We start from the raw sequence: 56,159 nt of genomic DNA, 5'->3' as shown, positions 1-56,159 counted from the left end.
TGTCACTGACCGGGATGTCATCGCCCGGGGCTACACAGGCCCGCAGCTCTTTGGGGCTGAACAGGGCCACCGGCGGCGACTTGTAGATCCGTTCCCGGTACTTCAGGTCCTGGTAGGCATTGAAGTAGAACAGCCCGCGGTACTGGCTCAGGACAATCCGCAGCGGCACCCGCTCCAGGCCCGGCAGGGGGAACGGCTTGAGCTCCAGGGTGGCGGTTTCCGGGGAGTCGAGGACGAAGTTGCGGCGCATTCCCGACCATTTGAACCAGGCCAGGTCCAGGTCGAAGGCCTGGGCCACGGGGGCGGCCGTCAGCAGTGCCAGCGCCAGGCCAAGCCCGCGAATGCCGATGCGCCGGGCGATGGCGCCTGAGAGTAGCTTCAACGTTGCAGTCCCTTGCCGGTAGAAAGCCCGGCAATGTAATGCAATCGGCGCCGTTGTGCCGGGCTTTGTTTCAGGGGCGCAGCGGGCGCCACGCGTCAAAGACGAAACGCCGTCGCCGGCGGTGGTGGCGCAAAGCCTTGCAGCACCTTGAGCATGTCGTCGCGCTTGCGCCGGGCCATGATCTCCAGCAGCCAGGTGTAGCCGTTGTTCTTGCAGTAGCGGCCGAGGTTGGGGTCGGCGCCTTTTTCCAGCAGCAGGGTGAACATGTCCAGGCTCTGTTGCTGGCTGACCCAGGGATTGATGACCTCGGGCGAGCCCTGTTCGGCGACGATCATCAGCAGGCTTTCGCGAATCGGCTGCCCTGCGCAAGCATTGCGGCCGTAGCTCAGGTTGAGGTTGGCACCGGCCTTTATCAGTTCTCTGGCGGCGGCGTAGTTGCCGCCCTTGAGCGCCAGGAACAGCGCGGTTTCGCCGTCTGGCCCGCTGCGTTTGTCGAGGTCCTGCGGGTGTTGCAACAGCCAATTGAAGCGCTCGATGTCGTCGCGCTCCTTGGCCATTGCCTGCAGCACGGTGCCGCCCTGGGCATCCTGTTCATCGATGGCGGCGCCGGCCTGCAGCAGGAAGTTGAGGCGTTTGGCCTGGCTCAGGTCCGGGTTGTCCTTGAGGTCGCGGCGCATGGCCAGGAACACCTGGGTGCGGCCGTTGTATTGACCTTGTGGGCGGGCGCCATGGGCCAGCAACAGCCGAGCGATGTCCAGGTCGGGCTTGTCCAGGGCGTGCAACAGCGCCGGGCGTCCGTCGGCGGCGATCACGTCGCCGCGCAGGCCGCTTTGCAGCAGGCGCCGAACTTCGCCCGCGTCACCCTGGTCCACCGCTGTCACCAGCGGCCAGGCGCTCTGGCACGCCTGTTCGCTGGGGGCCTCAAGGCCCAGGCGCTGGGTGACCCTGGCGGGGACCCCAAGCTGGCGTTGCAGGCGCAGCCCGCAGTACAGCCGATAGTTCTCCATGGCCCGGCCCCGGTGCCGGGTGTCTGCGGGCTGCTGCTCGTACAGGCGCCAATCCAGGTCCGCCAGGTTGAGGTAGGTCGGCATGCGCCCCGGGTCGCGACGCAGCACGTAGGCCAGCCAGGGCCGGGCGCTCTGCAACTGGCCGGCCTCGGTGGCCCAATAGGCGATGTCGTTGAGCAGGCCCGGGTAGGTACTGCGCTCGGGGGCGATGGCGCGAAAGTCATGGCGGGTGAAGAAGGCTTCCGCCCGGGCGATGCCCGGGGCCTTGTCCTTGGCGTCGCGTAGTTGCGCGTGCAACTGGCGGAACTCCGCCCAGACCTGATCCGCGCCGGGCGGCGGCGCATAGGGCTTGACGCTCAGCTGGCCGCTGCTGGCGTCAAAGGGTTCCAGCAGCTTCGGGTATTTGTGCAGGGCTTGCAGCCATTGCTGCTGCAGTTCGGGGGTGATTGGTTGCTGCGGGGTGAAGTCGATCCGTGCCTCGCCCTGGCGCTGACCGATGGCCAGCAACGGCCGCTGGGGATCGCGGCTGTCCACCAGCAGATAGCGATTGCTCAACTCCCAGCCCGGGCTCTGGCAGTCGAAACTCAGTTTGATCAGGCTCAGGGCGGCTTCCAGCTGCTTGCTCGGCGGCCAGTTGTCGGTGGCCTCTGCGGGGCGCTGCTCGGGCGTGCAGTCCTGGAGCGCCTGGGCATCGAACAGCGGCAAGGGCGGTGACTTGTAGACCCGCTGCCGGAACTGCCCATCCCCATAGCCGTTGAGGTAGAACAGCCCTTGGTATTGGCTGAGGATCAGCCGGGCCGGTGGCTGGGCCAGCCCGGGCAGGGGAAAGGGTTCGAGTTGCAGCGTGGCGGTTTCCGGGTCGTCCAGCAGGATGTCGCCCTGCATCTCCCACCAGCGGATCTTCGACAGGTCGAAGGCCTGGGCAACGGGGCCGCCCGCCAGCAGCGCCAGTGCCAGACACAGCCCGCGAATACCGATGCGCCGGGCGATGGCGCCTGTGATTGGGTTCAAGCTTGCAGTCCCTTGCCGGTTTCAAAGCTCGGCAATGTAATGCAATCGGCGTCTTTATGCCGGGGTTTGTCTCAGGGCCGGAACTGGCTCGGCGCCACGCCGCTCCAGCGGATGAAGGCATGGCGAAAGCTCGCGGTCTCGCTGAAGCCCAGGGCCTCGGCGATGCGGTAGATGGGCATCTGGTCTTCGCAGAGCATCTGCTTGGCCCGCTCGAAGCGCAGCTCGTCCAGCAGCTCCTGATAGCTGCAGCCCAGGTCGCGCAGGTGGCGGCGCAGGGTCCGGGCCGAGCAGTTCATCTGTTCCGCCAGCCCCTCCAGCCCCGGCGCGGCGTCCAGTTGCGCCGCCAGCAGCTGGCGGATGCGCCCGAGCCAGGCCTGGCGTCCGGTGAACTCGGTGTTCTGCTTGCGGCAGCGCTCGGCCATGGCCTGGTGAGTGATGGCATCCGCCAGGGGCAGGGGGTGTTCGAGCCATTGCTGGTCGAAGGCGAAGGCGTTGCTGCGGGCATTGAACTGCAGCGGGCAGTCGAAGGGCTCGCGGTAGCGCTGTTGATAGTCCGGCGCCGGGTAGTCGAAGCGCGCCCCCAGCAGCGGCAGCGGGTGGCCGAGCAAGTCGTCGCAGATGACCTTCAGCGACACCAGGCAGAACTCGGTATTGAACGCCGCCAGGGCCGGGCTTTCGCGGTAGCCGGCGGCGGTGAACCAGATGCGCGGGCCGTCGGCTTCCAGGCTCAGTTCGAAAAGTGTTCCCAACAGCGCCGGATAGCGCATGGCCAGGCGCAAAGCGTCACCTAAGGTGGCACTGGTGAGCAGGGCATAGCCGAGCATGCCGTAGGAGGAAACGTGCATGCGCCGGCCCAGTTCCAGGCCGATGTCCCGTTGCAGGGCCACGGCATTGGCGCACACCAGCATCTCTTGATTGGTGGTGATGCGGGTATCGGCGCGGCTCAGGTCGGCGGGGTTTATCCCGCTGCCGGCCAACAGGGCTTCACTGTCCTGGCCCTGTTCCTTGAAGGTGTTGAGCACCAGGGAAACGGCGTTGAGGGTGGTGAGGTGCGAGTGCAGCATGCGCAGATTCCAGCCAGGGGAAGACCCTTAACCGGAGCAAGTTGCATGCCGCCCGCGATCAGACCTGCGGTTTGCCGGCCCGCTGCATGGGGCATTGCGAGCGTTGTGTGGCTAGTGACTTGGCGCTTTGATTGGTGCAACCTGCCTGCCATTCATCGCCTGAAGTGGCGGTGCAGCAACCTCGATAAAGGACTATGTATGACCCTCATCCCTGCGCGTTCCCTGCTTCTGGTCTCCGGCTTGCTCCTGAGTTCGCTGTGCCTGGCCGAGGCTGAGCCAGGCAGCGAAAGCACCATCAAGGACTCTGCCAAGTCAGCCGTCTCATCAGCCATTTCGGCAGGCAAGAACCTCTTGGGCGGCGTCAGCGAAGGTGTGCTCGACGGTCGCCAATCGGCGCAAGGCGTCGACGGTGCCTCGATCATTTCCTCTCGCGAGCAAATGAAAGGCCGCGTCGATGTCCAGGTATTGAAAACTGAAGCCGTCGGCGACAGCTTCAACGTTACCCTGGGCTTCAAGAACAGCAGCGACAGCCAGTTGCGACTGATCAACCTCAAGCAGACCGGCGCCCTGCTGGCGATCGACCAGGACGGTTACGCCAACAATCTGACTGTCAGCCTCGACAACCCGGACGAAGTCACCATCCCGGCCAAGGCGGCAGTGCGGCAGAAGTTCGTGTTTGAAGGGCCGATCGAGAGCTCGAGTTCGGTGCGGGTCTGGGGCCAGGATTACACGGTCAAAAAGTAACCCGACAGCCACCCTCTGCTCGTCGTCGAGCCAGCAGCTACCGCAGTAGCCACCGGCTCCCGAGCGCGAGCTTCAGCTCAACTCGCCACACAGATCGAGTTCGACCAGGCGCCGCACTTCGGCGCTTTCCAGCCCGGCACCGAGCAGCGCATTGAGCTTGCCGAACGCCGCTTCGCGAGTCATGCCGCCACCGGACAGCACGCCCACGCCGCGCAGGCGGCTGCCGGCTTCGTAGATGTCCAGCTCCACACCGCCTTCATGGCACTGGGTCACCGCCACCACCACGATGCCTTGCTCCTGTGCGCGCTTGAGACTGGCCAGGAACGCCGGGTTGTCGCTAGGCCCGGTGCCGCTGCCGAAGCACTCCAGCACCAGGGCCTGGATGCCGCTGTCGAGCACGCCGTCCAGCAGCTCGGCGCCGATGCCGGGGAACAGCGGCAACACGCCGACCTTGGCCAGTTGCTTGGCCTGGCGGTAGTCCAGCGCCGCAGGAAGCGCTTCGGCCTTGGCGCCGCCGCCATTGCGTTGCAGGGCGGCGAACGGGTGACGGCCGAAACTGCGGATTTTCGCGCAGCGGGTCGGCGCCAGCAGCTCGCCGTGGAAGTACAGGTGCACCCCCGGTGCCAGGCCCTGGCCCAGGGCCAAGAGGGCGCCACTGAGGTTTTCCCAGGCGTCGCTGTCGGGCACGCCGGCCGGCAGCATCGAGCCGGTGAACACCACGGGCGCCGGCAGGCCCAGCAACTGGAAGCTCATGGCGGCGGCGCTGTAGGCCAGGGTGTCGGTGCCGTGCAGGATCAGCACGCTGTCGCAGCCTTGGTCCACGGCCTCGACCACCGCTTCACGCAGGCGCTGCCAGTAGTCGGGGGTCATGTTGGCGCTGTCGATCAGCGGCGCCATCTCGCGAAAGCGCCAGGCCGGCACCACCAGTTCGGGCTGGCTGTCGAGGTAGGCGCGCATGCGCACGTCGAAACCGGACGCCGGGGCCAGGCCGTCGGCGCTGGCCTGCATGCCGATGGTGCCACCGGTGTAGAGCACCATGACGTGCTGGGCGACAGGGTAGGTCGAAGGGTTCATGGGATTCTCCGAAACGGTGAGTTCCTGTGGGAGCGGGCAAGCCCGCTCGCACATTTATCGAACTGTAACCGACGGGTGCAGAGGATGCCCCCGTCGTTCACCCGTCAGCGTTGCGCTGCGGGTACGCCTTGCGGCTCGGCCTGGGTGGCGGCCGAAGGTTCGGCAGGCCAGGCCTTCAGGTCCAGGTCCAGATCGGCGAACTTGCGCGAGTCGAACACCGGCTGGTCGACGCCGGCGCGGCGCTGCTCGTCGTAGTCGCGCATCACCCGCAGGCCGACCTTGAACAGCATGGCCAGGGCCACCAGGTTGACGAAGGCCAGGCAGGTCATGGTGATGTCGGCGAAGGCGAACACGGTCGAAAGGTCCTGCATCGAACCCCAGACCACCAGCGCCAGCACCAGGCCGCGGAACAGCATCAGCACGGCGCGGTTGCGGCTGAGGAACTGCAGGCTGTTTTCGCCCAGGTAGTAGTTGTAGAGGATGCAGGTGAAGACGAACAGCGACAGCGCGACGCTGACGAACAGGCGGCCCCAGTCACCGACCACGGCGGCCAGCGAGTTCTGGGTCAGGACGATGCCATCGCCTTCGAAGCCAGGAGTGTAGAAGCCCGACAGCAGGATCAGCAGCGCGGTGCAGGTGCAGATCACGAAGGTGTCGAGGAACACGCTGAAGGCCTGGACCACGCCCTGGGCGCCCGGGTGCTTCACGGCGGCCACGGCGGCGACGTTCGGCGCACTGCCCAGGCCGGCTTCGTTGGCGAACACGCCACGCTTCACGCCCATGACGATGGCGCTGCCCAGCAGGCCGCCGAAGGCCGGATCGAGGCCGAAGGCGCTCTTGATGATGGTTTCCAGCATGGCCGGCACGTGTTCGATCTGGGTGCCGATCACGTACAGGGTCACGGCGATGTAGGCCAGGGTCTTGATCGGAACCAGCAGGTCGGACACCGCGGCGATGCGCTTGATGCCGCCGATGAAGGTGATGGCCAGCAGCACCGCCAGGACGATGCCGGTGTGGCGTGGGTCAAAGGCAAAGGCGTCCTGCAGCGAGTGCGTCACGGTGTAGGACTGCAGGCCGATGAAGGCGAAGCCGTAGGTGACCAGCAGCAGGATCGAGAACACCACCGCCATGCCCTTGAGCTTCAGGCCGTGCTGGATGTAGTAGGCCGGGCCGCCGCGGTACAGGCCGTCGCCGTCGGCGCGCTTGTAGACCTGGGCCAGGGTGCACTCGAAGAAGCTGCTGGACATGCCGACCAGTGCGGTCACCCACATCCAGAACACCGCGCCAGGGCCGCCCAGGGTCACGGCGATGCCGACGCCGGCGATGTTGCCCGCGCCCACCCGGCCAGCAAGGCTGAGCATCAGCGCCTGGAACGAGCTGAGCTGGCCGCCGCTGCTTTTCAGGCTGTCGCGGAACACCGCGAACATATGGAGGAAGTGGCGCAATTGAACGAAACGCGAGCGGATCGTGAAGTAGCTGCCGAGCCCGACAATGAGCACGATCAGCACTTTCCCTGAGAGGAAGTCGTTGATGACTTCGAGCATGGATTATTCCTCGCTGTTTTTTGTGTAGGCAAAAGCAGAACGGACGGAAACATTCAGTTACACCGCTGATTGCACGCACGGCAATGCGGTGGGGCGAGCGTTCGTCCCGGTTCTATATTTCGCGGGTTGTTATTAGTTCGGGTTTCCCGTGGGGTTGAGCCTCGTTACCGACGGCTGTCCACGTGAAGAGGGGGCGCACTATACCGGTGCGCGGGCTCGCCGTCTGCATGTTGCGTGTCGAGCCGAGGAACGGCAGTGCCGGCGGTGGGCTGAAACGGTTCTTGTCTTGCCCGGAAAATCCCGCGAACAGAGGCTCCAAGGGGCCCGCATCACCGTTGCCAACCGTAGGAGCTGGCTGGCCAGCGAAGGGGCCCGTTTGAGCGGTGCCTGTCTTGAGGGCGTGTTCGCCGGCAAGCCGGCTCCTACGGGATTACAGCCAGAATTGCTCCCGGCGTTCTTGGAAGTCCTTCAGTTCACCCTGCTCCAGCAACTGGCGAATCCACGGCCCCAGCAGATCCAGCGAGCTGTCCAGAGGCGTGGGCCGCTGCCAGCGCAGCGGCACCCGGGCAAAGCGTTGCTGGTTGGCGCTGACGTTCTCCAGGATCTGCCGGTCCTGCTTGAGGATCACCTTGAACAGCGGCTGCAGCACGCCGCGTTTGATCCAGCCCGGCAGGCGGCCGCGGGCCGTGGCGATGCGCGCGAACAGCCGCAACTGGCCCTCGGCGGCGGGGCTCAGCCAGGCGCTGACCAGCAGGTTGAGCCGGCCCTGGCGGTCGCGGTATTCGATTTCCGCCAGCCCCGGCAGGCGAAAGCGCCCCATGCTCAGGCCGCGTTCGCCTTCGAACAGCCGGGAAATCAGCCCGGATTGGGTGCCTTCTTCGCTGTACTGCGCTTCAACCCCGTCTTCCAGCCGATGCACCCAGGCGCTAATGCGCTGGCGCTGGCGATCGTGGCGAATCCAGCCGGCGTGCACGAAGTGGGTGTGGAAACCGTCGAGGAAGTTCTCCGCGGCGTCCTGCAAGCTGCACTGCACCCGGTCGCTGATCCAGAACACATCCAGGGCCTGGGCCTGTTCGGCGGCGGCCACTGGTGGCGCATGCGGCCGCTCGCTGGCAAGGCTGGCCCACACCAGCCCCTGGGCTTCGCAGCTGTGCAGCGGCTGCAGCAAGGGCTGGCTGCAACGCTGCTGCTCCAGCCCGGGCAGTTGAGTACAACGGCCCTGGGGATCGAAGCGCCAGCCGTGGTAGGGGCACTGGATCTGCCCGTCGCGCGCCCGGCCGGCGCTCAGCGGCGCAAAGCGATGGGGGCAGCGGTCCGGTAATACGGCAGGGGCGCCCTCGGCGTCGCGAAACAGCACCAGCGGCACGCCGTGCAGGGTGCAGGCCAGGGGCTGCTTGTGCAGCTGCCGGCTGAGGGCGACGGGCCACCAGCCCGAGTGACTGTTCACAGTTTGAGCTTCCTCATCAGCGGTACGCCGATCCGTTGCAGCAGCATCCCCATCAGTTGCCACACCAGCCTGCGCGGCCAGGGCAGGTGGGCGACGTGGATCAGGCTGTATTCGATTTCGGGCTGGCCGCCACGCAAGCGCTTGAAGGCGGCGGCGCCGGAGCTGAAGTTGAGCACCTGACGGCGGTTCACCGCCTCTTGCAGGCACAGCCTGGTCAGTTGCCGGTACAGCCCGGCGCGCTGGGGCTGGGCGGTGTCGTAGCCAACGATGGGCGTGCTGATCAGCGCGCTGTTGGCGAACCAGCCCAGGGCGCCGTCGATGCGGCCTTCGGCGTTGCGCAGAGCGCGCACGTCCAGCCAGCCTTCGGCCTGCCCGCGTTGCAGCCATTGGGCGCTGTAGTGGGGGTTGAGGCGGCTGTATTTATCCAGGTACAGCAGGTTGTACAGCTGCTCGATGCGCTGGAAGTCGGCTTCGTTCAGCTGGCTGCCGGGCACCACCGTATAGGGGCTGCGACGCAGCAGGGTGGCATCCAGGCGGGTGTTGTGGTGGCGCAGGAAGGCTGAATTTTCGCCCTGGCGGCCGTCGAACAGGTACACCTGGCGGCTGGGAATCGCCAGGTAGCCCAGGGCTTGCAGGCGCTTGCGCAGGGCGCGGTTGCTGAAGTCGTTGAGCGAGCGAAAGCCAAAGCCGTGGTCGGGAAACGCCCGGCGCAGCAGCTCGGTGATCGCCGGCAAGTCCGCGCCGTCCCAGTCGGCCGGGTACAGGTTGGTGGACAGCAGCCAGTTGTTGACCTGCACCAGCCGGTCGACCTTGGCCGCGCTCAGCAGCCGGTCCACGCCCTGGGTCAGCAGCCTCAGCGGCCGGGCCAGCCAGGGCCGTTTCAGGCGCTGCAGTTCTTCCCGGGCGTAGCCGCTGTAGGCGGTTTGCGGCGACACCACGTAGCAGTTATCCACAGGGTCGTGGCCGTGGTTGATGCTCACCGGGAACTGATGATGGCCGGTGTCCAGCAGGGCCAGGGCGGTGCTGACGTTGCCGATCAGGGCGCCGCCGGCGCAGGTGCGCACGTACTGCCGGGCGTGGCTGTCGCCGGCGCTCGGGGGCTCAAGGGCCAGTTGCTCGGGCATCCACAGCTTCATCGGCGCGTTGCCCCCAGGGGTTGGCCGTTCCATTCGATATCGGCAGTAGAGGCGGCCAGCAGCCCGCAGCGGCGGGTCAGGGCGCGGCCGATGATCTCGCTCAGGCTCAGCAACTGGGCGGTCAGCGGGCCACGGTCACCGTCCTGGACGATCACGTCCCGGGCTTGCCGGTAGTCGTGCCAGAACGCCCTGCTCAAGGCCCGTTGCGGCGCGGCCAGAAGCAGCATGGCCAGGGCGATCATCCTGGGTTCCAGGGTCGCCTCCAGCGCAGTGCCGGCTTCGCTGCCCAGCGCCGCTACCAACGGCACGCGCTGGTCGTCGAACAGGTGCACGCCGCTGGTGGCCCTGGGGTTGCACTCCAGCACGTGGAAGCGGCCGTGCGGGTCCTCGATGAAGTCAAAACCCACCTGCCCGGTGTAGCCGGTGGCCCGGCCGAACTGCTCCAGGAAGGCGCGGATCGGCGCCGGGGCGCAGCTGTGAAAGTAGACTCCCGAGCCACGTCCGACCCGGTAGCGCGGCTGGTAGCTGCTGTGGGCGCGCAATTGGCCGTCCACCAGCACGCTGAAGCTGCAGTATTCCTGGCCGGGGACAAACTGCTGGGCCACCCAGGGCGCCTCGCTGCTGGGCCGGACCTTGGCCAACTGCGTCGGGCTCGGGCGGATCAGGGTCTGGGAGGCGAAGCGCGAATAGGCCGGCTTGAACACCAGGGCATCGTGCTCGGCGGCCAGTGCCTGCAACGCGGCCGGGTCATGCAGCACTCGGGTCGGCGGCGCGGCCACATCCCAACCTTGGGTCATGGCGGCGAAATCGCCCTTGTGGTGCAGGCGGTGCAGCAGCTCGAAATCGCTGGTGAACACCCGGCACAGCGGGCGCAGACGCTCCAGGCCGTGGGCCAGGTAGAACACCTCTTCGCAGGTGGGCAGCAGCAGGTCGATGGCCTGTTGGCGGATGACCCCGGCCAGGGCTTCGATCCAGGCATCCGGGTCGTGGCGCGGCTCCGGCAGGCGCACGAAGTGCTCGGCGGCGCGGCTGAAGCGGCTCAGGGGCTGGGCCAGGGAATCGGCCACGGTCACCGTCCAGCCGGCTTGGCTGAAGGCCCGGGCCCACTCCAGGCAGGCCGGGGCCCGGGCGCCGAGAATCAATACACGCATGGCAGTCCCTCGGGCAGTTGCAGCATCAGCAGGCGGCGTCTTTTCGTCTGTGGCGGCGGCGCCTGCCAGTGGCCGAAGCTCAGCTGTGGCGCCTGCAGCCCCTGTTGCGCGCAGAGCTCGGCGAGGGCCTCGCTCAAGCGTTGGCACAGCCCGTGGTAGTCGCCCGAGGTGCGCAGGTTGACCTGCCAGAGCAGCCCGCGCTGGTGGATTTCATATTCCTCAAGCGTCGCCCCCAGCATCAGCAAGGCGCGGCGCAATACGTCGGGGTAGAGCGGTGCCAGCTGCTGGCCGTCGAGCCGCGGCAGCCAGAGGATCTCGTCGGCGCGGCCTTCCACGGCGGCGATGGCCCGTTCCGCGCGGCCACAGGGGCAGGGCGCTTCGGCCACTCGCAGGATGTCGTTGAGGCGATAACGCACGATCAGCTGCGTACGCCGGGAAAAGTCGGTGATGATCGGCTGAAAGCGCGTGCGCTCAGGGTCCAGCCACTGCGGTTCGATGTGCAGGTGGCTTTCATTCAGGTGCAGGGTGCCGGCCTCGCAGGTGTAGCCGAGGAAGCCTTCGCTGGCCTGATAGATCTGCCGGGGCTTGAGCCCGAAGGCCTGCTGCACCACTTCGGCGTCGGTGCTTTCCAGCACTTCGGCCACCGACAGAATGTGCCGGGGGCGGATCGTCAGCTGCCCGGCCAGGGCCGCCTGGGCCAACCCGCGCAGCACCGTGGCCGGGGCCACCAGCACGTCCGGGTTCTGCTGGTTCAGGCGCTCCAGGGAGGCGGTCAGGCCCAGGGTCAGGTCATGAAAGGCGAAGTCGATGCGGCGGTTGGCCAGGGTGGTGTACAGGCGGCTGTTGGCTCGCAGGAAGAAGGCGATGCGCAGCGGCGCCAGCCAGGGGCACAGCAGCCGGGGCAGCAGGGTCCGGGGCAGGGTCCGTGCCAGCAGGATGCCGGCCCAGCGCTGGCGCTCCGCGCTGCTGACCAGGAACACCCCCTGGGCCCCCGAGGTGCCGCTGGACAGGCCCACGGTGATGTCCCCCAGGGTCGGGCTGAAGTCCCGGGAACGCTCGGCCTGCAGGGCCACCGGCAACACTTGTTCCAGGCTCAGGGCGCGGGTGTTGAAGGCGGCGAAATCGCTCATCAGGCTGGCCTTGTCCATGATCGGCAAGCTGTGCAGGCCATCGTGGGTCAGCCCGTTGAAGCGCTGGCCACGGGGCATGACCCGCGCCATGAAGTGCTTGAGGCGTCGGGCCTGCCAGGCTTCCAGGCGCTCGCGGCGACGAAAGCGCAGGGCATAGCGGCTGAACACGAAGGCGCCGATGCTGCGCAGGGTGCCCAGCAGGCGTTCACTGTTCATGGGCGAACGCCTCCCAGGCCTGGGTGCAATGGGACGGCAGCACCGCCACCGCCGGTTCGCGGCGGATCAACTGGCCCAGGCCGCTGTAGGTGCGCACGTACTGCTGACGGTCGGCGCTGGCAAACCACAGTGCAGGTGCAGCGGGCAGGCGTTCGGCGCGGCAGGCCGGCACCGACCAGCAGGCGTCGGCCACCAGGAACACCGGCCGGCCCTGGGCATCGGGGATGAACAGGCCCAGCTGGCCTTCGCTGTGCCCGGGCAACGGCACGCCGATCAGGCTGCCATCACCGAACAGGTCCAGGCCCTGCTCGAAGGGCGCCATCCAGCTTGGCAGCGCACAGCTGGGGCTGGCTTCGGCCAGGCGCAGGCGGGCGCCGAAGTCGTCCGGCAGCAAGCCCGGCAGATGGCCGCCGAGGGTGGCGCGCCAACGCTGGCCGCGCAGGCTGTCGATATGCCGATAATCGGCTTCCAGGGCGATGAAACGCGCGTTGGCAAAGTCCCGCAGCCCGGCGACATGGTCGGCGTGAAAGTGGGAAATGATCACATGGCGGATATCCCCCGGGCCGATGCCCAGCTCATGCAACTGCGCGCCCAATTGTTCGACCACCGGCAACTGCACCGGCACCGCACTGCGGTACAGGCGCTCGGGCAGGGCGCGGGTGGCCTGGAAGAAGTGCTCGGCGTAGCCGGTGTCGTACAAAATCCAGCCGTGCTCCGGGTGCTGGATCAGCCCGCACAGGGCCGGAAACTGCACCGGCGCCAGGCGCCCGCCACGGTCGGCCATGCATTCCAGGTGCTGGCACCAGCCGGCCCGGAGGATCTTCAAACTCACGCTGCGGCTCATGCTCGTTGTCTCTGCTGTGCCAGCCACCATTGGGCGTGCTGGGCGATGCCCTGGTCCTGGCTGATCACCGGGCGATAGCCCAGCTCGCGCTGGATGGCGCTGATGTCCAGGGTCTGACTGAAGGCCAGGACGCCGGCGCCGTAGCGGGTGATCAAGGGTTCGGCGCCGTTGCCCAGGCGCGCCTTGAGCTCCAGCAGGTGCGCCACGCCGTGCACCAGGGGCCAGGGCAGGCGGCGGGTGCGCAGCGGCAGCTGGAAGTGCTCGGCCATCTGTTGCAGCAGGTCCTTGAAGGCCAGGGGTGTGGCGTTGCTCAGGTTGTAGACGCACAGCGGGCGCGGCAGGGGCCGGGTCAGGGCCAGCCACACCGCGTGCACCAGATTGTCGACGCAGGTCAGGTCCAGCTGGGCCTGGCCGCCGCGCATCAGCGGAATCGCCCCGCGCTGCATCACCCGCAGCAGGCGCGGCATCAGGGTTGCGTCCCAGGGGCCGAACACCGCCCGGGGGCGCAGGATCACGCACTCGGGCAGCTTGGCGTCTGCCAGCAGGGTTTCGGCCTGGGCCTTGCTGCGGGCGTAGTCGTTCACCGGGTTTGGCAGCGGCTGGTCTTCGCGGATGCCCAGGCGGTCGCTGAAGTCGAAGTACAGGCTCGGGGTGGAGATATGCACCAGCCGCGGGATGCGGTTCTTGCCGCAGGCGTGGATCACCTCGGCGGTGGAGTCGAGGTTGGCCCGGGCAAACGCCTGGGGCGACCCCCAGGGTGAAGACAGGGCGGCGCAATGCACGATGGCGTCATGCTCGCGGCTGGCGTCGGCCAGCAGGCGCTTGGCCAACGGGCTGCCGTGCTCCAGGGGCAGCCAGCGCACCGGCGCCGGGCTGTGGGCAATCACCTCGGCCGCCGCCTCGGGGTTGCGCCCGCTGAACTGCACCTCACAGCCTTCGGCGGCCAGCTTCCAGACCAGATGCCGACCGATAAAACCGGTGCCGCCGGTGACCAGGATCTTCATCAGAACTCCAGGATCATGCCGCCGAGGGACAGGCCCGCGCCGGTGCCGATCAGCAGCAGGGTGTGTCCGCGTTGAATGCGCCCGTCGCGCACCGCGATGTCCAGGGCGGTGGGCAGCGAGGCCGCCACCTGATTGCCGTGCTGGGCAAAGATATCGATGACCTTGTCCGGCCCCAGGCTCAGGCGCTTGGCCGCGTGTTGCATGGCCTGCTGGCTGGCTTGATGAGGGATCACCCAGTCGATCCGTGCCAGGGGCAGCGCGGCTTGCTGCAGCAAGTCGTCCAGCAGCTCGGGCAGGTGCTTGGCCGCCAGGCGGAACACGCCCTTGCCCTGCATGGCGAAGCTGGTCAGGGGCTCGAACGGCACGTCGATGCGCCGCGGATGAAAGCGCGAACCGCCGGCGGGGATCTGGCACAGCGCCGCGCCTTCGGCGTAGGTCTTCAGGCGCGAGGCGAGGAGCTTCTGCCCGCCATGGCCCGGGCCCAGCACCACCGCCGCCGCGCCGTCGCCGAAGATGCCGCAGACTTCCACCTGCTGCCAGTCCAGGCCGCAGGAAGCGATATCGGCGCACACCAGCAGCACGCGCCGGTAATGCCCGGCCTGGATCGGCCAGGACAAGGTATCCAGGGCGGCGATAAAGCCCAGGCAGCTGGCGTTGATGTCCATGGCCGGAATGCCCGACTGCCCCAGGCCCAGCTCCCGTTGCAGCAGCGCGGCGTTGCAGGGCATGCCCTGGTCCTGAGTGCCGCTGGCGCAGACGATCAGGTCCAGCTGGCCAAGCTCCAGGCCGGCCGCCTGCAGGGCCTGGCGCGCGGCACGGGCGCCGAGGCTGGCGGCGGTGTCCGCAGGATCGGCGACGTGGCGCTGCTGCACCCCGCTGATGCGCGCCACGCTACCGGCTTCCAGGCCGAGCTGGCGGTCCAGCTCGGCACTGCTGACCACCCGCTGCGGCAGGGCGTGGCCGGTGCCGAGGATGGCCAGGGCGCGGGCCGGGCGGGGGGAGGACGCTGATGTGTGCATGCAAATTCCGTGTGTGGGGCGTCGGGGGAGGCTTGGTCAGGTGGCGGACGGCGGGACTGGGCATTGGCTCAGAAAGGCTTGCAGCCCTTGCTGATACTCCTCGGCGTCCATCAGTTCGCTGTGTTTGGCGATGCGGCAGGCCTGGTCTTTGCGCTGCATTTCGGCGCTGGCCACGTCATAGAAATTGGCCGCTTCACGCAGGTACACGACCTGCTCCCAGGTCATGCTGCTCTTGGCTCTGGGAGGTTTGTTCAGGGTGAAACCCTGGTCGTCGAAGCTCAGGTGGTAAGTGCCCTTGACAGCCTTCAAGGGCGCCCGCAGGCGGGCCTCGATCAGGCGGTGGTTCAGGCCGCGCAGCGGTGTCCGGTGCCGGGTGCGGGCCTGTAGGCGCTGGATCAGGCGCCCGGAAAAGCGCCACCAGAGCGGGATGAAGACCAGCGCGCAGAGCACCAGGGCGATGATCTTTTCCGGGGTAAAGCGCCGCTCGGGGAAATACAGCGCCAGGGGCGCGGCGATCAGGCACAGCAGCAGGATCAGCGGGCCGAGCAGGCGCCCCTGCCAGCGCGAGGTGGCGCTGGAGATCCGCGTCTCTAACTGGTCATGCTCAAGCAGCGCCTGGGGCAGTTTTTCGGCAAGCCGGGCTTCGGTGTGGGCCGGGGTGAGGCGGTACTGCAATTCCATGGCGGCTGAATCCGAGGTCCGTGTTCGGTGAGGGCGGCAGTTTACCGATTTCTCGGGGGCGGGTATCTGCGACGTGTGCGCCAGCACCCGTTCGCTGCTCAGGTTGGGAACTGTTCGATGTATCGCTCCACCCATTGATACAGGTGTTGCTCCAGCTGCGGCCGCTGCTGGTTGAATTGGTCCTGGTAGCGGTTGAACAGCGGGTCCTGGTTGATGCGCATGCTCAACTCGGTGGGGCTTTCGCTCTCGGCGTGGGTCGCTCTTAGTTGCTGCTGGCGCTGATCGGCGTGCTCCAGGGTGTCCGCCAGGTCGTCCAGTTGCAGGTGGCGCAATTGGGCGATGGCCTGGGACAGGTGAAAGTGCAGGGCGCTGTCGAAACCTTCCCAGCCCTCGAAGGCCAGCCACTCGTGCAGGATCATGAAGCAGCGCGGTGCCGGGGCCAGCGCCTCCAGTCGCGCGAAATCCAGCCAGTACTGGCGGGGCAGGTGCTCGGCGGTTTCGATGGCTTGGGCGATCAGGTCCAGGGCCTGGCCCGGGTCCCGGTGATGCTTGCGCAGAATGCGCTGGGTCAGGGTGAAGCGCGCTTCTTCTATAGCGTGCAGGGCGCGGTTCAGGTCGTAAGCGGCGGCGAGCAAGTGTTCCCGGGCTTGCTCTTGGGGCAAGCCGGACTTTTCTACCAGCACTTGCAGCAGCTCGGATTTGTACAGTTCGGCGGCTTGCTGCGGATTATTGGCGCAGCGGGCGAGCAGGGCCTGGGCATGGCGCAGGCCGATGGGGATCAGCTTGCGTAGCTGTTGCAGAGCTTGGGTGTGCGTCGGGTCCATCGACAGGGTGCCTTGGTCGTCATTGCCGGTGGCGGCGGGAGGCTGATTATCCACCGTGCCGAGCAAAACCTGTAGCCGCTGCCGCAGGCTGCGAACGGCCCGAAGGGACGCAGGGGTCTCAAGGTCGCTGAAGGTCCTGCGGACCTTTTCGCAGCCTCGCAGGCTCGGCAGCGGCTACAAAGAGGTGGCGGTCGCAGTTCAGGTTGGGGGTGTAGCCGCTGCCGCAGGCTGCGAACGGCCCGAAGGGACGCAGGGTTCTCAAGATCGCTGAAGGTCCTGCGGACCTTGTCGCAGCCTCGCGAGCTCGGCAGCGGCTACAGGTTGCGTCAGGGGCCGGGGCGGGCGCCGTCGAGCAGGGCGTCCACCACGGCGCGGGCCATTTCCACGGAATGCACCATGGACCAGATCAGCCCGCGCTCGATGCCGCTGGCCCGTTCGGTGATTTCATCGGACACCTCTTCGGCGCATTTGAGCAGCAAGGAAACGTGCATCAGCGCGTCTTCGGCATTCACCTCGGGCTGTACGGCAAACAGCGGGTGGCCCTGGGCGTCGCGCAGGCCGAAGGGGCGATGGCGGGTGCCGTGCAAGGCGGCCAGCAGGTTGGCGTTGGCGCGGTCCAGCTCCGGGTCGCGGCGTGGATGATCGGTTTGAAGAGGTGGGTCGGGGACGAGCTTTTTCATGAGACTGGTTCCTTTAGCAATTTAAGAAACCGCCGGATCTCACTTCCACATGAGAGGGTGGCAGCCGTGCGCAGGTGTGGAAGACCGGGCTAAAGGAACCGGCGCACCCGAAGGTGCCCTACGCACAGCCGCCATAGATCGAGTTCACCCAAGCCGCATCGGCAAGGGTGTTCGAATGAGACGACTGCACGTCCTTTATCCCAGACTTCCACATCCGGGCCGCTGATTTGGCAGCGGCACCGGGAGACTGCCTGATCGTTCGAAGGGGTACAAGGCGCTCAAAGGCGTGGGGGATTCTCTCGGATTTGCCCTACAAAACAAAGCGAAACGGCTCCGGCACTGGACGGTATTCCCTGACAAATCGGGTGCTGGGCAGGGGGATAGGGGCTTTGTTGAATGTGCGAGTGGGGTCGGGCAGGCAGAGTGTGCTGGCAGGTTTTGCGGCCCCTGCGGTGCCGTTCGCAGCCTCGCGGGCTCGGCAGCGGCTACAAAGAGGTGGCGGCCGCAGTTCAGGTTGGGGGTGTAGCCGCTGCCGCAGGCTGCGATCGGCCGCGCAGCGGGCGCAGCGATTTCAACGGCAGGCAAAAACAGCAGGCAAAAAAAAGGGCCTGGAGACGTATCTCCAAGCCCTCAAAAGGTGAGAGGTGTCTAGTCCCTCAACCTGGTGAGCGGTGTTGCATGTTTCGGGGGCGCGGCGGTTACGCTTTCAGCGGAACCAGGCGCGGGGCAATCATGTTTTCCGGACGCAGGATGTCGTCGAGCATGGCGTCGTCCAGCAGGCCTTCTTCGCGCACCAGTTCCAGTACGCCACGGCCACTTTCCAGGGCGATGCGGGCGATACGGGTGGCGTTTTCATAGCCGATGTACGGGTTCAGCGCGGTGACCAGGCCGATGGAGTGCTCCACCAGTTCGCGGCAACGGGTTTCGTTGGCGGTGATGCCGGTGATGCAGTGCTCGCGCAGCATGTCCATGGCGCGTTGCAGCAGGCGGATCGAGTCGAAGATCTTGAAGGCGATCAACGGCTCCATCACGTTCAGTTGCAGCTGGCCGCCTTCGGCCGCGATGGTCAGGGCCAGGTCGTTGCCGATGATCTGGAACGCCACTTGGTTGACCGCTTCCGGGATCACCGGGTTGACCTTGCCAGGCATGATCGAGCTGCCGGGCTGACGCGCTGGCAGGTTGATTTCGTTGATGCCGGTGCGTGGGCCGCTGGACAGCAGGCGCAGGTCGTTGCAGATCTTCGACAGCTTGACCGCGGTGCGCTTGAGCATGCCGGAGAACAGCACGAAGGCGCCCATGTCGGAGGTGGCTTCGATCAGGTCGGCCGCCGGTACCAGCGGCTGGCCGCTGATGGTGGCCAGGCGTTGTACGGCCAGGGCCTGGTAGCGCGGGTCGGCGTTGATGCCGGTGCCGATGGCGGTGCCGCCCAGGTTGACTTCGGTCAGCACTTCCGGCGCCAGGGTCTTCAGGCGAGCCAGGTCTTCACCCAGGGTGGTGGCGAAGGCCTTGAATTCCTGGCCGAGGGTCATCGGCACGGCGTCTTGCAGCTGGGTACGGCCCATTTTCAGGACGTGGCTGAATTCGTCACCCTTGGCGGCGAACGACTGGATCAGGCTGTCGAGGCTGGCCAGCAGGGCGTCGTGACCCAGCAGCAGACCCAGGCGGATCGCGGTCGGGTAGGCGTCGTTGGTGGACTGCGCCATGTTCACGTCGTTGTTCGGGTGCAGGTACTGGTATTCGCCCTTGCTGTGGCCCATGGCCTCCAGCGCGATGTTGGCGATGACTTCGTTGGCATTCATGTTGGTCGAAGTGCCAGCGCCGCCTTGAATCATGTCCACCACGAACTCTTCGTGGAAGTCGCCGCGGATCAGGCGGGCACAGGCCTCGCTGATGGCGGCATGCTTGGCTTCGCTCAGATGACCCAGTTCGCGGTTGGCGTCAGCAGCTGCCTGCTTGACCATTGCCAGGGCCACGACCAGTTTTGGGTAGTGCGAAATCGGAACGCCGGAGAGACGGAAGTTGTTCACCGCTCGCAGGGTCTGGATGCCGTAATACGCTTGAGCCGGTACTTCGAGTACGCCAAGCAGGTCTTTTTCTGTGCGGAAAGATGCAGCGGAGGACATGACGGAGATCATCTCGTTAGGGACCCGGTCTGTGCCGGGAACGCTGCGAATCCTAGGCCGAAGGGAATTTTTGGGCCAATGCTGTTAAACACTGGGCTATGCATATTCGGCATAATGCCGGTGTGACGTCGCTTTGTCGGCGAGCGTGTGACCTAAAATGGTGCGTGTCCGGGAGGACGTGATGAATCTGGAAAGCAAATGGCTCGAGGACTTCAGTGCCTTGGCCGCCACCCGCAGCTTTTCCCAGGCTGCCGAGCGACGTTTCGTGACCCAGCCGGCCTTCAGTCGGCGCATCCGCAGCCTGGAAGCAGCCCTGGGCCTGACCCTGGTCAACCGCTCGCGCACGCCGGTGGAACTGACGGCGGCGGGGCAACTGTTCCTGGTCACCGCGCGCACCGTGGTCGAACAGCTCGGCGAGGTGGTGCGTCACCTGCATCATCTGGAAGGTGGCCAGGGTGAGGTGATGCAGGTGGCGGCGGCTCACTCCCTGGCGCTGGGCTTCTTCCCGCGCTGGATCGCGCAACTGCGCAACGAAGGGCTGAACATCGCCACGCGGCTGGTGGCCACCAACGTCGGTGACGCGGTGCACGCCCTGCGCGAAGGCGGCTGCGACCTGATGCTGGCCTTCTATGACCCGGACGCGGCCTTGCAGATGGACTCGGAAATCTTCCCTTCGCTGCACCTGGGGCACACCGAGATGCTGCCGGTGTGCGCCGCCAACCCCCAGGGCAAGCCGCTGTTCGACCTGGAAGGGGAATCCAGTGTGCCGCTGCTGGCCTACAGCGCCGGGGCCTTTCTCGGGCGTTCGGTGAACCTGCTGCTGCGCCAGCGCAACCTGCGATTCACCACGGTCTATGAAACTGCCATGGCCGACAGCCTTAAAAGCATGGCCCTGGAAGGGCTGGGCATTGCCTGGGTGCCGCAGTTGAGCGTGCGGGCCGAGCTGGCCCGGGGCGAGCTGGTGGTGTGCGGCGGCGCGCAATGGCATGTGCCGCTGGAGATCCGCCTGTACCGCTGCGCCCTGGTGCGCAAGGCCAACGTGCGCTTGCTCTGGCGCAAGCTGGAAGGCGCCGCCGCACAAGCCGCGGCCACGTAGGAGCCGGCTTGCCGGCGAAAGCGTCGGCCGGGAGGGTGGTGATCGTAGGGCTGGCCTGTTCGCTGGCAAGCCAGCTCCTACGGGAGATGGGCGCAGGCTTTTTTGTAGGAGCCGGCTTGCCGGCGAAAGCGTCGGTCGGGAGGGTGGTGATAGCAGGGCTGGCCTGTTCGCTGGCAAGCCAGCTCCTACGAGGGGTACGGGATTGACCTGGGAGTCAATAAAACCGGGGTTTTGCGCCGGAAATACTTTGTTCGACAGATGGTCGGCGAAAGTGCGTTTAGCGCGGCTTTTTCGGTATACTGCGCGGCCTTCGGCCGGTTCGTCCGGCCATAATTCGTACAGTCAAGCCACGCATTTTCGCGTGGCTTGTTGTTTTTGACGCGCCTGCGGGCGCCCAGAGAGAAGAGGCACGACGATGAGTGCACTGGTTGGCGTGATCATGGGCTCCAAGTCCGATTGGTCCACCCTTAGCCACACCGCCGATATGCTGGAAAAGCTCGGCATCCCTTACGAGGTGAAGGTGGTGTCCGCTCACCGCACCCCGGACCTGCTGTTCCAGTACGCCGAAGAGGCTGAGGCGCGTGGCATCGAGGTGATCATCGCCGGTGCTGGCGGCGCGGCGCACTTGCCGGGCATGTGTGCGGCCAAGACCCACCTGCCGGTGCTGGGCGTGCCGGTGCAGTCGTCGATGCTCTCGGGCGTGGATTCGCTGCTGTCCATCGTGCAGATGCCCGCCGGCATCCCCGTGGCCACCCTGGCCATCGGCAAGGCTGGCGCGATCAACGCGGCCCTGCTCTCGGCGAGCATCCTGGGCGCCAAGCACCCGCAGTTTCATGCGGTGCTGAAAAAATTCCGTGCTGAACAGACAGACAGCGTCCTGGACAATCCAGACCCGCGCGTCGCCTGAGGTTGTTGACGATGAAGATCGGTGTAATCGGTGGCGGCCAGTTGGGCCGCATGTTGGCCCTGGCGGGGACTCCGCTGGGAATGAACTTCGCTTTCCTCGACCCGGCGCCGGACGCCTGTGCCGCTGCCCTAGGCGAACACCTGCGGGCCGACTACGGCGACCAGGACCACCTGCGCCAGCTGGCCGATGAAGTGGACCTGGTGACCTTCGAATTCGAGAGCGTGCCGGCGGAAACCGTGGCCTTCCTTTCGCAGTTCGTGCCGGTCTACCCGAGCGCCGAAGCCTTGCGCATCGCCCGCGATCGCTGGTTCGAGAAGAGCATGTTCAAGGACCTGGGGATTCCCACCCCCGAGTTCGCCGACATCCAGTCCCAGGCGGATCTCGACGCCGCTGTGGCGCGCATCGGCCTGCCGGCCGTGCTCAAGACCCGCACCCTGGGTTACGACGGCAAGGGCCAGAAGGTCCTGCGCAGCGCCGCCGACGTTGCCGGCACTTTCGCCGAACTGGGCAGCGTGCCTTGCCTGCTGGAAGGCTTCGTGCCGTTCACCGGCGAAGTCTCGCTGATCGCCGTGCGTGCCCGTGACGGGGAAACCCGTTTCTACCCGCTGGTGCACAACACCCACGACAGCGGCATCCTGCGCCTGTCGGTGGCCAGCAGCGATCACCCGCTGCAGGCTCTGGCCGAGGACTACTCCAGCCGCGTGCTCAAGCAGCTGGATTATGTCGGCGTGATGGCGTTCGAGTTCTTCGAAGTCGACGGTGGCCTCAAGGCCAACGAGATCGCCCCACGGGTGCACAACTCCGGGCACTGGACCACCGAAGGCGCCGAGTGCAGCCAGTTCGAAAACCACCTGCGGGCGGTGGCCGGCCTGCCCCTGGGCTCCACGGCCAAGGTCGGTGAGAGCGCGATGATCAACTTCATCGGCCAGGTGCCGCCGGTGGACCAGGTCATCGCCATCGACGACTGCCACCTGCATCACTACGGCAAGGCCTTCAAGGCCGGGCGCAAGGTCGGCCACGCCAACCTGCGTTGTGCCGATCAGGCGACCCTGCAAGCGCAGATCCTCAAGGTGCAAGCGCTGATCGCCGAGTAACAAATCCACCGGCTGGCGGGAACCTTCGTTTCCCGCCGTTCTCTGATAGCGGGAGGCCAGAGCGCTGACTAGGCTTTGGCTTGATCCCCCCTTACAGAGGAACAGCCATGGGCATTATCGGAACCATTTTCATCGGCTTGATCGTTGGTCTGCTGGCGCGTTTCCTCAAGCCGGGAGACGACAGCATGGGCTGGATCATGACCATCCTGCTGGGTATCGGCGGTTCGCTGGCGGCCACTTATGGCGGTCAGGCGCTGGGTATCTACCATGCGGGCCAGGGTGCCGGTTTCATCGGTGCGCTGGTGGGCGCGATCGTCCTGCTGGTGATCTACGGCTTTATCAAGAAAAGCTGATTCCCCCCTGCAAGCCCCCTCTGCCGCTCGGGCAGAGGGGAGCCCCTTTCTTCATCTGAAACTTCAACGCAGCCGACGGTTTGGGCACTAGAATGCCCGGGTTTTTCCGTCCTTCCTTTTTGACCGAGCCAGCCTCTCATGCGCCGTCTTCTATTGACCTTTGTTCTGCTGGGCTGCGGCCTGGCCCACGCTGGCGAACTGCCGGAAACCGACTGGCTGGAGCTGATGCCCAAGTCGGACCAGAAGGCCCTGGAGCAGATGCCGGAAATCGACCACAACTCCCCCGAGGCCAACGGCACCTTCACCGACAAGGGTGGCCTGAAGCAGAGCAAGGGCTTGCCGGCGGTGATGTACTCCACCAAGACCGTGCCGGCGATGAACGACAAGCAGATCCGCCTGGGCGGCTACCCGGTGCCGCTGGAAGCCGATGCCAAGGGCCGCAGCACGCTGTTCTTCCTGGTGCCGTACCCGGGTGCCTGCATCCACGTGCCGCCACCGCCGCCCAACCAGCTGGTGCTGGTGCGCTTTCCCAAGGGCGTGAAGCTGGATGACATCTACACCCCGCTGTGGGTGACCGGCACCCTGAAGATCGAGAAGGTCAGCAATGACCTGGCTGACGCGGCCTACGCCCTGGATGCGGCGAAGGTGCGGGTGGTGCAGGAATCCGACCTGTAGCGGGACTGAGGGGATTAGCCAGGAATTTGGGGCCAGGAGGGCTGTTGTGGCGAGGGAGCTTGCTCCCGCTCGGGCGCGTAGCGGCCGCAAGACCTGAGTACGCGTTCTGCCTGACAGACCGCGGATTCAGGACTTGGGAAGGCTGCGCCTTCCAGCGGGAGCAAGCTCCTTCGCCACGCCCAGCCTGAACACAGGGCCCATCAGCGCAATCGTGGGTCAGAGCGGGGCGGCGCCGATGCTCACGCTCAGGGTGTGGCGGGCGCCGGGGGCCAGGGTGACGATGTCGTCCATCACGTTGGCGGTCTCGATGCACAGCATGCGCTGCCAGCCGTCGTCGGCCATGTCGCTGAACTGCGCGGCGCGGTCGATCCAGGGGTTCCAGATCACCGCGGTGCGCGAGCCTGCGCTGGTCAGGCGAATCCGTCGTTGCCACTCGGGGTCGACGATCTCCAGCTGCGCCGGGACGTTCAGGTAGATGCGATCAGTCTCGCCGCTAAAGTGCAGGGCGCCTTGCTGGACCTTGGTGGTCCAGTCTTCCAGGGTTTCGATGTAGCTCAGCCCGTCCAGGCCTTCGACCTGCACATTGCGCACATCGCTGACGGCGAAATAGCTGTGCAGCGCCTGGCTGATGCTCACGCTTTCAGTACCCAGGTTGTGGCTGCTGAGGCTGATGTGCAGTTGTTGGTCGAGGCGGATGCTCAGGCGCGGTTCCACTGTATGGGGCCAGCCGGGAAAACCGCCAGCGGGGCAGGGCAGGCGCAGTTCCACCAGCAGGCTGTCGCCCTGGCTTTCGATGCCCAGCAGCTCCCAGTCGGTGGCCCGCACCAGGCCGTGGGCCGGTGCCGGTTCAGCGCTTTGGCGCATGGCCTGCACGCTTTGCGGGTTGCGCGCCAGGTTGCCGAACCAGGGCCAGCACACCGGAACCCCGGCGCGGATGCTCTTGCCGCTTTTGAACACGGCCTCGTCGTTGAGCCAGATCAGCGGCTGTTGCCCAGCCACCTGGTAACTGAGGATGTGCGCGCCTTGCTGGGCCACCAGCAGTTCGGCGTCACCGTGGCGGATGCGCCAGCAGTTCAGTTCATCCAGTTTGACGGTTTCGACCTGGGGCGTAGGCATGCTGCTGTTCTCGTTCGCAAGGTTTGGGCGGGCATGGCGCGCATGACCGCCTCCAGGTTTAACGGGCGCGGGGTGGAACCGAGCGGGTGCGGCCGCTGCCGTCGATGGCGACGAACACGAATACCGCCTCGGTGACCTTGCGCCATTCGCTGGACAACGGGTCGTCGCTCCACACTTCGACCATCATCTGGATCGAGCTGCGGCCGATTTCCAGGGTCTGGGTATAGAAGGACAGCTGCGCGCCCACGGCCACCGGCACCAGGAACGCCATGCGGTCGATGGCCACCGTGGCCACCCGGCCACCGGCGACGCGGCTGGCCATGGCGGTGCCCGCCAGGTCCATCTGCGCCACCAGCCAGCCGCCGAAAATATCGCCAAAGCCGTTGGTTTCACGGGGCAAGGCGGTGATTTGCAGGGCCAGGTCGCCTTGCGGGATTGGATCTTCTTGTTCGAGCTCTATCATGCGAGGGGCCTCTGACCCGTGACGCTTCATGGGTACTTCAGGTGAATAGCCGTCTTCAGGAAAAACGATTCAGCCCGAACACACTGCGTTCGTCACGTTCTTTCCAAGGCGTGCTAAAGGGAAACTCTGCGAAATCGACTGGCACTGTCCAGGGACTGGGGCGCGCAGCAGCGTTTTCGCACAACAACCCTTGCCAGGAGCGGCTTTGCGCTCCGCGGTTTGCGAGTATATCGGTCGATAGACTCCGCGACGACCCACTCAGTTCGCAAATTTGTGAGTCATTTGTGCGCCGCTGTGTACGCATTCGAACAATTTGCTATCGTGCCGAACCTGCCAGGCCCCAACCAGCGCTGTTGCGGCTTCCAGAACCGACTAATAAGAGAAGCCCTTGCCATGACCACTGTGCCCGCGAGCGCCGCGCAATCTGCGCAACCCGCCCGTCCGCTGACCCGTAGTGACTACAAGACCTTGTCCCTGTCCGCCCTGGGCGGGGCGCTGGAGTTCTACGACTTCATCATCTTCGTGTTCTTCGCCACCGTGGTCGGCAAGCTGTTCTTCCCGGCGGACATGCCCGAGTGGCTGCGCCTGATGCAGACCTTCGGCATCTTCGCCGCCGGCTACCTGGCTCGCCCCCTGGGCGGGATCGTCATGGCCCACTTCGGTGACCTGCTGGGGCGCAAGAAGATGTTCACCCTGAGCATCTTCATGATGGCGGTGCCGACCCTGATCATGGGCCTCTTGCCGACCTACGCGCAGATCGGCATGTGGGCGCCGATCCTGCTGTTGCTGATGCGGGTGATCCAGGGCGCGGCCATTGGCGGCGAAGTGCCCGGGGCCTGGGTCTTCGTTTCCGAACACGTGCCGCAGCGGCACATCGGCTATGCCTGCGGCACCCTGACGTCGGGCCTGACCGCCGGGATTCTCCTGGGCTCGCTGGTGGCCACGGCGATCAACAGCATCTATACCCCGGTGGAAGTGGCGGACTACGCCTGGCGGATCCCGTTCCTGCTGGGCGGGGTGTTCGGCCTGTTCTCGGTGTACCTGCGCCGCCTGCTGCACGAAACCCCGGTGTTCGCCGAGCTGCAACAGCGCAAGGCCCTGGCCGAAGAGCTGCCGCTGCGCGCGGTGCTGCGCGATCACCGCGGCGCCATCGTGATTTCCATGCTGCTGACCTGGCTGCTGTCCGCCGGGATCATCGTGGTGATCCTGATGACCCCCACCGTGCTGCAGACGGTCTATAAATTCCCGGCCATCACTGCCCTGGAAGCCAACAGCGTGGCCATTGTGTTCCTGAGCCTGGGCTGCGTGATCTCCGGGGTTCTGGCGGATCGTTTCGGCGCTGGCAAGGTGTTCGTGTTCGGCAGTGCCTTGCTGCTGGCCACCTCCTGGACCTTCTATCACGGCTTGCTGGATAACCCGCAGTGGCTGTTCCCGATGTATGCCCTGACCGGTCTGTTTGTCGGCACCATCGGCGCGGTGCCTTATGTGATGGTCAAGGCGTTCCCGGCGGTGGTGCGCTTCAGTGGCCTGTCGTTTTCCTACAACCTGGCCTACGCGATCTTCGGCGGCCTGACGCCAATGGTGGTGACCTGGTTGCTCAAGGAAAGCCCGATGGGGCCGGCCTATTACGTTGCAATCATCTGCGGCATCGGCCTGCTGGTCGGCCTGTACCTGTGGGCCAAGGGCCGCTGATCGCCGCCAGCTTGTAGCCGCTGCCGTAGGCTGCGACAGGGCCGCAGGCCCTGCTGGGCGCTGAAGAGTGTCGCGACCCTGCGGGTCGGTCGCAGCCTGCGGCAGCGGCTACAGAGTTTTTTATCGCTTTATAAAGAAAGGCCAGCCTCCGTTCAGGAGTGCTGGCCTTTCATCTAATTGTCATATTCCGGACATAGAGTGTTCACACGGCCTACAGATACTTGGCCCCGACTTAACACACCCTATCTGCTAGGAGTAAGGCATGAAACTGAAGCGTTTGATGGCGGCAATGACCTTTGTCGCCGCTGGCGTTGCGACTGCCCACGCGGTTGCCGCTGTTGACCCTGCTATCCCGAGCTACACCAAGACCACTGGTGTGTCGGGCAACCTGTCCAGCGTCGGTTCCGATACCTTGGCGAACCTGATGACCCTGTGGGCCGAGAACTACAAAAAAGAATACCCGAACGTCAACATTCAGATTCAGGCCGCCGGCTCCGCCACCGCGCCACCCGCGCTGACCGAAGGCACCTCCAACCTGGGCCCAATGAGCCGCAAGATGAAGGACACGGAACTCGCGGCCTTCGAGCAGAAGTACGGCTACAAGCCAACCGCTATCCCGGTGGCCGTGGACGCCCTGGCAGTGTTCGTGCACAAGGACAACCCGATCCAGCACCTGACCATGGAACAGGTCGACGCGATCTTCTCCTCGACTCGTCTGTGCGGCGCCAAGGAAGAAGTGAAGACCTGGGGCGACCTGGGCGTGAAGGGCGACCTGGCCAACAAGCCGGTCCAGCTGTTCGGTCGCAACTCGGTATCCGGCACCTACGGCTACTTCAAGGAAGAAGCCCTGTGCAAAGGCGACTACAAGCCTAACGTCAACGAACAACCCGGTTCGGCGTCCGTTGTGCAGTCCATCAGCTCCTCGCTAAACGGCATCGGCTACTCGGGCATCGGCTACAAGACCGCCAGCGTGAAGACCGTGGCCCTGGCCAAGAAAGGCAGCAGCGACTTCATCGAAGACACCGAAGAAAACGCCCTGAACGGCAAGTACCCGCTGTCGCGCTTCCTCTACGTCTACGTCAACAAGGCCCCGAACAAGCCTCTGGCCCCGCTGGAAGCCGAGTTCGTGAAACTGGTCCTGTCCAAACAGGGTCAGGAAGTGGTGGTCAAAGACGGCTACATCCCACTGCCTGCCAAGGTGGCCGCCAAGGCCCTGGCTGACCTGGGCCTGAAAGAAGGCGCATAAGCCGCCGCACAAGGGTCCGGCCCCCGGACCCTGTCGTATCCGTAGGAGCTGGCCGGGCGGCGTTGCGCTTGCCAGCCAAAGCGCCCGCAAGGGCGACCAGGGCTCAAGGCGCTGGTCGTCGACCGGCCAGCTCTTACAACCTCATTTTCTGTCCGCTGCCGGCGCTGCCACGCGGCGGATTTGTTGCGTCACTGCATTGTCATCTTTCTGTCATACAGGATCGCTAGGGTGTGCGCATGAATGATCTGGCCAACTCCACCATGACTACGACTTCTCCCCCCAAGCGCATTGACTTCAATACGCCTGAGCTGCAACGCAAGCGCCGTATCCGCGCGCTCAAAGACCGTCTGACCCGCTGGTACGTCCTGGTGGGCGGCCTGGCCGTGCTGGGTGCGATCACCCTGATCTTCTTCTTCCTCGCCTATGTCGTCGCGCCGCTGTTCCAGGGTGCCGAGCTGACCGCCAAGGACCCGCTGACCCCCGCCTGGATGCAGGACGCCGGCAAGCCGCTGATGTTCTCCCTGGAAGAGCAGAACCAGGTGGCCATGCGCGTCTCCGACAAGGGCCAGGCGCTGTTCTTCGACATCGACAGCGGCGCCGAGCTGCGCAAGGTCGACCTGCCGATCCCGGCGGGCGCCAGCGTCACCTCCATCGGCAAGGACCAGCCCGGCAATCCGCTGGTGGTGGTCGGTCTGTCCAACGGCCAGGCTCTGGTGTTCCGCCACACCTACAAGGTCAGCTACCCGGACGGCAAGAAGACCATCTCGCCCGCCATCGAGTACCCCTACGGCGAAACCCCGATCACCCTGAACGAGCAGGGCGGTGCCCTGGAGCACGTCAATCTCAATGCCAGCGATTCGTCGCTGATCGTCGCCGGTTCCACCGGGGCGCAGTTGCATGTGCTGAAGCTGACCCGCGAAGAAAACATGATGACCGGCGAAGTCACCAGCGAGCAGAGCCGCATCGAGCTGCCGCAGATGACCGAGCCGGTCAAGGCGATGTACATCGATCCGCGCCAGCAATGGCTGTATGTGATCAATGGCCGGGCCCTGGCCGACGTGTTCAGTCTGCGGGACAAGAGCCTCAACGGTCGCTACAAACTGCTGGACGACGCCAATGCCGAAGTCACCGCCAGCACCCAGCTGGTGGGCGGCATCTCGCTGATCATCGGCACCTCCAAGGGCGGCCTGGCCCAGTGGTTCATGGCCCGCGATGCGGATGGCGAGCTGCGCCTGAAGCAGATCCGCACCTTCCAGATGGGCACCACGCCCATCGTTGAGATCACCGCCGAAGAGCGTCGCAAGGGCTTCGTCGCCCTGGACGCCGCCGGCAAGCTCGGGGTGTTCCACAGCACCGCCCATCGCACTCTGCTGGTGGACCAGGTGGTGGACGGCCAGGGCCTGTTCGGTCTGTCGCCACGGGCCAACCGGGTGATCGTCGAGGCCGGCGGCAAGCTGCAACCGCTGCTGCTGGACAACCCGCACCCGGAAGTGTCCTGGAGCGCGCTGTGGAGCAAGGTCTGGTACGAGAACTACGACGAGCCTAAATACGTCTGGCAATCCACCGCGGCCAACACCGATTTCGAACCCAAGCTGAGCCTGTCGCCGCTGACCTTCGGCACCCTGAAGGCGGCGTTCTACGCCATGCTGCTGGCGGCGCCATTGGCGGTGGCGGCGGCGATCTACACCGCCTACTTCATGGCCCCGGGCATGCGCCGCAAGGTCAAGCCGGTGATCGAGCTGATGGAAGCGATGCCGACGGTGATCCTCGGCTTCTTCGCCGGCCTGTTCCTCGCGCCTTATGTCGAGGGCCACTTGCCGGGCATCTTCAGCCTGCTGCTCCTGCTGCCGATCGGCATCCTGGTGGCCGGTTTCGCCTGGAGCCGCCTGCCCGAGTCGCTGCGCCTGAAAGTGCCGGACGGCTGGGAGAGCGCGATCCTGATCCCGGTGATCATCCTGGTGGGCTTCCTCTCGCTGTACATGAGCCCGTTCATGGAGAACTGGTTCTTCGGCGGCGACATGCGCATGTGGATCTCCCATGACTTAGGCATCACCTACGACCAGCGCAACGCCCTGGTGGTCGGCCTGGCCATGGGCTTTGCGGTGATCCCGAACATCTACTCGATCGCCGAAGACGCCGTGTTCAGCGTGCCCCGCGGCCTGACCCTGGGCTCCCTGGCCCTGGGCGCCACGCCGTGGCAGACCATGACGCGGGTGGTGATCCTCACCGCCAGCCCGGGGATCTTCTCGGCGCTGATGATCGGCATGGGCCGCGCCGTGGGCGAGACCATGATCGTGCTGATGGCCACCGGCAACACCCCGGTCATGGAAATGAACCTGTTCGAAGGCCTGCGCACCCTGGCCGCCAACGTCGCGGTGGAAATGCCCGAATCGGAAGTCGGCGGCAGCCACTACCGCGTGCTGTTCCTCTCGGCGCTGGTGCTGCTGCTGTTCACCTTCGTCATGAACACCCTCGCCGAGCTGATTCGTCAGCGTCTGCGCAAGAAATACTCGTCGCTTTAAGAAAGGTAGAAGTCTGTGAAACAGAACTCCCTAAAAGACTGGTTCAAGAGCGGCGCCCCGGGCGTCTGGATCAGCGGTGGCGCGGTGTCCATCGCGGTCATCATGACCATCGGCCTGCTGGCGGTGATCGCCGTGCGTGGCCTCGGCCACTTCTGGCCGGCCGACCTGGTGCACGCCAGCTACGACGTGCCGGGCCAGGCCAACCACCTGGTCATCGGTGAAGTGGTGCAGAAGGAAGAAGTGCCCCGGGCACGCCTGAAGAGCGCCGGCCTGCCGGTGCCCGACCAGGGCCCGGAGTTCATGACCCGGGAGCTGATCAAGGTCGGCAACCGTGACCTGAACGGCAACGACTTCACCTGGATCGTCGGCGAGTGGCTGACCAACCAGAGCTACCCGAAAGAGCTGATGGCCATCGAGCGCCGTGAGTGGGGCAACTTCTACGGCTACCTGGTCAACGTCAAGGAAAGCGGCAAGGTGATCGCCGAAGGCGAGGCTGCCTGGCCCGAGCTGCAAGCGCGGATCAACCGGGTGAACCAGCTGGCGGCCCAGCTCAAGACCCTGGAAAAATCCGACATCGGCGCGATCAACGCCGGTCTGGAACGCATCCGCCTGCACGGTCGCAAGCTGGAACTGGACGGCAAGATGAACGCCGCCGCCCAGGCCGACATGGACGCCGAGCGCGCCGAACTCAATGCCCGTTACCAGGAGATCGAGGCGCGCCTGAGCGACCTGCACGCCCAGTTCAACCGTGACAGCCTGACCGCTCGCGATGCCAACGGTAAGGAAATCGAGATCGGCCTGGGCAAGGTGGTGCACGCCTACCAGCCGAACGCCATGGGCACCTTCACCAAGATCGGCTTCTACTTCAGCAAGGTCTGGGAATTCCTCAGCGACGACCCCCGTGAAGCCAACACCGAAGGCGGGATCTTCCCGGCGATTTTCGGCACCGTGATGATGACCCTGATCATGGCCATGATCGTCACCCCGTTCGGCGTGCTGGCGGCGGTCTACCTGCGCGAATACGCCAAGCAGAACACCCTGACCCGGGTGATCCGCATTGCGGTGAACAACCTGGCGGGGGTTCCGGCCATCGTCTACGGGGTGTTCGGCCTGGGCTTCTTCGTCTACGTGCTGGGCGGTTCCGTGGACCGGCTGTTCTTCCCCGAGGCCCTGCCGGCGCCGACCTTCGGCACCCCGGGCCTGCTCTGGGCGTCCCTGACCCTGGCGCTGCTGGCGGTGCCGGTGGTGATCGTGGCCACCGAGGAAGGCCTGGCGCGAATTCCCCGCACCGTGCGCGAAGGGTCCCTGGCCCTGGGTGCGACCAAGGCCGAGACGCTGTGGAAGATCGTCCTGCCGATGGCCAGCCCGGCGATGATGACCGGGATGATCCTCGCGGTGGCCCGCGCCGCCGGTGAAGTGGCGCCGCTGATGCTGGTGGGCGTGGTGAAGCTGGCACCGTCGCTGCCGCTGGACGGCAACTACCCGTACCTGCACCTGGACCAGAAGATCATGCACCTGGGCTTCCACATCTACGACGTCGGCTTCCAGAGCCCCAACGTCGAGGCCGCGCGGCCTTTGGTGTACGCCACCGCGCTGCTGCTGGTGCTGGTGATCGCCACCCTGAACCTGTCGGCCGTGTGGATCCGTAACCACCTGCGCGAGAAATACAAGGCGCTGGACAGCTAACACTCAAGCTTTAAGCCACAAGCGGCAAGCTCCAGGCGGAGCGCCGCTTTGCCCTAACTTGCGGCTTGCAGCTAAAAGCTTGCAGCTACGAACGGAGTGAGACCATGCAACACGAAACCCATTCCCATGGCATCAACATGTCCGCCCTGGGCCGCGACAAGCAGAGCCTGAGCCTGGAACAGGAAACCGTGGCCATCGAAGTGCCCGGTCTGAGCCTGTTCTACGGCGAGAAACAAGCGCTGTTCGACGTCAGCATGAACATCCCCAAGCAGCGCGTGACCGCCTTCATCGGCCCGTCCGGCTGCGGCAAGTCGACCCTGCTGCGGACCTTCAACCGCATGAACGACCTGGTGGACGGCTGCCGCGTGGAGGGGGCGATCAACCTCTACGGCAACAACATCTACCGCAAGGGCGAAGACGTGGCCGAGCTGCGTCGCCGGGTCGGCATGGTGTTCCAGAAGCCCAACCCGTTCCCCAAGACCATCTATGAAAACGTGGTCTACGGCTTGCGCATCCAGGGCATCAACAAGAAGCGCGTGCTCGACGAGGCCGTGGAATGGGCGCTCAAGGGCGCGGCGTTGTGGGACGAGGTCAAGGACCGCCTGCATGATTCGGCCCTGGGCCTGTCCGGCGGTCAGCAGCAGCGTCTGGTGATTGCCCGCACCATCGCCGTGGAGCCGGAAGTGCTGCTGCTGGACGAACCCTGCTCGGCCCTGGACCCGATCTCGACCCTGAAGGTCGAGGAGCTGATCTACGAGCTCAAGTCCAAGTTCACCATCGTCATCGTGACCCACAACATGCAGCAGGCGGCGCGGGTTTCCGACTACACCGCGTTCATGTACATGGGCAAACTGGTGGAGTTCGGTGACACCGACACGCTGTTCACCAACCCGGCGAAGAAGCAGACCGAAGACTACATCACCGGGCGTTACGGCTAGAAAGCAGCTGCAAGCCGCAAGCTTCAAGCGGCAAGTGAGAGCGGTTCAGGGTAACGACATAGATAGCTTGCAGCTTGTAGCTTGCAGCTCACAGCTTTTGCGGAGCAAACCATGATTTCGAAGGAAGGGTTAACCCATCACATCTCCCAACAGTTCAATGCCGAGCTGGAAGAGGTGCGCAGCCACCTGCTGGCCATGGGCGGGCTGGTGGAGAAGCAAGTCAACGACGCGGTCACCGCGCTGATCGAGGCTGACTCCGGCCTGGCCCAGCAGGTGCGCGAGATCGACGACCAGATCAACCAGATGGAGCGCAACATCGACGAGGAATGCCTGCGTATCCTCGCCCGTCGCCAGCCGGCGGCCTCCGACCTGCGCTTGATCATCAGCATCTCCAAGTCGGTGATCGACCTGGAGCGCATCGGCGACGAAGCCACCAAGATCGCCCGTCGGGCCATCCAGCTGTGCGAAGAGGGCGAGGCCCCGCGCGGCTACGTGGAAGTGCGGCACATCGGCGACCAGGTGCGCAACATGGTGCGCGACGCCCTCGACGCGTTTGCCCGCTTCGATGCCGACCTGGCACTTTCCGTGGCCCAGTACGACAAGATCATCGACCGCGAATACAAGACCGCGTTGCGCGAGCTGGCCACCTACATGATGGAAGACCCGCGCTCTATCTCGCGGGTCCTGAGCATTATCTGGGTGCTGCGCTCGCTGGAGCGGATCGGCGATCACGCGCGCAACATTTCCGAGCTGGTGATTTACCTGGTGCGCGGCACCGATGTACGCCATCTGGGACTCAAGCGCATGAAGGAAGAAGTTGAAGGCACAAGTGGCGAATCCGCTAATGTTCCGGATCAAGCTGACGATAAGTAAGAGTGCCCGAGAAGAGCGCCCGGCCCTTTGGCCGGGCGTTTTTGTTTGGGCCCCTCACATTTGAAAAGCAGCACCCGCGAACGAAAAGTCCCGGCGTGACTGAAGAGTTTTGGCAAAGTGCCATCAGCCAGCGTTATGCTTGCCGGGATTTTTAAAGGGGTGGTCGATGAGTAAGGTAAGTGTGTTGGTGGTGGACGACGCTTCGTTCATTCGTGACCTGGTGAAGAAGTGCCTGCGCAACTACTTCCCTGGCATCAAGATCGAAGACGCGATCAACGGCAAGAAGGCCCAGGCGATGCTCGCCCGCGAAGCCTTCGACCTGGTCCTGTGCGACTGGGAGATGCCGGAAATGTCCGGCCTTGAGCTGCTGACCTGGTGCCGTGGGCAAGAGGCGCTCAAAGCCATGCCCTTCGTCATGGTCACCAGCCGTGGCGACAAGGAAAACGTGGTGCAGGCGATCCAGGCCGGGGTGTCCGGTTATGTGAGCAAGCCTTTCACCAACGAACAGCTGCTGACCAAGGTCAAGCAGGCGCTGAACAAGGTCGGCAAGCTCGACACCTTGATGAACAGCGCTCCGACCAAGATGAACTCAGCTTTCGGCAATGACTCCCTGAGCGCCCTGACCGGTGGCAAGCCGGCGGTGGTGGGGGCGGCTTCGGCTCCGGTCAATCCGTTCGCCAAACCGGCGGCTGCGGCCCCTGCACCGGCCCCTGCAGCCGCAGCGCCGGCGCGCGGCTTGCTCAACAGCCCTCCGGTCAAGGCTCCGGCGCCCGCGACAGCGGCCAGTGGCGGTCGTGGCCAGGGCCAGTTGCGCCTGTCCAGCGGCAATCAGCAGTGCGTGATCAAGGCCCTGAGCATCAAGGAAGCGTTGCTGGTGGTGAAGCGCACCGACAGCCTGCCCCAGGTGCTGGAAAGCGCGGTGCTGGACCTGGAGCAGGGCGACAACGCCGAAGTGGCACGGCTCAATGGCTACCTGCATGCGGTGGTGGCGTTGGAGCCCAAGCCGGACAGCGAGTGGCTGCAACTGACCTTCCGTTTCGTCGACCAGGACGCGCAGAAGCTCGACTACATCTCGCGCCTGATCGCCCGCGGTACCGCGCAGAAGCACTTCGTTCCCGGCGCCTGATCCTCCCAGTCCGCTTCGTAGGAGCTGGCTTGCCAGCGAAAGCGTCCACAAGAGCAACACAAGGCTTGCGGGTCTCTTCGCCGGCAAGCCGGCTCCTACGAGGATCAAAGCTGCGGAAATCTGCGGAAAACACTTTTCTCGTTGCGGATTTTTGCCTTGCGCTGAGACGGCCTGCTGCACCATCCCGCTATCGAGCGAACCACTCGCAACCTAGGCCGTAACCCTCAGGCCACAAGGCCTTCGCCGTACCCCTCGATACGTTCTGCCGTACGTCCGATTGATCTTTTTGTCCTTGATTTATATCTGTTTGGATATAGATTGCACAGAGCGCTCCGTGTCTTTCAGCGCTTGCGGCCATGCCTTGAAACAACCCGGCGCGGTCGCTCCTGGCCATGTTGATTAGCCTTGTTCCTGGTCATTCACAGGAGAGGTTCGATGCCCAGGCACAAGGATGTGGTGTTTGTCGGGAGCGCGCTGCGGGATCTCCGGGCGTTCCCCGAAGATGCCCGCCGGGCCGCCGGTTTCCAGCTGGATCTGCTGCAGCAGGGGGAACAGCCCTACGATTGCAGGTCGGTGAAAACCATCGGCCCGGGGGGTTTCGAAATCAGGATCCATGAGGATTCAGGGGCGTTTCGGGTGTTCTATGTGGTCAGGCGACCCGCGGCCATCTATGTGCTGCACGCGGTGCGTAAGACCACCCGCAAGACCGAAGCGCGGGATATCGAGCTGGCTCGTGCCAGATATCAAGAAGCAGGTTCACGCCATGACTGACCAACCGATCAACCAGCGCTTTGCCAGCGTCTGGGACGCCCTTGAAGCCACGCCCCAGGAGGCCGCCAACATGCGCCTGCGGGCCAAGCTGATGCTTGAACTGGGCAAGACCGTGCAAGCCTGGGGGGTATCGCAGAAGGAGGCGGCCAAGCGCCTCAACATCTCCCAGCCACGCCTCAATGACGTGCTCAGCGGCAAGATCAACAAGTTCTCCCTCGATGCCCTGGTCAACCTGTCGGAGGCCGCGCAACTGGGGGTGGATATCCATTTCGACGCGCCGGGCCCGCACCCTCTGGCCCCGGCCTGATTCACACAAGCTCCATATCCGGCTGTTAGCGTGCCTGCATAACCTGCCAAGAGGCTGCCCAATGCTTGTGCGCCTGCTGCTGTTGTGCGGACTGTCCCTGCTGGCCACCTCGCTGGCGGCGATGACCGTCTACAAATCCGTCGACGCCGATGGCGTGGTGTCCTACAGCGATCGGCCTGCGCCGGGAGCCCAGGCGTTCGTGTTTCACGACCGCATGGAAGAGCACCTGGAGCACCAGGTGCGCCTGGATATCCACAAGCACAAGGGGGTGGAGGCGCTGTATGTGCGCAATGACCTGTACGCCCCGGTGCAGATCGAGCTGGGTTTTACCGGGCTGAACAATGTCAGTGGCGCGCCCGGGCAGCCGATTCGCCAGGTGCTGCCGGCCCGCAGCAGGCAGCGTCTGGCGCTGCTCACGGCGACTCGTGCCGACCAGCCCTTGAGCTATGTCCCCAGGTTCCGTTATTCCCTGGGCGACCCGGCAGGCGCCGCCCAGGCCTATCGCTACCCGCTGCCCTGGCGCGGCGGGCCGTTTCGCCTGACCCAGGGGGCCAATGGCCAATACAGCCATTTCGGGCCCAGGAGCCGCTACGCAATGGACATCGCCATGCCGGTGGGCACGCCGATCATTGCTGCGCGTGGCGGGGTGGTGGTCAAGACCGAGAACGCCCAGAACGGGCGCGGCGACAACCCGGCGGGCAACTTCGTCCGGGTGCTGCACGACGACGGCACCATGGGCGTGTACCTGCACCTCAAGCAAGGTTCGGTGAGTGTGCGGGAAGGGCAGCGGGTGGCGGTGGGCAGCCCGCTGGGGTTGTCGGGCAACACCGGCAACAGCAGCGGGCCGCACCTGCATTTCGTGGTGCAGCGCAATACCGGGCTGGGGCTGGTGTCGATTCCCTATCAATTCAACCAGCCGCTGGGGGATCTGCCGAATTTTACCCTGGGCAAGAAATGACCCGCTGCTGTAGGCGCCGGCGTGCTGGCGAACGGGCCGAGGGGCCCGTCAATCCAGCATCAGCACCTTGGCCAGGATGATCTTCGGCCCTTTCATCTTCTTGATGATGATGCGCAGGCCTTCGACTTCCAGCACTTCTTCCTCTTCCGGCACCCGTTTCAGGGTTTCGTACACCAGGCCGGCGAGGGTTTCGGCTTCGATATGGTCCAGGTCGATGCCCAGCAGGCGCTCGACCTTGAACAGTGGCGTGTCACCGCGCACCAGCAGCTTGCCCGGCTGATAGGCGAGGATGCCGCGCTCGGTCTTGCGGTGTTCGTCCTGGATGTCGCCCACCAGCACTTCCAGCACGTCTTCCATGGTCAGGTAGCCGATCACCTTGCCGTCGGCTTCTTCCACCAGGGCGAAGTGCGAACCGCCCTTGCGGAACTGCTCCAGCAACTGCGACAGCGGCATGTGCCGCGACACGCGCTCCAGCGGGCGGGTCAGCTCGGCCAGGTTGAACGACTCGGGAATGTGGTCCAGGGCCGCCAGTTCCAGCAGCAGGTCCTTGATGTGCAGCAGGCCGACGAACTCGTTGCGCTCGCTGTCGTAGACCGGGTAGCGGCTGAACTTGTGGCGGCGGAACAGGGCGAGGATTTCCTTGAGCGGCGCGTTGAATTCGACGCTGATCAGGTCTTCCCGGGAGTTGGCCCAGTCCACCACTTCCAGTTCGCCCATTTCCACGGCCGAGGCCAGCACGCGCATGCCCTGGTCGCTGGGGTCCTGGCCGCGGCTGGAGTGCAGGATCAGCTTGAGTTCTTCACGGCTGTAGTGGTGCTCGTGGTGCGGGCCGGGCTCGCCCTGGCCGGCGATGCGCAGAATGGTGTTGGCGCTGGCGTTGAGCAGGTAGATGGCCGGGTACATCAGCCAGTAGAACAGGTACAGCGGCACCGCGGTCCACAGCGACAGCAGCTCGGGCTTGCGGATCGCCCAGGACTTGGGCGCCAGCTCGCCGACCACGATGTGCAGGTAGGAAATGATGAAGAACGCGGTAAAGAACGACACGCCGCGGATCACTTCCGGGGAGTTGACCCCCACCGCGCCCAGCAGTGGCTCCAGCAGGTGGGCGAAGGCCGGCTCGCCGACCCAGCCCAGGCCCAGGGAGGCCAGGGTGATGCCCAGCTGGCAGGCCGAAAGGTAGGCATCGAGCTGGCTGTGTACGGTGCGCAGGATCTGCCCGCGCCAGCCGTTCTTGTGGGCGATGGCTTCGACCCGGGTCGAGCGCAGCTTGACCATGGCGAACTCTGCGGCAACGAAAAAACCGTTGAGCAGGACCAGGATCAGAGCAAAAAGAATCATGCCGAAGTCGGCGAACAGAGACGCGAGGGTAAAACCAGGGGAAGGGTCCATGATGGAGTTTTGCGGGTTCCGTGTATTCGAAAAAGAAGGAAAGGCGGTGCCTGAAGGGCAGGCACAAGCTACGCAATGTAGCGGCTGACAGGGCGATTGCCTAGGGGCACGCCACGGTCAGCGCTGTTCGGTCAGGCTGGGGGTCGCGGTTTTTTTCACCTGGGCCGGGGCGAAATGGCAGGTAAAGGTGCTGCCGTGGCCCAGCACGCTGCTGATTTCCAGGCGCGCGCGGTGGCGCAGCAGCACGTGCTTGACGATGGCCAGGCCCAGGCCGGTGCCGCCGGTGTTGGAGTTGCGGCTCGAGTCCACCCGGTAGAAGCGTTCAGTGAGGCGCGGCAGGTGCTTGTTGTCGATGCCGATCCCCGAATCCTGCACGCTCAGGTGCGCGCCCTGGTCGTCACCCCACCAGCGAATGCGGATATTGCCTTCGGCCGGGGTGTATTTCACCGCGTTGAACACCAGGTTGGAGAAGGCGCTGCGCAGTTCCGCTTCGCTGCCCTTGAGTTGCACCGAGCCATCGGCCTCCAGGGTGATGCGCTGGTTGCGCTCCCCGGACAGCGCCTGGGCATCGCTCTTGATCGATTGCAGCAGCGCGTCGATGGGCACCGGCTGGTTGTCCGACGGGTAGTCGGTGGCTTCCAGCTTGGCCAGCAACAGCAGGTCGTTGAGCAGGGTCTGCATGCGTCCGCCTTGCTGTTGCATCTGCTGCAGGGCGCGGCTCCAGCGCGGGTTCACTTCGTCGACGTTGTCCAGCAGGGTTTCCAGGTAGCCGCAGATCACCGTCAGCGGGGTGCGCAGCTCGTGGGACACGTTGGCGATGAAATCCTTGCGCATCTGTTCCAGCTGGTGGATGCGGGTCACGTCGCGCACCAGCATCAGGTGCTCGTTGTTGCCGTAGCGGGTGATGTACAGCTGGATGCGCACCCGGTCGTTGGCCGGAGAAGGGATCTCCAGCGGTTCGGCGTAGTTGTCCTGCTCGAAGTACTCCTTGAAGCGCGGGTGGCGCACCAGGTTGGTCACCGGCTGGCCGCTGTCCTGGGGTGTCTTGAGCCCCAGCAGGGTTTCGGCGGCGCGGTTCCACCATTCCAGGTTGCCGTCGCTGTCGAGCATGATCACCGCGTCTTTCAGCGCCGCAGTGGACTCCTGGACCCGGTCGATCACCGCCTGCAGGCGCCCGCGTACCCGCTGATCACGGCGTTGCAGGTGATAGATGCTGTCGAAGACTTCGCCCCACAGGCCATAGCCATCGGGCGGCGCTTCATCGGGCTGATGCAGGCGCAGCCATTCGTGCAGGCGCAGCAGCTGCTTGAGGGTCCAGGCCAGGTAGAGCCCCAAGCCGGCGGCCAGGCTCCAACCGTAGTAGCCGCTGATCAGGCCCACCAGCAGGCAGCCGGTGATCAACAGCAACAGGTGGCGAATCAGGGTGCCATGCCAGTTTTGATTCACGTTGAAAAGCAGCTCCATGCTGTAAGCCGCAAGCTGCAAGTTCAGAGGCGGTCGGTCATCAACCTGCCGCTTGTGGCTTATAGCTTGCCGCTGTTGTTAGGCCTTGGTGGAAAAACGATAGCCGGTGCCGCGCACGGTTTGTACCAGATTCTCGTAGGCGTCACCCAGGGCTTTGCGCAGCCGGCGGATGTGCACGTCCACGGTGCGTTCCTCGACGTACACATTGCCGCCCCAGACCTGATCCAGCAGTTGGCCGCGGGTGTAGGCGCGTTCCTGGTGGGTCATGAAGAACTGCAGCAGGCGGTATTCGGTGGGGCCCATTTCCGCCGGCTTGCCGTCGATGGTCACCCGGTGGCTGATGGGGTCCAGCAGCAGGCCGCCGACTTCGATCGGTGCTTCGCCGTCGGTGGGGCCGGCGCGGCGCAGCACGGCCTTGAGGCGCGCCACCAGCTCGCGGGGGGAGAACGGCTTGGTGATGTAGTCGTCAGCGCCGACTTCCAGGCCCTGGATCTTGTTGTCCTCTTCGCCCTTGGCGGTGAGCATGATGATCGGGATGTCGCCGGTCAGTTCGTCGCGCTTGAGGCGTCGCGCCAGCTCGATGCCGGAGGTGCCGGGGAGCATCCAGTCCAGCAGGATCAGGTCCGGCTTGCGGTCGACGATGATGGCGTGGGCCTGCTGGGAGTTCTCTGCCTCCATGCAGTCATAGCCGGCCATTTCCAACGCGACGGCGATCATTTCGCGAATCGGCGCTTCGTCGTCAACGATCAGAATGCTTCTGCCAACCATGCTGGAACCTCTTGTCATTTAACTGTCTTGCGCCGCATTAGATAACGGAATTATTGCAGTCGTGTGACAGTATTTCAGGTGGCACAGCGCGGTGCTTGTTCGTCGACTAAGCTTTGAGTCCGATTCCTGACAACCACAAAAGAAGGTTTCCATGACTCTGTTCAAGCAATCGTTGAAAGTCCTGCTGGTAGGCGCTGTCCTGGCCCTGCCGACATTCGCCCTGGCCGCCGACCCGGCGATGAGCAAGGACGGCGTGCTGGTCAATCTCCAGGGCATGACCCTCTACACCTTTGCCAAGGACACCGGTGGCAAGTCCATGTGCAACGACAAATGCGCCGCCAACTGGCCGCCGCTGATGGCCGAAGGCAGCGACAAGGCCATGGGCAAGTGGACGGTGATCAAGCGTGACGACGGCAAGATGCAGTGGGCCTATGACGGCAAGCCGCTGTACAGCTTCGTGATGGACAAGAAGGCCGGCGACATGACCGGTGACGGCAAGATGGATGGCGCCTGGAAGGTCGCCAAGTCCGACTGACCTCGGGCCGTTCGCAGCCTGCGGCAGCGGCTACACCGATCTCTGTAGCCGCTGCTGAGCTATGGCGAAGCTGCGAAAAGGCCCGCAGGGCCTTGCTTGAGGGTCTAACGCAACGCGTAATCCAGCACCACGCCGATAAAGATCGCCATGCCCGCCCAGTGGTTGTGCAGGAAGGCCTTGAAGCACTTCATCCGGTCGCGATCCCGGGTGTACCAGAACTCCCAGGCAAAACACCCCGCCGCCACCAGCAGCCCCAGGTGGAACCAGCCCCCCAGGTTAAAGCGCGCCCCGGCCAGCAGCAGGCAGCCCAGTGACAGGCCCTGCAGGGTGAGAATGATCACCCGGTCGGCATCGCCGAACAGGATCGCCGTGGACTTGACCCCGATCTTCAGGTCGTCGTCGCGGTCGGTCATGGCGTAGTAGGTGTCGTAGCCCACGGTCCACAGCAGATTGGCGATGTACAGCAGCCAGGCAGTGGCCGGCAGTTCGCCGTTCTGCGCGGTGAAGGTCATCAGGATGCCCCAGGAGTACGCGGCCCCCAGCACCACCTGCGGGTAATAGGTGTAGCGCTTCATGAAGGGGTAGCAGGCGGCCAGGGCCAGGGCGCCGAACGACAGCCAGACCGTGGTGGCGTTGGTGCACAGCACCAGCAGGAAGGCGGCGCCCATCAGTATCGCGAACAGCGCCAGGGCTTCCTTGGCGCTGACCTTGCCGGTGGCCAGGGGCCGCTGGTCGGTGCGCTTGACCTGGCCGTCGACCTTGCGGTCGGCGAAATCGTTGATGGCGCAGCCACCGGCGCGGGTCAGGACCACGCCGAAGGTGAAGATCAACACATGGCTCAGGGACGGCTTGCCCTCGGCGGCGATCCACAGGGCCACCAGGGTCGGCCACAGCAGCAGATAGATGCCGATGGGCTTGTCCATGCGCGCCAGTTGCAGGAAGTCCCAGGCCCGCGGGTGCAGGCGATTGAGGGATTTGAGCAGGCTCAGGTACATCAGCAGGCCTCCGGTTGGGCTTGGATGGCGCGCCACAGGCTGGGCAGGAAGACTTCGGCCACCAGCAGGCTCAAGGGGCCGCGATCGAAGCGCGAGCGACGGCCCCAGAGTCCGTCGCTGGCCACCGCGTCGGGCAGCCAGGCCTGTGGATAGCGGCAGACCTCGATGGGACGGCGGGCAAAGGCCTGGTCGCAGAACAGCAGTTCGCCCAGGGAGCGGCTGCCCAGCTCATCGATGTTCAGGCCGCCGTCTTCCAGGGCACTGCGGGCGGCGACGCTGCGGGCGAAGACCCAGGCTTCACCGTGGCCCCGCAGGTACACCTCGCGGACCCAGCCGATGCTGTGTTCGGGCAGGTCCAGGGCGACGCATTCTTCGTGGCGCAGGGTTTGCCATTCTTCCACCAGCGGCGTGACGCTGAAGCCGTTTTGCGAAAGGCGGGTCAGGCGCCGGGTCAGTGACCCTTCATCGAACAGCCAGTTGGCCACGGCTGCGCCGGGGAAGGGGGACAGACGGCTTTGCGCCAGCCAGGTGGGGGCCGGAGCGGGGGGCATTGAGTGCGGCACAGTGGGTCAGTATTGGCAGCAAATGAGGCGGCGAGCTTAGCATGACGATCGGCGATTTTGATTGATCCAGGACGTCCGGCGACACGAACCTGCTTGCATCTGCCGGTAGTGATCAGTAAAAAACCCCAGTGCCGAACGCTGATCAGCGTGGCCTTTAGAGTCGATTCATCGACCGAGCCTGAACTCCCGAGGAAATGCAGCAATGAAAAAGTGGCAATGTGTGGTCTGCGGCCTGATCTATAACGAAGCGGAAGGCTGGCCGGACGACGGTATTTTGCCTGGGACCCGTTGGGAAGACGTGCCCGAAGACTGGCTCTGCCCGGACTGCGGCGTGGGCAAGATGGATTTCGAAATGATCGAGATCGCTTGATCGACTTTTGTGGCTTGAACGACCAATGACAAGGAGCAGGGAATGAGCGCACCGGTGGTGATCGTGGGGACAGGCCTGGCCGGTTACAACCTGGCCCGGGAATTTCGCAAGCTCGACGGCCAGACGCCGTTGCTGCTGATCACTGCCGATGATGGCCGTTCCTATTCCAAGCCGATGCTTTCCACCGGCTTCGGCAAGAACAAGGATGCCGACGGCCTGAGCATGGCCGAGCCCGGCGCCATGGCCGAGCAGCTCAAGGCCGAGGTGCGCACCCACACCCGCATCAGCGGCATCGACCCGGGCCACAAGCGCCTGTGGATCGGTGAAGAGGCGGTGACCTATCGCGACCTGATCCTGGCCTGGGGCGCGGAGACCGTGCGCGTACCGGTGCAGGGCGATGCATCCGAGCTGATTTTTCCCATCAATGACCTGGAAGACTACGCACGCTTTCGCAACGCCGCCGCCGGCAAGCGCCGGGTGCTGTTGCTGGGGGCCGGGCTGATTGGCTGCGAGTTCGCCAACGACCTGATCCTCGGCGGCTACAGCGTGGACCTGGTGGCCCCGTGCGAACAGGTGATGCCGACCCTGCTGCACCCGGCCGCCGCCGCGGCGGTCCAGGCCGGGCTGGAAAGCCTCGGCGCGCGCTTCCACCTGGGGCCGGTGCTCAATCGCCTGCAACGCAGCGGTGATGGCCTGGAGGCCCATCTGTCCGATGGCCAGGTGATCGCCTGCGACCTGGTGGTCTCGGCCATTGGCCTGCGCCCGCGCATCGATCTGGCCGCGGCGGCCGGGCTGGTGGTCAATCGCGGCGTGGTGGTGGACCGCGAGCTGAAAACCTCCCACGCCAACATCTACGCCCTGGGCGATTGCGCCGAGGTCGATGGCCTCAACCTGCTGTACGTGATGCCGCTGATGAGCTGTGCCCGGGCGCTGGCGCAGACCCTGGCCGGCACGCCGACGGCAGTCAGCTACGGACCGATGCCGATCACCGTGAAGACCCCGGTCTGTCCACTGGTGGTGTCGCCGCCACCGCGGGGCGCCGAAGGCGTCTGGAGCGTCGAAGGGCAGGGCGCCGACATCAAGGTCCTGTGCCGTGACGCCAGCGGCCGGTTGCTGGGCTACGCCCTGACCGGGGCGGCGGTGATGGAAAAACTGGCCCTGAACAAGGAACTCCCGGCCCTGCTGGCTTAAATACCGGTCGTTCTGTCGGAATAACCGGGATTTTGCCCCTACAAAGGTCGCGCCAAGACTGGCGCCACCTTCAAGCGCGTGCCATCCTCACACCCGTCTGCCGCAGCGTAGAGCCTGCGGCGCCTTGGGCGCTGTTCCCGTGAACAGCACGGACATAACAACAAAAAACCGTCAAAGAGGCTTCACACTATGCGTAAACCAGAACTCGCCGCAGCCATTGCTGAAAAAGCGGACCTGACCAAAGAGCAGGCCAATCGCGTGCTCAACGCCATCCTTGAGGAAATCACCGGGGCTCTGCACCGTAAAGACAGCGTCACCCTGGTCGGTTTTGGTACGTTCCTGCAACGTCACCGTGGCGCCCGTACCGGCAAGAACCCGCAAACCGGCGAGCCGGTAAAGATCAAGGCCAGCAACACCGTGGCATTCAAACCGGGCAAGTCGCTGAAAGACAGCGTCAACCCATAAGCATTGCGCGGGCTCCCACAGCGGGAGCGCGCAGGGGAAAATAGGCACGCCGAGCGCATCGGGTGCCTATTTTTTTTGCCCGCCGCTGGCCCTTGCGCAGCTGTAGTGGCGTGGCTAGGATGCGCGATTGTTCGCTCGCGACCCAAGGCCAAGGATGACCCGCACCCCTGACAGAACCCCAGCATTGGCAGCCGCCCTTCGCTGCCTGGGGCGCTCCGGCGCAGCCGCCATGGCGCTGGGCTCGATCCTCGCCCTGAACCTGCCAGCGGCCTGGGCCGCCGGCGATTCGCGCCTCGGCCAGATCGGCTACCGCGAAGCCCTCAGCTGGTTCCACAGCCAGCAATACGACAGTCGCGGCTCCTGGCTCTGCGGCTACTCCCTGGCCCGCGAAGACTACAGCGTGCCAGCCAAGGCCCCGCGCCTGCTGGTGGAAGTGGACGAGCGCTATCTGTACCTCAAGAGCGGCGGCCAACTGCTGGAACTCACCGGTGGCGCCCAGGGCCCCGAGCGCAGCGAGTACCAGAATGCTGGTGCCCACATCCGCGTGACCCTGAACATCCTCAAGCGCAACAATTTCAGCGAGTACCAGGAGTCCCACGACCGCCAGGTGCTGGCGAAGATCGAGATGAACGACCAGGTCGAAACCCTCACCCTCAAGGGGCAGTCATGCGGTACTTGAGCTCCCTGGGCCTGAGTCTGCTGCTCACCGGCCCCAGCCTGCCGGCCCTGGCCGACGACGCCAACCCGGGCCAGGGCTGCTACGGCCACCTCACCGAAATGGTCAGGAGCAGCGATTTCCCCTACCGCGACTTCACCACCCCGGAGCGCCTCAAGCTGCTGATCGACCGCGATGATGGCGACCAGCTGAGCCTGCAGCTGTTCTACGAAACCTCCGGCAGCGGAATCATCGGCTGGGTCCGCTACGACGTGCCGCAGCAGGCCCTGTGGAATATCAGCATCGATCCCGAGGAGCCTCAGGCCCTCCGGTTCGACCGGCGTTTTGCCCAGGCCTACGCGTCCTGCCTGAAGGCGCGCTGAGGGCGATCCGGGTGCCCCGCGGGGGCGAAAGCGATTGTTCAGAGTTGCCGACGGGTTCCTTGATTGTTGCCGGTCATTGCTTGAAAATCCGCCGCTGTCCGACCCCTAAGCATGGAACGCCTACCCCTTGTCCTCCTACCGTATTCAAGAAGCCGATCTCGATATTCCTGACGCCTGGCAGGACCAGAGCATCAACATCTTCAAGCTGCCGGCCGTGGGCGGCGCCCAGGAAGCCAGTTTCGTCATCAGCCGCGACCCGAGCCAGGGCGATGCCGCCTTCGCCGATTATGTCGCCGGACAACTGCGCTCCGCCGAACAGCAACTGCCGGGTTTCACCCTGATCAAGCGCTGGGACTTCGACATGCACGGCCACGCCTCGGTCCTGCTGGACTACAGCTGGAAACGCGAAGGTCGCGAGCTGATGCTGCGTCAGGTGTTCATCGAGCGTAAGCCGGCGGTGCTGATCACCACCCTGACCACCACGCCGCAAGACCTGGTGCACCACGAGCCGGCGTGGAAACAGGCCATGCAAAGCCTCAAGCCTCAGCCTTAGCGGGCCTGATCCCTTCGCTGAGACACGGGACCCAGATGAAATTCATCGATCTGTTTGTCAACCGCGAAGAGATGTTCTCCATGGGCATCGAAGAGCTAAGCGGCCAGTACTACGTCTCCTTCCCAGTCAGCCTCGGCGTGGTCGACTACGAGGAGTACTACGCCATCGATCGCGCGACCTTCGAGCGGTTCGAGCAGGACCTGCCCGCCGCGCTGGCATTTGTCACCCGCGCCAGACGGCGCGAGCTGGATCAGCTGCTGATCATCCAGCCGGGCAAGAATCGCGGCACGGCCTGATCTGCCCCGGCACTCCGGCAATTGCTCAGCTCAGCGCTGCCAGGAGTTGCTTGTTGAACGACGCTTTCAGTTCCTGGTTGTTGGTGTAGCCCAGGGTCTGCTCGCTCAGAATCTTCGCCAGCGTTGCGTCGTCCGGTTGGATTGCGTTGGTTTTCAAGGCGATAACAATCAGCGGGACTGGATAGGCGTAATACTTTGGCCTCTCGATGACATCGCTCACCAGTGCGGGGCTGACATTGAGGAGGTTGTACAGGATAGGCAGGTGAACATCCTGGAGCCGGCGCAGCATCACCTGGCAGGTATTTTCAATGCCTTGTTCGGTCACGGGCAGCAGTGGACAGCCGTCTTTTTCGCTGACCGTCGACATGCAGTAGAGCAATTTCGGATTGGCCAGGTTGGACCGGTAGGGCGGGCTTATCCGCTCGATCTCCGCCTGCAGGGCCGGGTGTTCGACGAAGATGATGATTTCGTAGGCGCGGGTGTTAGCCAGGTACTCGAAATGCAAGGTCGCCACGGCGCCCGATTCTTTCTGGGTAATCAGCACTTTGTTCCGGGTGACTTTCACGCCGGGATAAACCGCGAGTTCGCTCTTCAAGAAAAGCTGGAGTGCCTTTTCGAAGTGGCTGCGCAATTGATGGGTGCCTGCTTTCATTTCTTGATGAGTCCTTCAATCATGAAACGGCGCTACGACGATCCGCCCCGACCGTCGTTGAGCCTGATGTACAAACCTCTGCTCACTTGCCGAACGCGGCATTGATCTCTTTGAGGCTATGGCTGTAGTGCTTTTTCTTCGGATGGAAGTAGACCTCTTTCAGGCTCTTGGAGGTCAGCAGTGGACTCATGTCGCCGTCTTTCAGGTCCCAGAATTGCAGTGAGCTCAGGTGCTCCATTGCCGGGGCGAACGACACCGAGTCGAGCTCGGAAATGAACACCTCCTCAAGGGTCTTGTTGTCTGACAGGAATCCGTAGTCCCGTAACTGGCTGCATTTTTCGATGTGCAGGGTCTTCAGGTTCTTGAGCGCGTTGATGGCGCTGATATCGAGCATCTTCGGGCTGTGCTGGATCTGAATCGATGCCAGCTCGTCCAGCGTCTCGATGCCGGCCAGTCGCTCGATGTTGCCGCCGCTGATTCGCAGCTCCTGCAGTGCGCTGAGCTTCGAGAGAAACCCGCAATCCTGATTCTTCACCGCCACCAGCAGCAGGTGCTTGAGCCGTGGCAGCTCCAGGGGTTCCAGCGCCTCATCGGCGCCGGTTATGTAGAGCGTCTCCAGGCTGGGCAGTCGCGAGAAGTCGATACGTTCCTTGAGGTAGGGGATCGACAGCAGCTTCAGCTGTGGCAACGCGTACAGCGGGCTCAAATCAACATGCTTCAGGTCGATGTCGTCCGACAGGTCCAGCGCCTGCACGCCGCTGTGCCCATTCAGCGCACTCAGGTCCAGCGGCGCACCCTTGGCCGCTTTGGCAGAGCCCATGACCCGGAGGTTGGCGTAGCTCTTCTTGCTGGCGTATTCGATACCTGCGGCGAACTGCTGGGCCGGTATTTCCAGGGCGTTTATGTCCTCGTTGTAGCTGAATTGCTTCATGACTTGCTCCCACATGATCCGGATTTCTTGAAGTGGTTGCCCAACTTCGAGCGGTTCAAGCAGGACCTGCCCGCCGCGCTGGCATTGGTCACCCGCGCCAGAAGGCGCGAGCTGGATCGGTTGCTGATCATCCAGCCGGGCAAGAATCGCGGCTCGGCGATCTGATCGGATGCCCCCAGGCGCTCAGGCATTGTTCCGATAAGGCACGAAACGCCGTTCGGCGCTGTACAGCCCCAGTCCCTTGTCACCCTTGAAGCCAGTGTCGATCAAGCGGTCGGCCAGGGTTGCGCTGATCAACAAGTCGCCGGACTCCGGCTCCCGGGCGATCTGGCCCATGCCTGGGGCGCTTTCGAGAAACCAGGTCTTGTTGAAGTAGAGCAGGGTGCCGTCATCGTCGCGCTCCGCTTCGGAGCGCGCGTGGTCGATGGCCTTGACGGCCTGGATGGCGTTGACGATGTAGTACGGCTGGCTGACCTCCTGGTGGTCGGCCACCAGGCGCAAGGGCTGGATCAGCTCGACATCGGCCGGCGCCTGCTGGCGGAGAAAGTCCGCCAGGCGCGCCGACACCAGGGGAATGCCCCCCAGCAGCCACAGGCAATCATGCTCCAGCAGCTTCCTGGCCTTGCACTGGAAAAACACCGGCGGCGTGTCCATTGCCTTTGGGTACGGCTGCCCGGCGAGTAGGGCCAGGTAGTCGAAACTGGAGCCCGGGGTTTGATAGGCACCGCTCTCGACGTCGTAGGAACCGATCAACTTCGGGTTGTATTGGATCGGAGGTTTCCAGCTCAAGATCATCATCTGTTCCTACTGGTAATAGACTCCCGGCCAGCCTTGAACCCTGTCAGTTGCCGCGCTGCCAATGCAGGTGCTCACCGATCATGACCGTCGACAGGGTCTGATCCGGGTCATAGCCGAGGTCATAGTCGAGCTGCTTGAACCAACTGGTGGCGAAGGTCGAGGCCCTGGCGACACGCCCGGCTTGCAACTGGTCGACGCGGACGTACCAGTTGTTGGGTGGCGTGACGGACAGGTAGTGGTTCAGGTTGTCGGCGCTAAAGGTCCAGCACAGGGACAGCAGGCGCGACTCCGCCGGTCGTGCTTCATAAATGTGCGCGCTGACGATCAGGGCCTTGCCATCGAACAGATGGCGATAGCGGACGTTTTCACCGTAGGTGGTCACGTCCTTGTCAAAGCGGCTGATGCTCAGGATCAGTTGTCCGTCGGCATCGAAACCATAGGCCTGCAGATTCTTCGATTCACGGCTGGCCTTGCTCAGCGACGCCAGGGGTTTTCCCTCCTTGCTGACGCTGGGTATCAAGCGTTCAAAGGGGATGAGCTCCAGGGTCGGGCCTAGGGAATACTCCCAGCGGACCACGGCTTGCCTGATCGCCTGATAGTGCTGGTGAACTTGCAGCTCATAACGCTTGAACAGCTCGCCGAGGGTGTTGCGCCGGCTTTCAAGCTCCGGGTTGTGCATGACATTCATTGGGTTATTTCCCCCCGCAGGCGTTGAAGGATTTTTTCCACGAGCCGTTTTCCATTCTTCCCGTGATGTTGGCAAGCACGTTTCTCATGTTCAGATTCTTGCGCTTGGCGGATTTGAGGATCTTGTACAGCAGCTTGTCGTTTTCCTTGCCGTGAATATGGGTTCCACCGTGATAGTTGCCTGCCGCCTTCGCCGCGTCCTTGCCTGGGTGCCCAGGCTGGGCCAGTTGGTTGGGGTGCGTGCCCCAGAGCCTTGCACCGTTCTCTGGGATATCCGGGTGCAGCTTGGCGTCTTCGAGGATCTTGCGTGAGTTCTTGGCGTAGATATTGGTCGCATTCTCCTTGATCGCATGGTGCGGGGTTTGTCCCGGTGCCAGCGGTCGCCCGGCATTGGCCATGTTCTTGCCGAGTTCCTCGGCGGTCAGGCCCAGGGGATCAATCCAGATGGCCGTGTTAGGCCCATAGAGATAGAGGTTGAACCCACCTTCCAGGCCAATCGGGTCAGGTGTGGTAAAGCGACCAATATCCGGGTCATAGAAACGCAAGGTGTTGTAGTGCAACCCGGTTTCCCGATCCAGGTACTGTCCCTGGAATCTCAGGTTCTGCTCTTCGAGGAAATGGGCTTCGCGCTGTTCTTCGAGACAGTTGCCCCAGACCTGATAACGAGCCTGCCACAGCACCTGCCCATCGACTTCCGTCAACTGCTCGGGTAGGCCGTTGAGGTCATTGTGGTAATAGCGGACCTTTTGTTGTGCGCCGACACCATCGACTCGCGCCAGCACTTCATAGCCCTCGTCGGCATACAGATAGAGGCTGCTCAGGCCGTTTTTCTGCTCCTGCAGCAGGCGTAAGCCGTTCCAGGTGAAACGGGTTTCGTTCAGTACCTGACCCTGAGGGTCGAGTTCGATCTTTTCGGTCCGCCGCCCCAGTGGGTCATAGCCCATGCGCACCAGGGTTTCCCGGGCGCCATCCTGGGTACGTACTTCCACCAGTCGATGTTCCGCGTCATAGCGCAGGTGCTGGATGCGTCGGCTGCCGCTGCGCTTTTCCACTACCCGGCCAAAGGCGTCGTAGCGATAGCGTTTGTCCTGGTAGGTCAGCAGCTTGTTGTGGACCACCAGCCCGGCCCCGGCTTGCGGTCCGTCCAGCAGGTTGGCCGCGGCATCGTAGGCAAAAGTATCCCCTGTGTGCCTTGTGGGCTGTCTTGGCTGGCCATGATGCGGCCAGTGGCATCGTAGTGCAGCAACTGCCGGTGCTCGCCCTGGGGGAGGCGATCGACGCGCCCCACCAGCTGATTGGCGGGATCGTAAGCGAACTGCCGTTCCCGGGAGGCCGACAATAGTTGCTGCTGGCCCGTGGGGCGCCGCATGCGCGAGCGCAAGCGGCCGGTGCGGTCGTATTCGCTGTGGGTGCTGATCCGCCCCTGGGTGCGCAGGACTTCGCGGTGCAAGCGATCACGCTCGAAGTCGCTGATGAGCTGGCCGTCGAGGTTGATCTGATGCAGATGACCGCTGCCGTAATACAGCCGGTTGATCCAGCGCCCATCGGCCAGTTGGGTCTGGGTCAAGTTGCCCAGTTCGTCGTAATGGTGGCGCAACTCACCCGCTGCGCTTTGCTCCGTCAGAAGCTGGCCCAGGGCATTGTAGGTAAAGCCCAATGAGCGGCTCTGGCCATGCTGGTCGGTGAAGGTGGCGCCGAGTAGTTGATTCAGCGGGTCGTAGAGGTACTCGCTGCGGCCATCGTCGGTGACCTTGGCGACCATGCGCCCCACCGCATCGCGTTCGAACAGGTGGACGATAGGGGGGCTGGGGGGTGAGGCTGAATCACCGTCCTGGGGCGCTGGGGCGAACTCCATCCTGACGGCGTTATCCAGGGGGTCGTAGGCAAAACGCCGAGCACTGCCGTCGAGGTCGCGCTGCTCCAGCAGTCGATCGGCGGCGTCCCAGGTGAAGCGGTAGCTCTCGGCGTTCTCGTTGGTCAGCGTCTGCAGGCGCCCGTAAGTGTCGTAGGTGAAGTGGACGCGCCGGCCATGGGCATCGATGCGCACCTGGAGCTTGCCGCGCCGATCGTATTCGTAGCGGCTGCTGTGTCCCGCCGGATCGGTGTAGCAAAGCAATTGACCGGCGGTGTTGCGCTGGTACTGCTCGATGCGGCCGTCGGCCAGTTGAATGCTTAGCAGGCGCCCCTGTGGGTCGTGTTCGAAGGTCTGGCGCTCACCGAGGGCATCGGTCGCCACCTGAAGATAGCCGTGGCGGTCATAACTGAAACGTGTGGGGTAGCCCGAGCAGTCGACGTATTTGAGTAACTGGCCCAGGTCATTCCAGGTCAGTTGCTTGCGCTTGCCACCGGCATCGATGATTTCCACCACCCGCCCATGATGGTCGTAGCGATAGCGGGTGCTATTGCCCAGCGGGTCGGTTTCGCCAATGCAATTGCCACGCTTGTCGTACTGGTAGCTCCAGCTGTTGCCGGCGGCATCGGTTTCTGTCAGCGGCAGCGACCAATGCTCAAGCCACAGGGTCGATTCGTTGCGGCCCAGGGGATCGATATGGCTACACAGGTTGCCGGTTTCGTCGTAGCCGTACTGGTACTGGCCGCCTTGCGGGTCCGTGGCGCCGAGTAACTGGCGCTCTTCGTTCCACTGGAACCGCCAGACCTGGCCAAGCTTGTCCTGGTATTCGGTGATCTGGTGCTGAGGGTTCCATTTGCGCAGGCTCTGACGCTGCAGACCATCGGTGATGCGGGTAATACCGGCTTGCAGGTCGTAGTCGAAATGGTACTCGTCACCGGCGTCGGTCCAGTGCCGGACTACGCGCCATTCGCGCTCATCGACCCGGGCCCAGGCATAAAAACAACGCAAGCCGGTGGGCAGTTGATGCTCCACCATGCGCCGCTGCGGGTCATAGGCAAAGCGTCGGCTGACTTGGCCACTGGTATCGCGCACCTGGACGAGATTGCCCTGGGTATCGTAGTCATAACTGGCCAGGACCTCGCGCTGCTGGTCGGCGTGCAGCCGCTCGATCCGCGCCAGCCGTCCTGGCCATTGGTTGCTGGGAATCAGCTCCACCTGGAGCAGGTCGAAACTGTCCCGCAGGCGGGTGATGCGTCCACTCGGGTCGTATTCGAGATGGATCCGGTTGTCGTTGCGATCCCCCAGCAGGCTCAGGCGCAGTCGCAACGGGTTGCCGGGGCTGGGCTCGAACAGCCGATACACGCCATCGCTGCTTTCGATCAGCAAGCGGCCATCGGTATTGCGCCTTACGCTCAGGCCGGTTCCGGGGCTGAACATGGCGCCACCCGGAGCAATCGAGCCCATGTCGATCTGGCGTCCCTGCTCATCGGTGTAAAGCAGCCGTTCGCCTCCCTCGGGATGCGTCTCGATCTGTACGCTGACTTCGAAGGGCACGCTCCAGCCGGTCCCGAACAGGCCGTCCTGGCGTTCATCGCGACTGTTGTAGAAGCGCTGCCAGGTGATCGGCAGCATGCCGGGGAGGACGAAGTCCAGGTCATCCTCGCCACCTAGCACCTTGGCCCCGGTCGCGGCATGCACCGGATTCGGCGACCCGGCGATAGCCTGGGTCAGCGCATTGGTCGCCTGGCTGACGACAAACGAATTGACCCCGGCCATCAGCATGCACGGCAGGTTGCTGAGGAACTTGCCCTTGCCGCCCTTGAGCATCATCAGCGCGCTCACCGCCAGGCCAACCCCCGGGGTCTTGCCGCTGCGGATCTCGCGCACCACCACCGAGCCGCCACCGATGGTCACGTCGGGGGAGATCGGTCCGGCGGATACCACCTTGGCGTCGCAGGTGCTGCGGTCACCGCTGCGCACCGCCGGCTGGCCGTCGATGCTGACCTTTTCCGAGCCTTCGGCCAGGTACTGCAGGGGCATCGGCGGGTGCTTGGTGCAGGTCACCAGGTCCAGTTCCTTGGTCTGCGAGCCGGGCGCCGGGGAGGCCACGGTGGGCCGCCACATCTGCGAGAAGAATTCCTTGGCCATGTCGAGAAAGCCCGGGCCTTCCTCCGGGGTGGCCGAAGGGGTGTCGGTGGCTTCGCCTTCCTCGGCGCCGTCGCCGCTGATCTGCGACGGCGGGGCGATACCGGCCGCGCGGGCCGCCGGTTTGTTGTTGGTCAGGACCTTTTTCGAGCCGCTGGCAATGGTGGCCTGGATCGAGGGCGGGAACAGGGCATTGGCGAAGCCCTCGCATAAATTGCTCAGGCCCTTGTCGGCGCCGGTCTTGCTCATGACCACGCCGACCACCACGCCCACCACCAGCCCCAGTACGCAGGCACCGAGGCCGCCGGTGGCCACGGTGATGCCCGCCGCCGCGGCCACCGCCATGGTCGCCAGGGCGCCGATGGCGACGTTGGCCGCCACCTCCAGCACACCGCCGAGGATGTCGGCCATCATCGAGGTGTGTTCCAGCCCGTCGCCCAGTCGGGCGGCCCACAGCGCGTCAGACATGCCCCGGTCTCAGCCCAGCACCAGGCTGTGCTTGATCTGCGCCCAATGCGCGGCTTCGGCGTCGCCGAGTTTCTGCGCCTTGACGTAGCTCATGGCGAGCATCTGCCGGGTGCCCGGCAGCACCAGGGCCAGCTGGAACTGGAACACCTTTTCGCTGCCCTTGCTGAACTGGCTGAGCAGCTCCAGGCCCGGAATGTCCTGGGCCGGGCCCAGCAGCACCGGCTGCGGACCCTTGACCCGCAGTTCCTGCACTTGCTGTTCCAGCCGCTGCAGCTGGCTGGCCAGGCTGCTCTCCAGGGTTTCGCCGTCGCCCAGCAGGCTGCGGCTGACGATCAGCGAAGTGCCCAGGGCCGGGAACTTGAGGATGTTGATCGAGGCGTCCTGCAGTTCGCCGGCAGGGGGCTGGAACTGCAATTCATTGAGGCGATAGGTCATGGCATGGGCATCCGTTCGTTAGCCTTTGGGGGCGGAAAAGGGGGCTTTGGCCTTGGCGCTGATGGCGCCCTGCACACCCTGGCCCTCGGTGGTGGTGCCCGGGCCGCCGCCGTTGTTCAGGTGCAGCACGCCACCGGTATTGATCTCGGCATCGGCCGAGGCATGCACGCTGATGTTGACCCCGCACAGGTTGATCTGGCCGCTGGCATTGAGCTCCAGGATGCTGGCCCCGCACACCAGGCGCAGGCGTTCGCCGACCTCGATCACGTAGCTCTGGCCGATGCTGTCGAGCTTCTTCTCGCCCACCGTCAGCTCATCCACGTGCTGGACGATGCGCGTGCGCTTGTTGCCGATGGTCACGTACTCGTCGTGGCCGATGCTCTTGTTGCGGTTGTTGCCCACCGAGTGGCTTTCGTTGACCTCGACCACGATGTCCTGGTTGCGCTCGGCGTGGATGTACAGCTGCTCGGCGCCCTTTTTGTCTTCCATGCGGATTTCGTTGAAGTTGGCCGGGCTGCCGCCCTTGCTCGACCGGCTCTTCATGCCGCTCTGGGTGGCGTTGGCCGGCAGGTCGTAGGGCACGGTCTGCTCGGCGTTGTACACCCGGCCGGTGATGATCGGGCGGTCGGGGTCGCCTTCGAGGAAGCTGACGATCACTTCCTGGCCGATGCGCGGGATCTGCATCGAGCCCCAGTTCTTCCCGGCCCAGGCCTGGGACACGCGAATCCAGCACGAGCTGTTTTCGTTGGACTGGTCGTGGCGGTCCCAGTGGAAGTGCACCTTGACCCGGCCGTACTGGTCGGTCCAGATCTCCTCCCCGGCCGGGCCCACCACCCGCGCGGTCTGCGGGCCCTGGACCATCGGCTTGTGGGTGCTGGCCAGGGGCCGGAAGCTCTGCTGGGCATCGATGCAGGTCAGGTGGCTTTCGAACTGCGCCGAGCCGCCACCACCGCCGGTTTCCAGGCTCTCCTGGACCACGTAGTAGCGGATGCCGACGATCAGGTATTCGCGGTTCTGGTCCTGGCGGCTGAAACCGCTGAGGGTGAACAGGTTGCCCACGCCCAGGCCCCGCGCGTTGCCGCTGAGCTCGATGCGCTCGTGCAGGCTCTGCAGGGCTTCGATGCGGGTCTGCGCGTAGTGCTCGCCGTCGCTGCTTTGCACGTAGGTGCCCGGGTAGTCATACAGCGGGTAGTCGCCGGCGGCGTGGGGCCGGGGCATGGCCGAGCGCACGTCGATGCGCGCGCTGGGGCGCTGGAAATCGTAGTCGTTGAGTTCCAGCGAGCCCGGCTGCACCTCCTGGGCCAGGTGCCAGTCGAACATGTGGTCGCGCTCGCGCTGCTGCTCGTCCCGTGGGTAGTAGGGCACGGTGGCATAGCCGGGCACGCTGCTGTGGGCGCCATAGGCGTCGGCCAGCACCAGCACGTGGCGGTCCTTCTCGTGGCGGAAGAAGTAGTAGATGCCTTCCTGCTCCATCAGCCGGCTGACGAAATCGAAGCTGGTTTCGCGGTACTGCACGCAGTACTCCCACTCCCGGTAGGGGCGGCTGAGGGCGTCTTCGAAATCGGAAAAGCCCAGGTCGCGGAACACCTGCTTGATGATCTGCGGGATGCTCAGGTGCTGGAAAATCCGGCAATCGGAGGTGCGGCTGAGCAGCCACAGC

General features: G+C 64.6%; 54 protein-coding genes and 1 pseudogene (2 of these 55 only partly in view). 25 read left to right on the top strand and 30 right to left on the bottom strand.

The annotated features are described in order from the left end of the window. From POS17_RS30190 to POS17_RS30180, 3 genes are all read right to left on the bottom strand, one after another. A protein-coding gene (locus POS17_RS30190; protein ID WP_060841786.1) for an ankyrin repeat domain-containing protein crosses the window boundary here: on the bottom strand, window positions 1-382 show its 5' portion. 1,544 nt of this gene lie to the left of the window's left edge; the window shows 382 of its 1,926 coding nt (coding positions 1-382); the start codon lies at window positions 380-382; its stop codon lies beyond the left edge, outside the window. Between the two features lie 95 nt (window positions 383-477). Then, window positions 478-2,400, bottom strand: a complete 1,923-nt coding sequence (locus tag POS17_RS30185) for an ankyrin repeat domain-containing protein (protein ID WP_060841785.1) — start codon at window positions 2,398-2,400, stop codon at window positions 478-480. Window positions 2,401-2,471: 71 nt separating this feature from the next. After that, window positions 2,472-3,464, bottom strand: coding sequence for an AraC family transcriptional regulator (locus POS17_RS30180; protein WP_060841784.1), 993 nt, complete (start codon window positions 3,462-3,464; stop codon window positions 2,472-2,474). Window positions 3,465-3,662: 198 nt separating this feature from the next. On the opposite strand from POS17_RS30180, the gene POS17_RS30175 reads away from it, so the two are divergent. Next, a complete protein-coding gene (locus tag POS17_RS30175) occupies window positions 3,663-4,208 on the top strand; it encodes a hypothetical protein (RefSeq protein WP_231978992.1) in 546 nt (181 codons plus the stop codon). Between the two features lie 72 nt (window positions 4,209-4,280). On the opposite strand, the gene POS17_RS30170 is transcribed toward POS17_RS30175, so the two are convergent. From POS17_RS30170 to aspA, 13 genes are all read right to left on the bottom strand, one after another. After that, window positions 4,281-5,282, bottom strand: coding sequence for an asparaginase (locus tag POS17_RS30170; RefSeq protein WP_060841782.1), 1,002 nt, complete (start codon window positions 5,280-5,282; stop codon window positions 4,281-4,283). A gap of 104 nt (window positions 5,283-5,386) precedes the next feature. Next, on the bottom strand, window positions 5,387-6,826 hold the full coding sequence (locus tag POS17_RS30165; RefSeq protein ID WP_060841781.1) for an alanine/glycine:cation symporter family protein: 1,440 nt from the start codon (window positions 6,824-6,826) through the stop codon (window positions 5,387-5,389). Window positions 6,827-7,256: 430 nt separating this feature from the next. Next, the gene (locus POS17_RS30160; protein WP_060841780.1) at window positions 7,257-8,273 is read right to left on the bottom strand and encodes a Rieske 2Fe-2S domain-containing protein; all 1,017 of its coding nucleotides are present in this window, start codon (window positions 8,271-8,273) and stop codon (window positions 7,257-7,259) included. Further along, window positions 8,270-9,442: a hypothetical protein gene (locus POS17_RS30155; RefSeq protein ID WP_231978991.1), complete on the bottom strand. Its 1,173-nt coding sequence runs from the start codon at window positions 9,440-9,442 to the stop codon at window positions 8,270-8,272. The genes POS17_RS30160 and POS17_RS30155 overlap by 4 nt, the downstream gene beginning before the upstream one ends. Continuing rightward, window positions 9,406-10,560 (bottom strand): ATP-grasp domain-containing protein, encoded by a 1,155-nt coding sequence (locus tag POS17_RS30150; RefSeq protein ID WP_060841778.1) that lies wholly within the window; start codon window positions 10,558-10,560, stop codon window positions 9,406-9,408. Before POS17_RS30150 ends, POS17_RS30155 begins: the two co-directional genes overlap by 37 nt. After that, window positions 10,548-11,906 carry a F390 synthetase-related protein gene (locus POS17_RS30145; protein WP_060841777.1) on the bottom strand — a complete coding sequence of 453 codons (1,359 nt, stop codon included), beginning with the start codon at window positions 11,904-11,906 and terminating at the stop codon, window positions 10,548-10,550. The genes POS17_RS30150 and POS17_RS30145 overlap by 13 nt, the downstream gene beginning before the upstream one ends. Further along, window positions 11,896-12,750 carry an MBL fold metallo-hydrolase gene (locus tag POS17_RS30140; RefSeq protein ID WP_060841776.1) on the bottom strand — a complete coding sequence of 285 codons (855 nt, stop codon included), beginning with the start codon at window positions 12,748-12,750 and terminating at the stop codon, window positions 11,896-11,898. The genes POS17_RS30145 and POS17_RS30140 overlap by 11 nt, the downstream gene beginning before the upstream one ends. Continuing rightward, window positions 12,747-13,754: an NAD-dependent epimerase/dehydratase family protein gene (locus tag POS17_RS30135; RefSeq protein ID WP_060841775.1), complete on the bottom strand. Its 1,008-nt coding sequence runs from the start codon at window positions 13,752-13,754 to the stop codon at window positions 12,747-12,749. Before POS17_RS30135 ends, POS17_RS30140 begins: the two co-directional genes overlap by 4 nt. Continuing rightward, window positions 13,754-14,773 carry a beta-ketoacyl-ACP synthase 3 gene (locus tag POS17_RS30130; protein ID WP_060841774.1) on the bottom strand — a complete coding sequence of 340 codons (1,020 nt, stop codon included), beginning with the start codon at window positions 14,771-14,773 and terminating at the stop codon, window positions 13,754-13,756. Before POS17_RS30130 ends, POS17_RS30135 begins: the two co-directional genes overlap by 1 nt. A 36-nt stretch (window positions 14,774-14,809) precedes the next feature. Then, complete coding sequence (locus POS17_RS30125; RefSeq protein WP_060841773.1) at window positions 14,810-15,454, bottom strand: hypothetical protein; 645 nt, start codon at window positions 15,452-15,454, stop codon at window positions 14,810-14,812. Between the two features lie 98 nt (window positions 15,455-15,552). Next, window positions 15,553-16,332: a hypothetical protein gene (locus POS17_RS30120; protein WP_231978990.1), complete on the bottom strand. Its 780-nt coding sequence runs from the start codon at window positions 16,330-16,332 to the stop codon at window positions 15,553-15,555. Between the two features lie 272 nt (window positions 16,333-16,604). After that, on the bottom strand, window positions 16,605-16,958 hold the full coding sequence (locus POS17_RS30115; RefSeq protein WP_060841772.1) for a DUF6124 family protein: 354 nt from the start codon (window positions 16,956-16,958) through the stop codon (window positions 16,605-16,607). A 698-nt stretch (window positions 16,959-17,656) separates the two neighbouring features. Then, complete coding sequence (gene aspA, locus POS17_RS30110) at window positions 17,657-19,081, bottom strand: aspartate ammonia-lyase (protein WP_060842033.1); 1,425 nt, start codon at window positions 19,079-19,081, stop codon at window positions 17,657-17,659. A gap of 181 nt (window positions 19,082-19,262) precedes the next feature. Here aspA and POS17_RS30105 point away from each other — a divergent pair, with 181 nt between their 5' ends. From POS17_RS30105 to POS17_RS30085, 5 genes are all read left to right on the top strand, one after another. Beyond that, complete coding sequence (locus tag POS17_RS30105; RefSeq protein ID WP_060841771.1) at window positions 19,263-20,177, top strand: LysR substrate-binding domain-containing protein; 915 nt, start codon at window positions 19,263-19,265, stop codon at window positions 20,175-20,177. Window positions 20,178-20,592: 415 nt separating this feature from the next. Next, a complete protein-coding gene (purE, locus tag POS17_RS30100; protein WP_016967060.1) occupies window positions 20,593-21,084 on the top strand; it encodes a 5-(carboxyamino)imidazole ribonucleotide mutase in 492 nt (163 codons plus the stop codon). Window positions 21,085-21,095: 11 nt separating this feature from the next. Then, window positions 21,096-22,178, top strand: coding sequence for a 5-(carboxyamino)imidazole ribonucleotide synthase (locus POS17_RS30095; RefSeq protein ID WP_060841770.1), 1,083 nt, complete (start codon window positions 21,096-21,098; stop codon window positions 22,176-22,178). Window positions 22,179-22,285: 107 nt separating this feature from the next. Then, window positions 22,286-22,531, top strand: a complete 246-nt coding sequence (locus POS17_RS30090) for a GlsB/YeaQ/YmgE family stress response membrane protein (RefSeq protein WP_060841769.1) — start codon at window positions 22,286-22,288, stop codon at window positions 22,529-22,531. A 138-nt stretch (window positions 22,532-22,669) separates the two neighbouring features. Continuing rightward, window positions 22,670-23,206: a DUF3299 domain-containing protein gene (locus tag POS17_RS30085; protein ID WP_060841768.1), complete on the top strand. Its 537-nt coding sequence runs from the start codon at window positions 22,670-22,672 to the stop codon at window positions 23,204-23,206. A 216-nt stretch (window positions 23,207-23,422) separates the two neighbouring features. On the opposite strand, the gene POS17_RS30080 is transcribed toward POS17_RS30085, so the two are convergent. Both POS17_RS30080 and POS17_RS30075 read right to left on the bottom strand, forming a co-directional pair. Further along, complete coding sequence (locus POS17_RS30080) at window positions 23,423-24,322, bottom strand: D-hexose-6-phosphate mutarotase (protein ID WP_060841767.1); 900 nt, start codon at window positions 24,320-24,322, stop codon at window positions 23,423-23,425. 58 nt (window positions 24,323-24,380) lie between these two features. Next, window positions 24,381-24,785: an acyl-CoA thioesterase gene (locus POS17_RS30075; RefSeq protein ID WP_003229628.1), complete on the bottom strand. Its 405-nt coding sequence runs from the start codon at window positions 24,783-24,785 to the stop codon at window positions 24,381-24,383. A gap of 393 nt (window positions 24,786-25,178) precedes the next feature. On the opposite strand from POS17_RS30075, the gene POS17_RS30070 reads away from it, so the two are divergent. The 10 genes from POS17_RS30070 to POS17_RS30025 all read left to right on the top strand — a co-directional run bounded on the left by POS17_RS30070 (window position 25,179) and on the right by POS17_RS30025 (window position 36,904). After that, a complete protein-coding gene (locus POS17_RS30070; RefSeq protein ID WP_060841766.1) occupies window positions 25,179-26,477 on the top strand; it encodes an MFS transporter in 1,299 nt (432 codons plus the stop codon). Between the two features lie 262 nt (window positions 26,478-26,739). Next, window positions 26,740-27,723: a phosphate ABC transporter substrate-binding protein PstS gene (locus POS17_RS30065; RefSeq protein WP_016964962.1), complete on the top strand. Its 984-nt coding sequence runs from the start codon at window positions 26,740-26,742 to the stop codon at window positions 27,721-27,723. A gap of 488 nt (window positions 27,724-28,211) precedes the next feature. Further along, window positions 28,212-30,245: an ABC transporter permease subunit gene (locus POS17_RS30060; RefSeq protein ID WP_173655967.1), complete on the top strand. Its 2,034-nt coding sequence runs from the start codon at window positions 28,212-28,214 to the stop codon at window positions 30,243-30,245. A gap of 15 nt (window positions 30,246-30,260) precedes the next feature. After that, complete coding sequence (gene pstA / locus POS17_RS30055) at window positions 30,261-31,931, top strand: phosphate ABC transporter permease PstA (protein ID WP_060841764.1); 1,671 nt, start codon at window positions 30,261-30,263, stop codon at window positions 31,929-31,931. A gap of 104 nt (window positions 31,932-32,035) precedes the next feature. Further along, window positions 32,036-32,869 (top strand): phosphate ABC transporter ATP-binding protein PstB, encoded by an 834-nt coding sequence (gene pstB / locus POS17_RS30050; protein ID WP_060841763.1) that lies wholly within the window; start codon window positions 32,036-32,038, stop codon window positions 32,867-32,869. 111 nt (window positions 32,870-32,980) lie between these two features. Beyond that, the gene (phoU, locus tag POS17_RS30045) at window positions 32,981-33,742 is read left to right on the top strand and encodes a phosphate signaling complex protein PhoU (protein ID WP_016964958.1); all 762 of its coding nucleotides are present in this window, start codon (window positions 32,981-32,983) and stop codon (window positions 33,740-33,742) included. 166 nt (window positions 33,743-33,908) lie between these two features. Beyond that, window positions 33,909-34,868, top strand: coding sequence for a response regulator (locus POS17_RS30040; RefSeq protein ID WP_060841762.1), 960 nt, complete (start codon window positions 33,909-33,911; stop codon window positions 34,866-34,868). A 435-nt stretch (window positions 34,869-35,303) separates the two neighbouring features. Then, window positions 35,304-35,639: a type II toxin-antitoxin system RelE/ParE family toxin gene (locus POS17_RS30035; RefSeq protein WP_060841761.1), complete on the top strand. Its 336-nt coding sequence runs from the start codon at window positions 35,304-35,306 to the stop codon at window positions 35,637-35,639. Then, window positions 35,632-35,946, top strand: coding sequence for a helix-turn-helix domain-containing protein (locus POS17_RS30030; protein WP_060841760.1), 315 nt, complete (start codon window positions 35,632-35,634; stop codon window positions 35,944-35,946). Before POS17_RS30035 ends, POS17_RS30030 begins: the two co-directional genes overlap by 8 nt. Before the next feature lie 61 nt (window positions 35,947-36,007). Further along, window positions 36,008-36,904, top strand: a complete 897-nt coding sequence (locus POS17_RS30025) for a peptidoglycan DD-metalloendopeptidase family protein (RefSeq protein WP_060841759.1) — start codon at window positions 36,008-36,010, stop codon at window positions 36,902-36,904. Window positions 36,905-36,952: 48 nt separating this feature from the next. Here the strand turns inward: POS17_RS30025 and POS17_RS30020 are convergent, their stop codons facing one another. The 3 genes from POS17_RS30020 to phoB form a co-directional block, all read right to left on the bottom strand. Beyond that, window positions 36,953-38,293: a hemolysin family protein gene (locus POS17_RS30020; RefSeq protein WP_016964953.1), complete on the bottom strand. Its 1,341-nt coding sequence runs from the start codon at window positions 38,291-38,293 to the stop codon at window positions 36,953-36,955. A 117-nt stretch (window positions 38,294-38,410) separates the two neighbouring features. Continuing rightward, window positions 38,411-39,757, bottom strand: coding sequence for a phosphate regulon sensor histidine kinase PhoR (phoR, locus tag POS17_RS30015; protein WP_442963136.1), 1,347 nt, complete (start codon window positions 39,755-39,757; stop codon window positions 38,411-38,413). Between the two features lie 78 nt (window positions 39,758-39,835). Continuing rightward, on the bottom strand, window positions 39,836-40,525 hold the full coding sequence (gene phoB / locus POS17_RS30010) for a phosphate regulon transcriptional regulator PhoB (RefSeq protein WP_003177195.1): 690 nt from the start codon (window positions 40,523-40,525) through the stop codon (window positions 39,836-39,838). 151 nt (window positions 40,526-40,676) lie between these two features. Here phoB and POS17_RS30005 point away from each other — a divergent pair, with 151 nt between their 5' ends. Beyond that, on the top strand, window positions 40,677-41,060 hold the full coding sequence (locus POS17_RS30005) for a COG4315 family predicted lipoprotein (protein ID WP_060841758.1): 384 nt from the start codon (window positions 40,677-40,679) through the stop codon (window positions 41,058-41,060). A 104-nt stretch (window positions 41,061-41,164) separates the two neighbouring features. On the opposite strand, the gene ubiA is transcribed toward POS17_RS30005, so the two are convergent. Both ubiA and POS17_RS29995 read right to left on the bottom strand, forming a co-directional pair. Continuing rightward, window positions 41,165-42,055: a 4-hydroxybenzoate octaprenyltransferase gene (gene ubiA, locus POS17_RS30000; RefSeq protein WP_060841757.1), complete on the bottom strand. Its 891-nt coding sequence runs from the start codon at window positions 42,053-42,055 to the stop codon at window positions 41,165-41,167. Then, a complete protein-coding gene (locus POS17_RS29995) occupies window positions 42,055-42,618 on the bottom strand; it encodes a chorismate--pyruvate lyase family protein (RefSeq protein WP_060841756.1) in 564 nt (187 codons plus the stop codon). Before POS17_RS29995 ends, ubiA begins: the two co-directional genes overlap by 1 nt. A 202-nt stretch (window positions 42,619-42,820) precedes the next feature. Here POS17_RS29995 and POS17_RS29990 point away from each other — a divergent pair, with 202 nt between their 5' ends. The 7 genes from POS17_RS29990 to POS17_RS29960 all read left to right on the top strand — a co-directional run bounded on the left by POS17_RS29990 (window position 42,821) and on the right by POS17_RS29960 (window position 46,531). Continuing rightward, on the top strand, window positions 42,821-42,988 hold the full coding sequence (locus POS17_RS29990; RefSeq protein WP_025130776.1) for a rubredoxin: 168 nt from the start codon (window positions 42,821-42,823) through the stop codon (window positions 42,986-42,988). Between the two features lie 42 nt (window positions 42,989-43,030). Continuing rightward, window positions 43,031-44,179, top strand: coding sequence for an NAD(P)/FAD-dependent oxidoreductase (locus tag POS17_RS29985; RefSeq protein ID WP_060841755.1), 1,149 nt, complete (start codon window positions 43,031-43,033; stop codon window positions 44,177-44,179). A gap of 189 nt (window positions 44,180-44,368) precedes the next feature. Next, a complete protein-coding gene (locus POS17_RS29980) occupies window positions 44,369-44,644 on the top strand; it encodes an HU family DNA-binding protein (protein ID WP_011064269.1) in 276 nt (91 codons plus the stop codon). Window positions 44,645-44,828: 184 nt separating this feature from the next. Continuing rightward, window positions 44,829-45,323 (top strand): hypothetical protein, encoded by a 495-nt coding sequence (locus POS17_RS29975; protein WP_231978989.1) that lies wholly within the window; start codon window positions 44,829-44,831, stop codon window positions 45,321-45,323. Next, window positions 45,311-45,682: a hypothetical protein gene (locus tag POS17_RS29970; protein WP_060841753.1), complete on the top strand. Its 372-nt coding sequence runs from the start codon at window positions 45,311-45,313 to the stop codon at window positions 45,680-45,682. Before POS17_RS29975 ends, POS17_RS29970 begins: the two co-directional genes overlap by 13 nt. Window positions 45,683-45,809: 127 nt before the next feature. After that, on the top strand, window positions 45,810-46,235 hold the full coding sequence (locus tag POS17_RS29965; protein ID WP_060841752.1) for a DcrB-related protein: 426 nt from the start codon (window positions 45,810-45,812) through the stop codon (window positions 46,233-46,235). Between the two features lie 35 nt (window positions 46,236-46,270). Then, window positions 46,271-46,531, top strand: coding sequence for a hypothetical protein (locus POS17_RS29960; RefSeq protein ID WP_060841751.1), 261 nt, complete (start codon window positions 46,271-46,273; stop codon window positions 46,529-46,531). A gap of 25 nt (window positions 46,532-46,556) precedes the next feature. On the opposite strand, the gene POS17_RS29955 is transcribed toward POS17_RS29960, so the two are convergent. Both POS17_RS29955 and POS17_RS29950 read right to left on the bottom strand, forming a co-directional pair. After that, window positions 46,557-47,183, bottom strand: a complete 627-nt coding sequence (locus POS17_RS29955) for a hypothetical protein (RefSeq protein WP_060841750.1) — start codon at window positions 47,181-47,183, stop codon at window positions 46,557-46,559. 82 nt (window positions 47,184-47,265) lie between these two features. Beyond that, the gene (locus tag POS17_RS29950) at window positions 47,266-48,114 is read right to left on the bottom strand and encodes a toxin (RefSeq protein ID WP_148654996.1); all 849 of its coding nucleotides are present in this window, start codon (window positions 48,112-48,114) and stop codon (window positions 47,266-47,268) included. Between the two features lie 27 nt (window positions 48,115-48,141). On the opposite strand from POS17_RS29950, the gene POS17_RS32105 reads away from it, so the two are divergent. Continuing rightward, window positions 48,142-48,279, top strand: a complete 138-nt coding sequence (locus POS17_RS32105; RefSeq protein ID WP_162492846.1) for a hypothetical protein — start codon at window positions 48,142-48,144, stop codon at window positions 48,277-48,279. Window positions 48,280-48,297: 18 nt separating this feature from the next. Here POS17_RS32105 and POS17_RS29945 read toward each other — a convergent pair whose 3' ends face one another. From POS17_RS29945 to POS17_RS29925, 5 genes and pseudogenes are all read right to left on the bottom strand, one after another. Then, entirely contained in the window at window positions 48,298-48,903 is a 606-nt protein-coding gene (locus tag POS17_RS29945) for an imm11 family protein (RefSeq protein ID WP_148654995.1), read from the bottom strand. Between the two features lie 52 nt (window positions 48,904-48,955). Next, window positions 48,956-49,600 (bottom strand): hypothetical protein, encoded by a 645-nt coding sequence (locus tag POS17_RS29940; protein ID WP_148654994.1) that lies wholly within the window; start codon window positions 49,598-49,600, stop codon window positions 48,956-48,958. A 424-nt stretch (window positions 49,601-50,024) separates the two neighbouring features. Then, window positions 50,025-54,064, bottom strand: a pseudogene (locus POS17_RS29935) (RHS repeat-associated core domain-containing protein); the annotation flags it as partial. A gap of 9 nt (window positions 54,065-54,073) precedes the next feature. Next, window positions 54,074-54,499: a DcrB-related protein gene (locus POS17_RS29930; RefSeq protein ID WP_060841746.1), complete on the bottom strand. Its 426-nt coding sequence runs from the start codon at window positions 54,497-54,499 to the stop codon at window positions 54,074-54,076. Window positions 54,500-54,517: 18 nt separating this feature from the next. Next, window positions 54,518-56,159 carry the 3' portion of a type VI secretion system Vgr family protein gene (locus tag POS17_RS29925; RefSeq protein WP_060841745.1) on the bottom strand. The gene runs 296 nt beyond the window's last position, so only the last 1,642 of its 1,938 coding nucleotides appear in the window; its start codon lies beyond the right edge, outside the window — the gene reads right to left on this strand; the stop codon is at window positions 54,518-54,520.

Source organism: Pseudomonas sp. Os17, from assembly GCF_001547895.1.
Classification (GTDB): domain Bacteria; phylum Pseudomonadota; class Gammaproteobacteria; order Pseudomonadales; family Pseudomonadaceae; genus Aquipseudomonas.
Note: the sequence above shows the minus strand (reverse complement) of the source record. Positions and strands in the feature narration are given on the sequence as shown.

Coding starts and splice junctions, on each gene's coding strand:
- POS17_RS30180 (WP_060841784.1), bottom strand. CDS start 3,464: ATGCTGCACTCGCACCTCACCACCCTCAACGCCGTTTCCCTGGTGCTC.
- POS17_RS30175 (WP_231978992.1), top strand. CDS start 3,663: ATGACCCTCATCCCTGCGCGTTCCCTGCTTCTGGTCTCCGGCTTGCTC.
- POS17_RS30170 (WP_060841782.1), bottom strand. CDS start 5,282: ATGAACCCTTCGACCTACCCTGTCGCCCAGCACGTCATGGTGCTCTAC.
- POS17_RS30165 (WP_060841781.1), bottom strand. CDS start 6,826: ATGCTCGAAGTCATCAACGACTTCCTCTCAGGGAAAGTGCTGATCGTG.
- POS17_RS30155 (WP_231978991.1), bottom strand. CDS start 9,442: ATGGAACGGCCAACCCCTGGGGGCAACGCGCCGATGAAGCTGTGGATG.
- POS17_RS30150 (WP_060841778.1), bottom strand. CDS start 10,560: ATGCGTGTATTGATTCTCGGCGCCCGGGCCCCGGCCTGCCTGGAGTGG.
- POS17_RS30145 (WP_060841777.1), bottom strand. CDS start 11,906: ATGAACAGTGAACGCCTGCTGGGCACCCTGCGCAGCATCGGCGCCTTC.
- POS17_RS30140 (WP_060841776.1), bottom strand. CDS start 12,750: ATGAGCCGCAGCGTGAGTTTGAAGATCCTCCGGGCCGGCTGGTGCCAG.
- POS17_RS30135 (WP_060841775.1), bottom strand. CDS start 13,754: ATGAAGATCCTGGTCACCGGCGGCACCGGTTTTATCGGTCGGCATCTG.
- POS17_RS30130 (WP_060841774.1), bottom strand. CDS start 14,773: ATGCACACATCAGCGTCCTCCCCCCGCCCGGCCCGCGCCCTGGCCATC.
- POS17_RS30125 (WP_060841773.1), bottom strand. CDS start 15,454: ATGGAATTGCAGTACCGCCTCACCCCGGCCCACACCGAAGCCCGGCTT.
- POS17_RS30115 (WP_060841772.1), bottom strand. CDS start 16,958: ATGAAAAAGCTCGTCCCCGACCCACCTCTTCAAACCGATCATCCACGC.
- aspA (WP_060842033.1), bottom strand. CDS start 19,081: ATGTCCTCCGCTGCATCTTTCCGCACAGAAAAAGACCTGCTTGGCGTA.
- POS17_RS30105 (WP_060841771.1), top strand. CDS start 19,263: ATGAATCTGGAAAGCAAATGGCTCGAGGACTTCAGTGCCTTGGCCGCC.
- purE (WP_016967060.1), top strand. CDS start 20,593: ATGAGTGCACTGGTTGGCGTGATCATGGGCTCCAAGTCCGATTGGTCC.
- POS17_RS30095 (WP_060841770.1), top strand. CDS start 21,096: ATGAAGATCGGTGTAATCGGTGGCGGCCAGTTGGGCCGCATGTTGGCC.
- POS17_RS30090 (WP_060841769.1), top strand. CDS start 22,286: ATGGGCATTATCGGAACCATTTTCATCGGCTTGATCGTTGGTCTGCTG.
- POS17_RS30085 (WP_060841768.1), top strand. CDS start 22,670: ATGCGCCGTCTTCTATTGACCTTTGTTCTGCTGGGCTGCGGCCTGGCC.
- POS17_RS30080 (WP_060841767.1), bottom strand. CDS start 24,322: ATGCCTACGCCCCAGGTCGAAACCGTCAAACTGGATGAACTGAACTGC.
- POS17_RS30075 (WP_003229628.1), bottom strand. CDS start 24,785: ATGATAGAGCTCGAACAAGAAGATCCAATCCCGCAAGGCGACCTGGCC.
- POS17_RS30070 (WP_060841766.1), top strand. CDS start 25,179: ATGACCACTGTGCCCGCGAGCGCCGCGCAATCTGCGCAACCCGCCCGT.
- POS17_RS30065 (WP_016964962.1), top strand. CDS start 26,740: ATGAAACTGAAGCGTTTGATGGCGGCAATGACCTTTGTCGCCGCTGGC.
- POS17_RS30060 (WP_173655967.1), top strand. CDS start 28,212: ATGCAGGACGCCGGCAAGCCGCTGATGTTCTCCCTGGAAGAGCAGAAC.
- pstB (WP_060841763.1), top strand. CDS start 32,036: ATGCAACACGAAACCCATTCCCATGGCATCAACATGTCCGCCCTGGGC.
- phoU (WP_016964958.1), top strand. CDS start 32,981: ATGATTTCGAAGGAAGGGTTAACCCATCACATCTCCCAACAGTTCAAT.
- POS17_RS30040 (WP_060841762.1), top strand. CDS start 33,909: ATGAGTAAGGTAAGTGTGTTGGTGGTGGACGACGCTTCGTTCATTCGT.
- POS17_RS30035 (WP_060841761.1), top strand. CDS start 35,304: ATGCCCAGGCACAAGGATGTGGTGTTTGTCGGGAGCGCGCTGCGGGAT.
- POS17_RS30030 (WP_060841760.1), top strand. CDS start 35,632: ATGACTGACCAACCGATCAACCAGCGCTTTGCCAGCGTCTGGGACGCC.
- POS17_RS30025 (WP_060841759.1), top strand. CDS start 36,008: ATGCTTGTGCGCCTGCTGCTGTTGTGCGGACTGTCCCTGCTGGCCACC.
- POS17_RS30020 (WP_016964953.1), bottom strand. CDS start 38,293: ATGGACCCTTCCCCTGGTTTTACCCTCGCGTCTCTGTTCGCCGACTTC.
- phoR (WP_442963136.1), bottom strand. CDS start 39,757: ATGGAGCTGCTTTTCAACGTGAATCAAAACTGGCATGGCACCCTGATT.
- phoB (WP_003177195.1), bottom strand. CDS start 40,525: ATGGTTGGCAGAAGCATTCTGATCGTTGACGACGAAGCGCCGATTCGC.
- POS17_RS30005 (WP_060841758.1), top strand. CDS start 40,677: ATGACTCTGTTCAAGCAATCGTTGAAAGTCCTGCTGGTAGGCGCTGTC.
- ubiA (WP_060841757.1), bottom strand. CDS start 42,055: ATGTACCTGAGCCTGCTCAAATCCCTCAATCGCCTGCACCCGCGGGCC.
- POS17_RS29990 (WP_025130776.1), top strand. CDS start 42,821: ATGAAAAAGTGGCAATGTGTGGTCTGCGGCCTGATCTATAACGAAGCG.
- POS17_RS29985 (WP_060841755.1), top strand. CDS start 43,031: ATGAGCGCACCGGTGGTGATCGTGGGGACAGGCCTGGCCGGTTACAAC.
- POS17_RS29980 (WP_011064269.1), top strand. CDS start 44,369: ATGCGTAAACCAGAACTCGCCGCAGCCATTGCTGAAAAAGCGGACCTG.
- POS17_RS29970 (WP_060841753.1), top strand. CDS start 45,311: ATGCGGTACTTGAGCTCCCTGGGCCTGAGTCTGCTGCTCACCGGCCCC.
- POS17_RS29960 (WP_060841751.1), top strand. CDS start 46,271: ATGAAATTCATCGATCTGTTTGTCAACCGCGAAGAGATGTTCTCCATG.
- POS17_RS29955 (WP_060841750.1), bottom strand. CDS start 47,183: ATGAAAGCAGGCACCCATCAATTGCGCAGCCACTTCGAAAAGGCACTC.
- POS17_RS29950 (WP_148654996.1), bottom strand. CDS start 48,114: ATGAAGCAATTCAGCTACAACGAGGACATAAACGCCCTGGAAATACCG.
- POS17_RS29940 (WP_148654994.1), bottom strand. CDS start 49,600: ATGAATGTCATGCACAACCCGGAGCTTGAAAGCCGGCGCAACACCCTC.
- POS17_RS29930 (WP_060841746.1), bottom strand. CDS start 54,499: ATGACCTATCGCCTCAATGAATTGCAGTTCCAGCCCCCTGCCGGCGAA.